The organism is Eubacterium sp. 14-2, assembly GCF_000403845.2.
Taxonomy (GTDB): domain Bacteria; phylum Bacillota; class Clostridia; order Lachnospirales; family Lachnospiraceae; genus Petralouisia.
In genome coordinates this window covers 115,343-173,013 of record NZ_KE159568.1, presented here as the reverse complement: position 1 = coordinate 173,013, position 57,671 = coordinate 115,343, and the positions used below count along the sequence as shown (strand labels likewise).

Below are 57,671 nucleotides of genomic sequence, written 5' to 3'. Positions count from 1 at the left end.
CGGATTTGTCCGCTTTGTTTGGAAACGGGCACCCGGACAGGAAGAAAATATTACTATATAACTGTACAAAGCACAGCAAACAGGAGGAAAAATGGAAAAAAGATTATTTACATCAGAATCGGTAACTGAGGGACATCCGGACAAATTATGCGATGCAGTGTCAGACGCGATTTTAGACGCATTGATGGCAAAAGATCCTATGAGCCGGGTAGCATGTGAAACTGCAGCATGTACCGGATTTGTTCTTGTAACGGGGGAAATTACCACAGAAGCAGAAATTGATATTCCCCAGATTGTCAGAGATACCGTAAAGGAAATTGGTTATACGGATGGTGCCATGGGATTTGACGGAAATACCTGTGCGGTTATGGTTGCGCTGGATAAACAGTCCACAGATATTGCCATGGGTGTGGATAAAGCGCTGGAAGCAAAAGAAAATAAAATGTCTGAGGAAGAGCTGGAAGCAATTGGGGCAGGAGATCAGGGCATGATGTTTGGCTATGCCACCAATGAGACACCGGAGCTGATGCCGTATGCCATTTCTCTGGCACACCGTCTGGCTCTTCAGCTTACAAAGGTTCGTAAGGAAGGTACACTGAGTTACCTGAGACCGGATGGAAAGACACAGGTTTCTGTGGAATACGATGAGAAGGGGCAGCCAGGACGGCTGGAGGCAGTGGTTTTGTCCACTCAGCATGACCCGGAGGTAAGCCAGGAGCAGATTCATGCAGATATCCGGAAATATGTATTTGATCCTGTTCTTCCTCAGGAACTGGTAGATGAAGACACGAAATTTTTCATCAATCCCACCGGACGTTTCGTAATCGGCGGGCCCCAGGGTGACGCAGGCCTCACGGGACGAAAAATCATTGTGGATACATATGGCGGATATGCCCGTCATGGCGGCGGTGCTTTTTCCGGTAAGGACTGTACCAAAGTAGACCGTTCTGCAGCTTACGCAGCCCGCTATGTTGCAAAAAATATTGTAGCTGCAGGACTTGCGGACAAATGTGAGATTCAGCTGTCCTATGCTATTGGTGTTGCACAGCCTACCTCTGTTATGGTGGACACATTCGGAACAGGAAAGATTTCTGATGAAAAACTGGTGGAAATCATCCGCGAAAACTTTGATCTTCGTCCGGCGGGGATTATCAGAATGCTGGATTTGAGACGTCCCATCTATAAGCAGACAGCAGCTTACGGACATTTTGGACGGAATGATCTGAATCTGCCCTGGGAGGCAACTGACAAGGCAGAAGTTCTGAAAAAATATCTGTAGAAGTATACTGACAGGATATCTGATATCCGGCCTTTTCCATTGTAACGGTGGAAGGCCGGATATTGTTTATCTTCAGGGAAAAGCCGGTGCCAGGGACAGAGGAAATACATGTGTGTTTCTGAAGGAAAAGGGAAAAGGAGACGACGGAAATCTGTATTGATTCCGGATGAGAGCATTTCATCTGTGGGTGTACTTCCGGTGATGAAGGATGTGGAAAGTATGGAACTGGGGAATCATCAGGAATTTCTGCTAAAGAACAGATTTTATGCAAAGATGTATATTCTCAGACTGAAGCGGCATATAAATAAATGGATTGTTATAGATAAAAAAGATAAGAGTTTCAGAACACAGTGAAAAGACTATGATATTCTATAATCTTTAAGGATGGATGTAGTGTGGGAAATCTGCCTTGCATGCATGTCAAGGGTTCCGTGTATAATGCGGAATTCTGCCTGAACCTCCACGTTTGTTTCCTTCTGTGAAACGTAGAATTCTTCTGTCAGGGTGTAGTTTCTGCCCACAATGTTTTCGATTCTGTCCAGACGTGCATCGATGTTTCTGAGATGCGTCTGCATCCCGGTTATTTCCGCTTTCATACCCTGTACATCTGTTTGTGTTCCGTGTATCTGCACCCATATATCCTGTATTTCAGATTTGAGAGTCTGCACATCGGATTTGAGAGTCTGCACATCGGATTTGAGAGTCTGCATTTCAGACTTGAGAGTCTGCACATCGGATTTAAGAGTCTGCACATCAGATTTGAGAGTTTGCATTTCAGACTTGAGAGTCTGCACATCAGATGTTAAAGTCTGTACGTCGTCTTTTACTTCCCGTATATCACCTTTCATTTCATATAATTCGGAAAGAATCAGATCAAGTTTTTCATTTTCAGTCATTTGCTCACCTCCTTATTTTAATGATAAAATGATTGTAGCATGTTCGGAGCAAAAAGTCCATGCGTATCTATTGACTTCTTTAAAATGGCATGATAAGATATACACCATAACACAAGATATGGTATGAAAATAAGAAAAATAAAGAAAAATTAACAAGATATATATTGGTTTGCCGGATATGAACGGGAGGAGAAAGAATGGATAAAACGTTTAAGGTTATCAAAAAGGATGGAACCAGGGAGGATTTTAACGTACAGAAAGTGGTGGTTGCGGTAAACAAGTCTGCCTATCGTGCACTGATTACATTTACAGAGGAAGAATTAAAATTTATCTGCCAGTTTGTAGAGGAAAAAGTAGAGTCCATGGGCATAGAGGAAGTAAAAATTGCTCAGATGCACAATATTGTGGAAGGTGCACTGGAAAAGGTCAATCCGGTGGTGGCAAAAAGTTACCGGGATTACCGCAATTATAAGCAGGATTTTGTACAGATGCTGGATGAGGTTTATAAAAAAAGCCAGTCTATTATGTACATAGGGGATAAAGAAAATTCCAACACAGACAGTGCACTGGTGTCCACCAAGCGGAGTCTGATTTTTAATCAGTTAAATAAAGAACTGTACCAGAAATTTTTTATGACTACAGAGGAAATTCAGGCGTGCCGGGACGGTTATATTTATGTTCATGACATGTCTGCGAGGAGAGATACCATGAACTGCTGCCTGTTTGATGTGGAAAATGTGCTGCGCGGCGGTTTTGAGATGGGAAATCTCTGGTACAATGAGCCGAAAACTCTGGATGTGGCTTTTGATGTTATCGGGGATATTGTATTAAGCGCGGCAAGCCAGCAGTACGGTGGATTTACCGTGCCTGGCGTGGAGCGGATTTTAGAGCCTTATGCGGAAAAATCCTACATAAAATACAAAGAAAAATATCGCGGCCTTGGCCTGACTGAGGAACGGGCAGAAGAGGAAACCATGAAGGATATCACACGGGATCTGGAACAGGGCGTCCAGGGATGGGAGTACAAATTTAATTCGGTGTCTTCCAGCCGTGGGGATTATCCGTTTATTACCATGACATTTGGGACAGGCACAGGAAGATTTGCAAAAATGGCCTCCATTGCCATGCTGGAGGTACGAAGAAAAGGGCAGGGGAAAGAAGGGTGCAGGAAGCCCGTGCTGTTTCCCAAACTGGTATTTCTTTATGATGAAAATCTTCATGGACCGGGAAAAGAACTTGAGGATGTATTTGAAGCGGGGATTGAGTGCTCCCGGAAAACCATGTATCCTGACTGGCTGAGCCTTACGGGAAAAGGCTATATTTCCAGCATGTATAAGCAGTATGGGGAAATCATCAGCCCCATGGGCTGCCGGGCATTTCTGTCCCCCTGGTATGTGAAGGGCGGTATGAATCCTGCAGATGACACAGACCATCCTGTGTTTGTGGGACGGTTCAACATTGGCGTGGTCAGCCTTCATCTGCCTATGATTCTGGCAAAATCCAGACAGGAAAGCCGGGATTTTTATGAGGTTTTGGATTATTATCTGGAGTTAATCCGGCAGCTTCATATTCGGACCTATGCTTATCTGGGAGAAATGCGGGCAAGTACGAATCCCCTTGCTTACTGTGAGGGAGGCTTTTACGGAGGACATCTCGGTATTCATGATAAAATCAAGCCTCTGCTGAAGACAGCCACAGCTTCTTTCGGTATTACTGCATTTAACGAACTTCAGCGGCTTTATAATGGAAAATCCCTGGTGGAGGACGGACAGTTTGCCATTGAAGTGCTGGAGCACATCAATGAGAAAATTACGGAGTTTAAAAAAGCAGACGGAAACCTTTATGCTATTTATGCGACTCCTGCAGAAAACCTCTGCGGCCTGCAGGTGAAGCAGTTCCGCAAGAAGTACGGTATTGTGGAAAATGTGTCTGACCGGGAATATGTCAGCAATGGCTTCCACTGCCATGTGACAGAAGATATTACGCCCATACAGAAACAGGATCTGGAATATCGTTTCTGGGAACTGAGCAACGGCGGCAAAATTCAGTATGTGAAGTATCCCATTGACTATAATAAAGAAGCAGTGAAAACCCTGGTAAGGCGGGCGATGGATATGGGATTCTATGAAGGGGTGAATCTGTCCCTGGCCTATTGTGACGACTGCGGACATCAGGAGCTGGAAATGGATGTATGTCCCAAATGCGGCAGCCATAACCTGACTAAGATTGAGCGGATGAACGGATACCTGTCCTATTCCAGAGTAAAGGGCGACACCCGGCTGAACGACGCCAAAATGGCTGAAATCAAAGAGCGCAGAAGCATGTAAGGAGAAATCTATGAGATATCACGATATAACAAAAGACGATATGCTGAATGGTGATGGACTGCGTGTGGTCTTATGGGTGTCCGGCTGTTCCCATTGCTGTAAAGAGTGCCAGAATCCCATTACCTGGGATCCCAACGGGGGGCTGCTGTTTGATGAAAAGGCAAAAGAGGAAATTTTTGCAGAACTGGCCAGAGATTATATTTCAGGGATTACATTCAGCGGAGGAGATCCTCTGTATTCCGGAAATCGTTCCGATGTGCTGAAACTGGCCAGAGAGATTAAGGAAAGATTTCCGGGAAAAACCATCTGGATGTATACCGGATTTGTGTGGGAGACCATAGCGGATCTTGAGATTATGAAGTATGTGGACATACTGGTAGACGGAGAATTTCAGGTGGAGCAAAAAGATACCGGACTGTACTGGCGGGGAAGTTCCAACCAGCGGGTGATCAACGTGCCTGTTTCCAGAGCGGAAGGAAAAGCGGTGCTGCACTGCGAATAGTATTAATTTCTTGACATTTTTCTGTCAAACTATTATAGTATTTCTGAATTTGCATAACAGAAAAGGTTCCGGAAAGTTCCGTGCAGGCATGATAAACTTCCATGCAACTGTAATCTGGTTTCCGTGACGAATCAGAGAGGAAAGTCGAGAAATAAGGAGAGACAGAGCGTATGAAAAAAGAACCATTCGTGACAAAGGAACAGTTAGATGAAATAGTAAAAGAATATCCCACTCCCTTTCATTTATACGATGAAAAAGGAATCCGTGCCAATGCGAAGGCTTTGAAAGAAGCATTTTCCTGGAATCCGGGTTTTAAAGAATATTTTGCAGTAAAGGCAACACCAAATCCCTTTCTTATTAATATTTTAAAGGAATATGGATGCGGCTGTGACTGTTCTTCCATGACAGAGCTGATGCTGGCAGACGCACTGCATTTTGAAGGACAGGACATTATGTTTTCCTCCAATGCAACCCCGGCCGATGAGTTCCGGTTTGCCAGTGACATTGGGGCGGTTATCAATCTGGATGATTTTACTCACATTGATTTTCTGGAAAAGACCATCGGCCGTATTCCGGAAACCATAAGCTGCCGGTATAATCCGGGAGGCGTGTTTAAAATCAGCAACAGCATTATGGATAATCCAGGAGATGCAAAATACGGATTTACCACAGAGCAGTTGTTTGAAGGATTTAAAGTATTAAAGGAAAAAGGTGCAAAATACTTTGGAATTCATGCATTTCTGGCCAGCAACACGGTAACAAACGAATATTATCCGACTCTGGCAAAGACCTTATTTGAAGTGGCAGTAAAGTTAAAAGAAGAGACAGGAGCTGATATCCGCTTTATTAATTTATCCGGCGGAATTGGGATTCCTTATCGTCCGGACCAGGAGCCAAATGATATTTATGCCATTGGAGCAGGGGTTCGGAAGGTGTATGAAGAAGTTCTGGTTCCGGCAGGCATGGGAGATGTGGCCATTTATACGGAGCTGGGCCGGTTTATGATGGGGCCTTACGGTTGTCTGGTGACCACTGCCATTCACGAGAAACATACCCATAAAGAGTATATAGGATGTGATGCCTGTGCCGTAAACCTGATGCGCCCTGCCATGTATGGGGCTTATCATCATATTACGGTTTCCGGGAAAGAAAAGCAGGCATGTGACCACAAATATGACATTACAGGTTCTCTCTGTGAAAACAATGATAAATTTGCAATTGACCGTATGCTTCCCAAAATTGATATGGGAGATCTGCTGGTAATTCATGATACCGGGGCACATGGATTTTCCATGGGGTATAATTATAACGGAAAACTGAAGTCAGCGGAAATCCTGTTAAAAGAGGATGGAAGCACTCAGCTGATTCGGCGGGCAGAAACACCGAAGGATTATTTCGCCACTTTTGACTGTTTTGATATTCTGAACGATTACAATATGAAATAAAAAGGAAGATATTATGATAAAACGCAAAGATATTCTGTCAGTTCCATATCTGAAAAAGACAACATTTACCGGAAGCCATGAAGGACTGCGCTTCCGGTTTGCTGTTGTAAAAAAGGGACTTCCACAGAAAGATGGAGCAGAAAAAGCAAAAGAAATTCAAAAGCTGGAGGTAATCGCCTGGGAGGCGCCTTATGGATTTGACGCGACTCCGGAAGAAAAAAAACAGCGGATGGAGACGGATTTTTCAGAGGAAGGCATCCGAAAGGCCATTGACTGGCTCAATGAACTCTGGGAGGCAGAACCGGAAAAATGGCTGACGGCAAAAAATAACTGGCAGGAAAGAGAATACTGATATTTATCCCCAAAGGTTCTTAAATGCCTGGATGCGCGCGAGCAGATTGCGGAGTAATAAACTTCATTTCTGTGAGTTGCGCATTTTTTATATTCTTTTACAGGAGAGCTGCTTTCCTGTAAAAGAATATAAAAAATGCCAAACCCCTTTATTTCCAAAGGAATTCAGCACCTGTAAGAACTGCCGGCAGCGGGACTTGAACCCGCACGAATTTTTGAAACCCTTGAAAATAGGGCATTTCAGAGCATGTGTAACCAAAAGGTAATCAAAAAGGTAATCAGAACAAGTGTACGAATAAATTAGCATCTAAGAAAGGAAGAATCCTGTACATCGTGAAATTAAATATTTGGACACATACATAAGTCCATTATCAGTTATAGAAATATGATTGATAGTGGGCTTATTTTAGTGCTTGAATACATTTTGAGGAATTGACATGACCTTATCGAAAATGTCTCTATGAGCCTCACAGAGCGTCAGGAGGGCATTCTATCACCATAGTTACAGCACTAATTGAAAAGCACATTTCATTGGCAAATGGCAGAAAGGAGAAACAAAATAAATGGCAAGAGTAAAAGCACTGTCAGCTTATAAAATGGCAAAACGCATATACAACAGGGAAGATAACGTATACGACAGGAAAGTAATCACAAAACAGTTGATTACAAGTATTCTGCTTATGTATATGGATGAATGTAGAAAAGCATTAGCCGAGGGAGAGAGGATAGAAATATCAAAGGTTGGTTCCATTATACCAGAAGTAAAAGTCCATGAAGGAAACTTTAATCTTCCTATGTGTAATAAAGATGGCGGCAATCCACCATATACAAAATTAAAGATAACTCGGAACAACCTTTTAAGTGAGACTATGAATAAGAATCTGCTTAGAAATATTGAAAACGGTATTTATGGATTGGATAAATTACCATTCAGCAGACAGCAGATGGATATTTTAAAGAAAAGCGGTTATATACCAGAAAATGCAGAAATTAAAAATGGAGATGAAAAATAATGGCAAAACACATTAGTAACATGGATCAGCTGCAGAAAGCATTACAGCCCATCATGACAGGAATGATAGACGAATTAGCAAAAAGGGTATATGAAACTTTGAATTATTTTCTGAATGATTACTACACAGGATGGATACCGGAAAGCTACCGAAGAACAGAAGCACTCCTCCGGTCAGCAGTGAAAGTGGATGCATACCCCGATAAAGGAGGGGTACGCGCATGTGTATACATTGATACTGATTCCATGGATGATTATGTAAATGCAGCTGGGTACCAGGTAGCGCAATGGGCGAATACAGGATTGCATGGAGGTCTGTCCGTAAACCATAAGCCCCATGTATGGGATAATACCATGGATGAAACCATCAACAATGGAAGCCTGCTGCAATTGGCAGTCCAGTATCTACGCAGCCAGGGAATATCAGTAAGAAATTAAGCAGATGCATGGAAAAGGAGAAAAATATTATGGAAACCGTGAATAAAAAAGAATTTGCCTGTAAAATCGCAGAGAAAGGCGGCTTTTATAAGAAGGATGCAGTGAAAATGACAGAATTATTCTGGGAAACACTTCTGGATTATCTGTCAGAGGGCAAAAAAGTTAATTTCTATGGAATCGGGCATTTTGAATTGAAAACTGTCAGAGAGAAGGAAGCAAGGAACCCGAAGACAGGGGAGCCATGCATTGTGCCAGAGCATAGGAAAGTGAAGTTTTATTCCAGTGAGACATTAGCAGATAGAATAGAAGCAGAATAGATTCAGAAAATGGATGACAGGAGAGCGTTTCATGAAAATCTGTATGGACAGGGAACCAAGGAATTGTAACCATTGTATTTACAGGAAAGAATTGAGCAGATATTTGGAGTTAGAGGACTATTGTTCTAAAAATATGAAACATATGAGCAAAATTATTATGGACATTGATTGTCCGTTAAGGAAGTTGGAGGGCAAAGATACATAGTGAAATTAAATGAACGAGTAGCAATTATTACAGAAGAAAATATGAGTAGATTGTCATATTTATATGGAGAAATGGATATTGGTGATTTGTCCAGAATTGTAAATAACCATATAAAAGTTGCTATTGATGAGATTGAGGAAGATAATTTAAAAACAAAAGTGCAAAATTGCGCTGAATGCGATTTTATGAAAAAGTATGAATACAATAAAAAGATATATTATTGTGACCATGTAGACAGAATTGACGATATGGGGAAATTGGGTGTTGATAAGTTGCCGAAAACAAGTCCTGTATGGTGTCCATTGAGAGAAAAGGTAAATGAATAATTATAGGACTGCTTCCTCATGGTCGAAAATTTGACCGTGAAATTTGACTCCACAAAAGTGTGGAGCAAAAAAAACATATAAAAACATTTCCCAAAATCTGGGGAAAATTAAAAGGAGAACAAAATAATATGAATACACAGTATGAAATAGCAAAAATAGTAACTAAAAACCAGATTTCAGATGAAAGAATTGATAAAGAATTAGCTTCACTTTCTCAGGAAAAATGGAATGAACAGTGTGTTATGTTAGACAAAATGATGAAAGACCATGTTGAAAACCGCAAAGACAAACCAGCAGAAGATGTTATGTTACAGGATCTAATCAATGTTGGTACAGCTAATAATGTAAGCGCAACAACTGTATGGATTGCTTATCTCAAATGGATGGATGTGGAGTATACGGTTCCAGATAAGATGTAAAATGCAATCAAAATAATCTGTAATACTGAAATTCAAGAAAAAATCTAATAATTATCAACAATGTCGATTGTGTAATTCTACACAATAATTCCATTATATGATGAAAACTGAATATTGAAAACTTAAACAAAGTAAAAGACCGCGTTGTTTTTGGTGTGGTCTTTTTGTGATGCAAAAATCTAACATTTCTGAAATTTTACTAATCAAGATTGGTACGAAATTTTTTGTAAACTTCTAAAATATATTTCTTGAATTTCTGGTAATCTTAGGAGGTTCAATGGGTAATGACATAAAATGTATGTACTTTAACCACAGATTCAAAGATAAACCACAAGGTAAACAGTGTGGATGGGTACAGAAAAGTTTGACACAAGTAAATATTACGATTGAAAATTTGGCAGATGCTTTAGTGCATGGGGCATCTTTTAAGCCAGGAGTATTAGCAGGAGGGAATAAAGCTGAAAACTGGATAGAACAACAATTATTTGGTCTTGATTTTGACGATGGTATAAGAATAGAAGAAGCCTATAATAAAGTGATTTCTCTGGGAATTACACCATGTTTTATGTATACGACATTCAGCCACAAAGAGGAACATCATAAATTCCGCATGATATTCTGTAATGATACAGTAATTACAGACGGAAATATCAGGGATAAGTTACAAGCTACGCTTATGGGAGTTATCGGCGGTATTGATGAAGTATGTTTTAACCGTGACAGACTATTTTTCGGCGGTAAAGGGCATACGGTATTATTTTCTGATTATGATACAAGGATAAATGCAGAATCTATTATAGAAAGATACTGGAATGATGATTATGAACAGTATATATCCAATGCAAAGCCTAAATCGAAGAAGAAAAAGGATAGCACTGCTGCCGGTATCCAAAGTAAAGGTACTGATACTGCAAAAGATCGTTCTACATATGAAAATTTGAATGTAAAAGCAATCAAAGAGCATGATATAGAGTATTTACGCAAGGTATTAGCGCATGATCCGATAGAATTTGAAAATAAAAATGAGTTTTGGGATTACATTTATTCCGAGTTGGATATTGCAGAATTGATTGACATAGACGATCCGAGGTCATTTTGTTGTGTGTTACATGATGACCATAACCCATCTGCAAATATCTTTACTACGCAAAATGGCGTACAGAAATATAGGTGTTGTTCTGAAAATCTAACACTGAATATCAAGCAGTTAATTGAATTGTTGGGCGATTTCAAATCTGAATATAAAGCAATCCAATTTATCATGAATATCTATAACCTATCCATCAAAGAATCCCAATGGAGTATAGAACAGAGAGAAAATATTGACCTTATGATAAGCAATATCACGCTAAATAAGTTTAAAGAATTGTGTCCACAAGCTGATAAAAATATTAGAAATGCAAAAGATACATTTCTTATGATGCTTTCTATTGCAAGGAATAATGTTTACAGTGAAAAATTCTCTAATGATGATGGCGAAATCGTGTTCTTTGTAACGCATAAAAGAATTGCAGAATATCTTGGGATGAATACTAATCAAAAAAGAATTGATAAAGTTGGAAAGTACATAAAGATGCTGATTTACCATGATCTAATTCGTATTCTTGATGATAAGGATATTCCAAAGGAATTACTTTTCAAAGCAATTAAATATTCTGGTACAGATAAACGATCAGGGAATCATGTTAATTTCTATGCAATTCCATCATGGGTAATTCAGCAGTTAAGCACTATTGAAAATAATGGTATCAGATGGAAGGAAAAGGGCTATAGAATTGCAGGAATATCATTTGATATGTTCTACCGTTCTGAAGGATTCGATGTAGCAGCTTCCATATATCCGCAATATAAGAAAAAGAAGAATGAATATGGTGAGATTGTAGACCGTTCTACTACTAAAGCCAGTGATGAGCGTACTTTGAAGATTTCCGAGATTATATTACAGTGTATCCAGAGAAAAGGATATTGCACTGAAAAGGAAGTTGTATATATTCTTGGTAATAAATATAGATATGAAGTCACTGAAACGCAGATTAAGCGCAGTCTGAATGAGATTATGGATTTATATGGACTGAAAAAGGTCAAAGCAAATAAGGCATTGAAAGAGCAGTACCATATTAAGTCAGACGGTTATCCCAATATAATCATTGAAGATGCTATTGATTAGATAGTGTTTCGGTGATAGGGGGGTAGGTATATAGCATCTATATAAAAGTTATATACCTACCCCTTTTACCCTATTGGCTGTCAATGCCTAATTTGAAAATATATGAGAAATACATTAAAAAACTGAATAATCAATTAAAATCGGAGACAGTATGAATTAATCGTATTGTCTCTTTTATTATGAATAGGAATCGGAGCATACAGTCGGGATGCTCAATTATTAGCTCAACTCTGATTTGGTGCTGAGTTATCTAAAAGACATATCGAAATTGAAAGGAATTTTTATAAGTAACAATGAGTAGAAAAGATTTAACAGGATTAGATACATCAAAATACAGATATTGCAGTGAGTGTGGAAAGATACTGCCTTTGTGCCATTTTGAGGTGTCTTCTATCAATAAGAACAAAACAAAGATTTATAACCAGATATGCAAGCGGTGTGAAAAAAACAGGCAGTTGAAGCCTAAAATGCCTACAAAAATGAAAGTACTTGATGAAAATAATAATGTTCAGTTTGCCGAAGATATAGAAGAAAATGACAATCCCATCAATGTGAAACTGATTAATGTATTTGAAACATTTGTGCAGATTGAAGGTACATATAATTACTGGATTTCTAACTATGGAAGGGTGGTAAATAATCTGCGGAATCCGTTTAAATATCATGTGCATAGTGTAGCAAATCATTATACGATGAATTTCTTTGATATTGATGGTAGCGCAAATATGGAAGATCATTATACAAAGAATTTAATGGGTAAAATGTTCCTAAAAAATCCAAATAATTATACAAAAATCTGGTTTATTGATGGTGATAAAAACAATTTTTATTATAAGAATCTGGTCTATGTATCAAGCAAAGATTATGATGATTTAATGTATGGCAGAAAGGACATTGATGATATTGAGATAAAACAAGAATATTATGAATACCCAAACAAAGCCAGAAGTAAGGCGTATGCGGTTTATCAGGGTATATACAATAGATGTTATAAGAGGGATAAGTATACAAATTATCATGATTGTTACGATGGAGCAACCATATGTAAAGAATGGCTTGAAAATCCAGAATTGTTTATTGACTGGTACTTAGAAAATTATTATCCAATAAAAGATGAAATAATGGTGGTGGATAAGGATTTATTTGGCAATGGAAGCAAAGAATATTCCCCTGATAATTGCTGTATTGTTCCAGTAACAATAAATGCAATGCTAACAAACTGCAAGAAACATGATAATTCCGCTCATACGACTGCTGCCGATTTGCCTCTTGGGGTACGATACAATCCAGATACTCATATGTACTATGGGGAAATCACGCCATTTGGTCATGATGAACCAGCTAAACTTGAAGAATGGAATACACCAGAAGAAGCATTTGAGGAATATAGGATCATCAAAAAGGCAGATATTACGGTAATGGCTGTAAAGTATAAAAATTATATTCCGCAAAGAGTTTTTGATGCTCTTATGCGTTATGAAGTAAAACCATATATAGAAAAATAAATTACAGGAGGACATTTTAAAATGACAGATTTTGAAAAGAAGATTAAAACCAGACTAATTGAAGATGAATATGCGGAGAAGTTTCGCCGATTAGATACGGAGGAAACCATAGCGCATATCAACCATGATAATCAGGAATTATGCAGAATTAATGAAAAAAGAGTACAGCTTGAGGCAGAGATGGAAGTTGAAAAGAATTTATTGAGATATTAAGGATTGGAGGATATTTTATAATGAACAAAACAAATACATCAGAATCTACATTAAATATGATTAAATCAGTATGTGCGGAGCGTGACCGTAAGGAACGTGACAGGTTAAGGGCAAACAGGATTGAAATGGATAAACGGGATGAAGCCGAGAGGGAAAGAGTGCAACATAGTAATAACCTTCTTAATTCTTATATTGAAAAAGCAATGGCAAGAGAAAATCAGCAGAAAGAGAAACATAATCAGACCTTACAGAATATCCATGATGAGAGTGTGAAAAGAAAGTCAGAAGACGCATACAGGACAAAAGAGATGACTGCTGCCATAAACAAAGGTATCAGGAATGCAGAGAAAAAAGAAGAGGATAGTAAATCATGGGATGCTTACATGGATCGAAATAGAAGATTGTTAGATAAGGGAATTGAATCGGTAAAGAGGGAACGAAGTAAAACATATTTTAGTTGATGGGTAGTAGAGTAGGGTGATTTATTACAAGGCATATCGGATAGGGTGGACTTATCTGGTATGCCTTATTTTTTACGATTTTATTGAAATAGACTATTTAAATGATTATAATTATGTTTATCAAATGCAAGGGGGATAAACAGTTATGGCATTTATTGAAGATGCAATTATTAGTGGTTTTATATCAAAGGCTATTAATAATTGTGTAGATGTTTCTTGGGTTAAAATAAAGAAAATGGCAAAGAATAAGAAATATCAAAATATTGAATCACAAATATACAATATAATAATAAGTGTGCTTAATCAAATAACATTTAACAAATACGAGAGTGATCAAGATAAAATATATCAATCTGCGGAGAAACTATTAGTAGGTTGCAGGAAAGCTAATTGCGTTAATATAGAAGTTATTCGGTCTGGATTACAGGTTCTTGAAGAATGTGTTAATGATGATAAATATATGCAGTTTAAGATTTTGTTATATCAAGAACTTAGTAAAGAAGATTATGAAGAGTTGTATCGTGTAATAGAATTATGGCAAAGAGATGAAAAAAATAGTAAGACAGATAGAATAGAGCATAGTGTTGATGAGGTAAAGCAAGGTGTTAGAGAAATAAAGCAGGTTGTCTTGAAGGATAAAATGGAGAATAAAGAAAATTCTTCAATTATTCAAGATGTAAAATTTCAGAATAATAAGAAACAGGATTATATAAAAATTTGGAATAGCAGATTGTTTTTGCATATTGATAACGATGAAAGACCAATAACTTTAGCAGATGCTTTTATCGTACCTGATTATAAAATGTATAAGTCTGTTAAAAAAATAAGATTTTCTGTTGATGACACTTTAGATAAAATAATAATAAAATTTGCACAATATAATAAAACATCTACAATGCTCATTACAGGAGTTCCAGGAATAGGAAAATCAAGCATAACTGCATGGATTGCTAATGAATATAAAGATGATAATAGATTTATTATATTGAGATTTCTTGGTTGGAATAAAAAAGAATTGGAAGATGGATTATTAAATGCAATTTGCAATAAATTAAGCTGTCGAAATGAAGACTTGGAAAATAAAATCCTTGTTTTAGATGGTTTTGACGAGATGAAAGCATTGAATATGCGAGAAGAATTACTTGATACATTTTTCTTAGATATAAAGGATTTTGAAAATTTTAAATGTATTATTACATCACGTCCAACTTATATTAATACAAAAGGCTTTTTAAATGTACTAAGACTTTTGCCATTTAATAATTATAGTATAGAGGATTTTTATGAAAGAATTACAAATAATAAATTAGATTGTAGAAAGATAAATAATGATAACTTGGAAGTTTTAGGAATACCAGTAATATTATATATGGCTATTATGTCAAATATAGATATTAGTGAAAATCATACAAAACCAGAGTTATATAGTCGAATCTTTGCAAAAAAGAATGGTATTTTTGATAGATTTGCTGATGGAGATGTTGGATATAGTAAGGGAAAACAAATTATAAGAGATCCACGAAATATAGAGGAGTATTTGAATTTTTTACAAGAAGTTGCATTTAAAATGTTTAAAAAGGGTGAGACAGTCTTGCATAAAAAAGAATGCCAAATTCCAGAATTAGAGTTCGAGGGAGAACATATTAGTATTATAGAATTTCCTATAAAGCATTTCTTTGAAACAGTAGAAACAAATATTGAATTTATACATAGGTCTATATATGAATTTTTTGTGTCAGAATATATTTATCATTCAATATTTAGGGAAATAGATATATCAGATGATAAAGTTGCAAGAGAATTGGTGGATATTTTTCAGACAAATATATTAGATAAAGAAATAGTTGAATTTTTAAAATATAAACTTATTAAATGTGACAAAATGAAGGAAAAGTTAGATAGTTTGGTTTGCGTATTTGAAAGAATGATGAAAAATGGAATGACATATTATGCAAGTACGAAAGTAGATAGAATCATAGATTGCGAAATGAAAACATTTGCAAATATATTATGTATATTACATTTATGGGAGTTTGATTTATTAGATATTAGCAATGTTGGGATTTCGTACTATTTGCATATCAATAATGATTCATTTAAAATAAATTATTTAAATCTTAGTAAGTTAAATCTAGGTGGAATAGAATTGAAAAATGCATATTTAAAAAATATAAATTTGAGTGGTGCAAATTTGAATAATGCAATATTGAAAGAAGTAAATATGACAGAAGCGCAATTAGTTGCAACAAGTTTATTAGGTGCAAATTTAAGTAAAGCGGACTTGAGCAAGGCGAATTTAAAAGGCGCAGATTTAAGAGGAGCAAATTTACGAGAAACAAAATTATGGAAATCAAATTTAAAAAAAGCGGATTTAAGAGGAGCAAAATTACGAGGAATAAATTTTGCAGAAGCAAAATTGAGAGGGGCAATATTGTCTGAAAACCAAGTTGTTCATCTAAAAAGCGAATTTAATCTGTGCGGAGTAAAAGTAGAAATTAATGGAGGTAATAAATTATTAGATTATGATGAATATTTAGAAATAAGAAAGTAGAAGCCATATATTGAATATTACATTTTCACCAAAGCTGAATAAACACTGAAAATCATTGATTGCAGGAGTGATATTTAGTATAATGTATGATGTAGCCAGCAAACATGAATGACGTAGGAATGAATATTTTTAGTAAGAAGAATTTGTATAGTGATATAATCCCATTTATTGTATGATTTCTTACATTTATTAGGATGCCATCTATCCCAAAATCTGTATGTTTTATTACAGTTATTGGGATGCGGTGAAAATGTTCGGTAAAATTGAGAGTTCTATATAGGGGTATATGGTGGCATAGGGTGGTAATTATATGGGAGATTTAAACATACCCCCTACCCCCCCCTATTTGGCGAGACAAAAGAAGGAGAAATAACATTATGGCAGATGTTTGTAGCTGTTGCGGTAAGAAAATCCCGTTTTTAGACGTGGATTTTGATTACATAGAAATTGATAATGAATCATATAGAATATGTGGTAAATGCAGAAGTAAAATAAACGCATATAATTCTGGTGATATTTCCGTTGATGAAGTCATTTCAGATGCTACACATAAAAAAGTAGCTGATTATCTCAGGAATATTAAATCAGATGAAGAAATAGAGCATGAGAAGAAAGAAAAAGAACGAATTGAAAATAAAATAGTTGCACAAAAGAATGATCCACTTTATGATGATATACACCAGATTGCAGGAGATTTACGCTTTATAAAGAATCTGATTATCATAGGTCTTGTATGTGGTTTTGTTTTAGGAATTATTGGCATATTTGGAATGATGTAAAAGGAGATAAAGGGAAATGAACAAAAAATTTATTGCAATAGGTAGCATGATAGCAGTTATTGTAATTGTGATTATTGTATTTTGGGTAACGAGAAGTAATTCTTCATCTGTTGTAGGCGAATGGGTGATAGATTCATATAATACAGCAAATGGGAATATTAAACAGGAAAATATAGGTGAATATTATGGTGAAAATTATCAAAATGCCAATGCTGAATTTTCAGCGGTATTTAAGGATAATGGAACGGTTATTTTGAATATGCCAGTTTATGAGGGCATGGAGCCAGTAAGCAAAGAAGTTTCATATGAAATAAAAGGTAGTGAAATATATTTGTCTGCTGAAGGCGAGAGTATAAAAGGATTTGAGATAAAAGGTGATACACTGATAATGTATGATATTGGTAACATTATGGATGAAGCAGTGTTGAAAAAGAAATAATGATTGTATATGGAGAAGTGATAAAATGAGTGTGATTTTAGGATATAAAGCAGAGGATAAATTATATCTTGCTGCTGATAATAGGTTATCTGAAAAAGATGGTACTTTTATTCGTGACAGTGAGAAAAAAATTATCGAAATTAATAGTCATTTGGCGGTTGCTTTCGCTGGAAATGCTGGAACACAAGCATTATTTGGAGAATTTGTAAAAGGACTGAAGAATGCAAATGATTTTAAGATTGAGGATATTTTGTTAAACATAAATGCAATGTTTATGTCCTTAAAAATGAATAAAGACAGAGAGTATGCAATAAACATTCTAAATTCTTCATCTTATTTCATTGTGGCTGGTAAAGACAAAAATAATGATAATGGTATTTATGCGGTGTCATATGTTAATGGCAAATTAGGGGATACAAAAACAGAAATGATTCTATTTCCACCATTAGGTGCAGATATGCAAACTTGTAGTAATATTTACGTTAAAAATATACATATGTTTCCTCAGAACTTTTTGCAGAAAACAGTAAAAGAGATTTCTGATATTTGTAATACTGTTAGTCCGTCATGTGATATTTGGACTTACAATTTTGTGACAGATAATAGCAGTATGGAGCATTTTAGCTGATTTTTATATGGGGTATATGGTATATATGACACTTTATATATAGAAATGGAAACATACCCCCTCCCTTGGTATCTTCGATTCGGAGTTGAAATTTTAAGGTGACGTTTGGAAAGATTAGATAGGGGCTTTAGCAGAATAAAGTCCGAAAAATATAATGTAAACCTACCGGCATGCACCCTTATGCCTGCTGCCCCTATACCATCATACAGACCGCACACAAGCCACAAATAACCACGCTACAAGCCGATTCTAGCCACTTTCCAGACGTTACCCTAATAATGTATCAATGAAGCTATTGCAAGCCTAAAATCGCATGATAACCATACAAATATTAGCAAACAACCGCACAAAAAAGACTATGAGCCATTGAAGCGCATAGCCTTTATCATGTATCACGGTTTATTGTTTACCGTGCTGTTATCGTTCCCAAAAGTAACCGCTTCCATCTTCAAAATACAGTTGCAAGCCGTATTCAGTAGCTGAAAAGTCAATTACTGCATCCATATCCACAATATTATCATGAAGTGGTATATATCCATCTGGTACAACTTCCCTTGTCTCTGTCACTGTCTGTATTTCTGTGATTGTTTCCGCTTGTGTTGTGCCTAACATATAAGCCGATACAAGCATAATGCCTATAGTTGCGACAATTCCGATAGCTTTAAATGTTTTCTTCATAGTTCTATGATTTCCTTTTCGTAAATGATACATTGGTTTTAGATATCAGGTGTAGCCTTTCCTATTGGTTACACCCTTATTTTTTACTTGTGGTTACGCTTGTTTCAGTCTCTTTGTTCCGTCTGTCTCTACCTCTGTACTTCCGTAGTAGTTTCTTATGTCTTCCATGCTTAACTTCTTATGACTTCTTTTTCTGAATGCTTCACTATGCCAGTACCATGACTTTTTCTGACCTGCAAACTTAAAACCAAGGTCTTTCAATTCTTTTTTATATTGGTATGTATTACCACTAATCCAGATCCAGTTGCCAATAATTTCGATTGTAATATCTGATAAGTGAATAACTTTTTGCAGCATATCTCTTAACAATTCATCCTCTGAAAAGTCGTATTTCATATTATTAAAGTCTGTCTTTGTGTTGTTCCCTTTGTTGTCCGTTGATTTGCTTTCGTGTCTATCCTTTAATAATTTGAAAAGCCGATCATATTCTGCATTAATTTCTTGTGTTGCTTGTGTGCTTCCGTCTTTGTTGTCAGGGTGAAATTTCTTTAATAAATCTCTGTATTGTCTTCTTAATTCTTCCAGTGTAGTGATATTATTGAAATATGCCATCCTCATAACCTCCTTCATTCCGTTTAGGTATGCTATCTTCTGATTACGACTGTCGCGCTGTTATCGTCTGCTTTGAGAACCTTTATGCTTGCATAGATTGCTTTCAATATTCGGTATTCATAATATGTTACGTTCTTTTTAATCATTGCTGTTTCCTCCATCCAATAAAAAAAGTGCAAAGCCTTTGGCAATTCAATAGGCTTTACACTCTTTGTTTGTGTGATTATTCAGTTGTGGTTATGCTATTTCAAGTCGTTCCTTAATTCTTCGTAATTCAGTTTCAAGGACGCTTACACGGATAGCAAGCATTTCTTTTTCGCTATCTATCTTTAGTGCTTCGTGTAGATTTCTTGATAAGTCAAGATGTCCTTCAGCTACACGCTTGATATTAGTACGGATTTCATTTTCAAGTGTTAATTCAATATTTGATACTTTTTTTTCAATGGTGCCGACTTTTTCAAGTAATAAATCAAGTTTTTCACTGTCTGTCATTCTATCACGCTCCCTTTGCGATTGTTTCACTGTTATTAAGTAGAAGTATACCACATCCAGAGTGTAAAGTCTATTGAATTGTCAAGGTGCTTTGTGTTGTGTGATGTTTGATTTGTTATGATTATTGTACACTATAGTATACTTAAAAGTCAACAATAAAAGTACACAAAAATATACAGATAAAATTGTCGAAAGTATATAATAGTGTACTTTAAATAAATATAAAATTATATATAAATATGTTATTTAGTTGGTATATATTCCATAATATCAGAAGGTTGGCATTCTAAAATCTCGCATAAATACATAATAGTATCAACAGCCACATTAGAATTATTATTTAATCTATTAACAATTGTTGGTGAAATTTTATATTTTTCTCTCAAATCTCTTTTCTTAATATTTTTTTGTTCCATTAATGTAAATAGTTTCTTATAACTAATTGTTCCGCTATATTGTTTTTCTCTTTCTCCCATATATAAACACCTCCGTAATTTAATTGTACATTATTGTGTTCTAAAAGTCAACACAATAAATTGTACACTTTTATATACTTTCTACAAAAAAATAAAGTATAGTTTTGTGTACTTTGCCGATTGAAAATAAGTATACTATAGTGTACAATTAACTCAACAAATCAAACAAAGCAACAATCACAACAAAACGAAAGGCAGGTAAATGATATGGCTTATAAAGTAAAAGAAGTCATAGAAACCGACAGGGAAGGCAACAGAAAGCAAAAAGAAGGAACTTTCAATACTTATAACCAGGCGGTTTTCCATATTAAACAACGGATGAAAGAGATTATAAAACAGGATGCATTAAAATTTTTCAGGATGTACGGACAAAAGATTACAACTGAAAAATTAAATAGTTTTTGTAATGATGAATTAGTGTCCTGGTTAGATGAATCAGACGGTGAGCAATTCCCATATGTAGCAAGCTGTTTAGAGTGGAGTTGCTTTTGGATAATTGAACAGAAAATCCCCTGAAGAGCAACGGTGAGAGCCGGCGAAACTACCCAAACAAGGGTAGTCGGGATAGTACACAATCCTAAACAGCAATGGAACACAAAATTGAGAAGATGATAAAGGAGAGACGGTTATGTGCATCACGACAAAAGAAATGAATCAGAAAATGGAAGAAATCAGAAGTCTGGAAATGCTTCTGAAAGAGACAGAGGACAGCATTAAGGCATTGAAAGGAGAAGTCATTGAATTCCTCAACGAGAACAGGAACGACTGCCTGACAACCAACAGCAAGGGTAAGGAAATCTTACAGTTTATCGGGCACATGTGCAAGGCGACCTATTCCCCGCAGGAGCGTGAAACCGTGGATAAGGAAGAAGTGAAAAAGCTGCTCAGCAGGGAAGATTACCAGAAAGTAAGCAAGGTAAGCTATTACAGCGTGCTGAGAATCAGCTAAATATAATACATGGAAAGCGGGGAAAAAGCAATGAACAAAGTAAAAGTTTCTGTCAAAGCTGACAGTGGAAAGCGGTCACAGGTAATTGAATATGGGACAGGCACAAGGGTAGAGATTCCCATAAACAGCGATGGGACAGTCAAATGGTATAAAGATAAGCGGAAAACCTCATCCCATTAGCTGGAAAGTGGGCGGATGGTTCTGGAATTTATGTGGGTTCGATTCCCACACGCCTGATTCATTCAATCGGCCAGTTGAATCAGAAAACAAATGTTCTCAACCAAACGAAAGGCAGGTAAAATGTTATGACAAATAAAGCAGTATTGGATTATACGAAAAGACCATTGAACGATGGAGAACGTGAGTTTGCTTCACTTCCGGAAAACCATGATCTGATTTTTGAATATATGAGATTGAAAAAACTGGATGCAGAAACCTTTTATGATGAATTGGTGATTGATTATCTTACCGCGATAAAAAAATATGTGACGGAAAAGCCCGAATTGCAGACAAGATACCCATTTAGGCAGGTATTATTCCAGCAGTTAAAGGGCAGGATGATGCATTACTGGCGTGAGTATTACGGTAATAAAAATATAGTGGAGCGTGAGTCATTCCGACTGGATTATGAATATGAAGATCGTAAACAGGAAACATGCAGCAGGGTGGAGCCATGGTGGATTGACCCCATACAGAACGTGGAACGGTATGTAGTGGAAAAAGAATTCCTGGATGATATATATTCCAATATCCACAGATATGCAGAATCGGATTTATTAAAGCTCATCATAGACATGAGACAGGAAGGATGGAGTGATTTTGAGATTGCAAGAAAAGCGGTTGCAATCCTTCCGGATTATTTCGATTGGGGAGTCCGGGAAACTGCACAGCTCATAGTAACACTTACCAAGAATTATAACAGCGCATTACAAAGGCTTTACAGGGACACGATGAAGTATGGAAATGTGGAAGATTTTTACAGATGGGAAGATGCAAGGGAAAATTGGTAGATACATACCGGGGCTGCCCGGGTAGGTGGCAGTCCCATAAATGGAAAAATTACCAGGTGGGAAATTATTATATGGATAACGGAAAGGACGGAAAATATGATGTTTGATTTTAGGATAATCATTTGCGATGATGGAACGGAAATTATAGATAGAAACCTTGTGACGGAATACGCTGAATTGACACCGGTTCAGATGGTGGAATATGTGGAAGTGGATGTGCAGCTTGCTATTATGGACAGTATGAGAAGAACAGAGCAGAGAAGGAAAGAGAGGCAGCAGAAAATTTCACAGAACCCGTTATATAAACTGGCCTGTCTGTGCAGATTGGTTTAGTGGAAGGACAGAGGGAATTTATGGATAAGGAATTAGCAGTAAAATTTGTCACAGATGAAAAATTTATGGATTTTTGCAATATGGTAGACCAGTTAAGGGAACAGGGGCATAAAATAAATATCCCATTTGAAACAGCAACGATGTTATTCAATGCCGGAGTTGATTTTGTAAAAGGTGACAGCAGTCTTGCGGTCGTGCATGATGCAGTGGAAAGGTTTCTGGAATGGAACTGTTTATTCGGAGGGATGCAGTTTTATGATTATTTTGTTTCCATATGTATAAAGGATTTGTGAAAAGGAAACAGGCTGACAGCCTGCGGAATCACATGAATGGACAGCATAAGATAATGAAAGCATATACAGAAAGAATGACAGAGCATGGACAGAAAAGCCATTTGATGAATTCATCAAGAACGAAATGTTTCATTAACGGAAAGAAAATGGTATCTTTATATGGCACTGGTGGGAATCTTTTACTACTGTTGATTGAGGATAAGTTTTAATTTAAGGGTGTTTATCCTTACACAAAAACAGTTGATTTCATGTAGGGTAATTACGGAATCATTTTCTTTGAGAATGGTACGGAAAATCTTATATGAAAATACTTATGGATTTCATGGAGTAACTGAGATGGAAAATAAAATATTTGCTTATATGAGGATATCGACTAATCATAAAACACAGAAGACAGATAGACAGAAACAGGCTATCATTGAGTATTCTATATGCAATGGATTTAATATTGATGAATTTGTTTCTGATATTATCACTGGTGGAACAAAAGCGGATAACAGACCAAACTATCACAATATGAAGAAACAGCTTAGGAATGGTGACACTCTGATTATATCTGATATAGACCGATTAGGGAGAAATGCAGATGATGTGATAGTGGAAATTAAGGATTTACAGTCAAAGGGTATCAGGGTTGTAGCTTTAGATGTACCGTTTCTGAATGATTGGGAAAAAATGAATGATGACAGTTTATCGAAGATGATCATTGATATTTTTGTGACGCTAAAGGCACATATGGCACAGCAGGAAAAAGAAAAGATACATGACAGGGTTATGCAAGGCTTAGGTGTGGAAGCAGGAAAAAAGCAGTTGGCAGATCACATTCAGCACCAATTTGAAATCGGAAAGCCAGTAGAAATCAATGGGGAATTGTACTGGATGAAAGACGCAAAGCAGAATTTAATGGATATTATGAATGATATTGAATCCGCATGGAATGAAGAACATGGAGTGAAAAAGTTTATTGTTCCATTAAAGCATCCGTATAAGGAAATTACAAGGAAAGTCATTATTGAGGCGGAGACAGCAGAACAGGCTATGATAAATGTTCTTTTGGAATTTGAGCAGGGCTGCGGTTGGATTGTAGATACAGATTATGAAAACTACAAGCGGTTGAGAGAGTGAGGAGTGTATATGGATAATGGCAATAATATTTTTGATGTTTTAACAATCCGTGTAACCGGGGAAAGGTTAGACAGTATTCTTGCAGGGGATGGAGCATATCTGAAAGCGCGGAAGGAAATAGAAGGTGTTTCTGTACAGATGAAAGAACATGGATTTTCAGAGAAAGAAATGCAGATGATAGATGGTTTGGTGTGCGCTTACATATCACAGGGGATCTGCTGCATGAGGGCTGCATACCAGCAGGGATTTAAAGACTGTGTATGCCTGTTGAATGAAATAGGGCTGATTAAATGAGAATACATAAGAACCAGAAGAGGGAAAAGTTAGAGGAAATTCGGAAGGAAGAGAAGTATGAAAAGTATGAGTTTTAGTAGAGAAGATTGTAAATATACAAAGTTCAACATTGAAAATCACAAGATAGAATTTGATGTTTCTGGTGAGCATGGTGTTTTAATATCCATTCCTTTTACAGACGATACACCACAATGTATCAAAGACAAGCTGAATGATATTATCTATCAGGGCATGGAAGAATGGTCAAAAACGGAATCAGATATGGATATACCAAAGTCAGAGAAGCTATTGTTATGTGTACGGATGCAGGTTTTATGCCACAATGATGAAGAACTTAGCCCACAGTATTACATATCGGTTGTAATAACTGATCCGATAGAATATTGGGTTGATATTGATAAAACGGTGAATATTTTTTCTGAAACATCTAAATTTCGAAATGAGTTCATATCGTATTGCCAGTGGCAGTTGAATAAGGTTTTGTTTCCTTTTTGATAAAATTAAGACAGGGAGGCATTTATGGAAACCACAACAATGGAAAAAGTAAAAGAAAGCAACCGATTGAAAGAAAAAGCATGTAATACCTGCATGGGAAAATTGAATGGTGTGCTTTCAGATGGTGAAATGCAGCAGTTCAGGGAAGCGTTTTATGCGGCTTCTGAGGGGTATTTGTTCCGTGAGGGTACCCCAGGACAGAAGTAAGGATATTTGTTTGCAGAAAACGAAAAGAGCTATTTGAAAATCAAGCAGCCCTAGTGTATAATCTAATCAGGAAGTGAACCGGATGCAAGATCCGATTTGCCCTCAGTAGGAATATCTATTTTGGAATAGCATTCACTTTGGACGGTGGGATGCTATTTCTTTCATATAAAATTGCAGCAGTTCAGGGAAGCGTTTTAGTTGATTACAAATGGAAAGCGTAAATTTTCTTCTGGTGCTGATTGTATATGGTGCGGGAAAATGCTATATTATAGATGTAAATGGATGAAGCAGTTATGATATCAGGAAATGGGAGGTGTATTTGCCTATGACAGCAATCAGACAGGAAGCAATCAGGATGCTGGAAAAGGTGCCGGAAGATAAATTGGGCTTTGTGATCCAGATTATGCAGGGTGTGAATGGCTTATACAATGACGAACAATCAGAAAGGAAAGAAGCGTTTGCAAGATTAGAGCAGTTGCGCAGGAAAGGGACTGTTACTGATTATGATGCGGAGTTAGCTTCTTATAGGGAAGAAAAGTATGGTAAATAGGGTTCTGGTTGATACGAATGTATTGCTTGACTATCTTCTTACAAGGGAGCCGTTTTATAAGGATGCAGAGAAGATTGTCCTTGCCTGTGTGGATGGAAAAGTAAAAGGGTGTATTGCAGCGCATTCAGTTTCTAACATGTTTTTTATATTAAGGAAAGATTACAATGCAGGAGAACGGAGGGAGGCGCTGCTTAATTTATGCCGGATTTTTGATATTGAAGGGATAGATAAAGCCAAATTGCTGTCAGGGCTTCAAAATGGGGATTTTTCAGATTTTGAGGATTGTTTGCAGATGGAGTGTGCAAAAGCATATGGGGCAGAATACATTGTAACAAGAAACATTGATGATTATAAAACCTCAGAAATAAAGGCAATTTTACCAAAAGACTATTTAGAATTATAAAAAGATTTTATATAGTGAAATGAGAAGCGCCAAAGGATGAATTGATTATCTGGCGGTGCTTTCTTTGTATCCTGTTATTGGTGATGGATGATTGTTTTATGTGAAGATGCAGAGCAGCATAAGGGATAAAATGAATCACCATGCAGCAGTTCATATAGCGAAAAAGTTCGGTATATAGTTCGACATTTTGTATGTTGGATATTATTTTTTAAATAATATCCAAGTAAATATATAGGAAATATATATTATCATGGAAATAAATGAGATTAGAAGTTATTCTAAAATAAGGATGTTCGGTAGGGATGGTTATTTTCTGGAGGGAGAGTATCAGGAATGCTATGTTTTATAAGTAATTTTCGATTATTAGTGTAGGTTATAAAATGAAATTTAATATAAGTATAACTTATTAAAAGGTGATGATTTATAAGTAATTCGGATTTTTGATTGTAAAATAAGGGAATGTGGGAGTTTTCAGGATGGGTTTTGGACTGCTGCATATTTGGAGATAATGGGGTGGAAGTGGTTGTGAAATAAGGGATTGTGGGGTGTTTGGGTAAGGGTGAGGGATGGTGTGTTTGTGTTCGGTGGAGGATGGAAAATAGTTTGACTATCAAAATATATATTATGTGAAGTTTGCAAATGAATTATTTCTATATTTAGTAGGTATGAAAAGAAATATGAAAAATAGGCACAAAATATAGTTGCAAATAAATAAGAGTTATGATAAACTTATTTTTAATTTTATGAACAGTTGTTTGTTTTTGTTAAGGGGGGGGAGGTTATATATGTATACTGGCATTATTCGTATTCAAAATAGTGTAAACGTGTATCACTTAAAAGGGATATCAAGATCTATGGATTATCTTAAGATGCAATCAAGTATCAATAGTTTAAAAGATGCAGTTATGCCACTTTATAATTTGAAGCTGTGCGAGACACAAGCAATATCAAAGTGCATTTCAAGTTTAAGAACAATGCGCATGAGTATTTTTGGTGAAAATTGGATGCAGAATGTATCGGCTATAGCTTCTAATCTAAATGTTGTTTTGTCTAATTGTGGCATTGTTTTACAGAGTTCCGTTTTAGAATCATTTAAACAGTGGAAAATAATACATGATAAAAATCTATTTTTAAAAATAGCGGACGAATTGGGGTTCCCTATATATCTGGAAATGGATACAGAATTGCAGGATAGGTTGATATATTCTTATAAAAGCAATGATAATCAATGTAATAAGAAAGAAATGTGCCAAATTATCCTGGATTATTATAATGATGAATGTATAGCTCATATTTTGAATGGTATTAAAAATGTTCAAGTTTTTAATTCAGAACGAGTGGTACTTATTGAAGAAGGAATAGAGACATATGAACTTGGATTATACGCTTCATCAGCTTCTTTATTTGCAACTCAATTGAGTGGAATGATACGTGATGTATATAACGAATTGATTAAATTCCAGAGGATTCCATATAAAGAAAAAAAGGATCTTATAGTTAGATTTAATCAGAATTGTAAACCAGATAGTGAAAAAGGAATGCTTCTTCAGATAGTAAATTGTCAATCACAGAGGTTTATTATTATTATAGGAAATAAAGTGTTACAGTATTTTTTGGGAGTTGCATATTCGACTAAGGAAAATGATATAGACACACAGCCTAATCGGAATATGATATGCCATGGAAAACAGACAAATTATAATACAAAAGAAATGAATTTGAAGCTGATTTTATGTATGGATATCATTGCAGAACTTGCGTGGAGAGTGAAAAAAATGCAAGAAGAATATTCAGAAATTGTTATAGACGTGTAGATTGTTAGTTGTGAAAGGCATTGTATCTACTTAGTTGTTTTAAATCCTTCGTACAGAAAATACGAGTGGTATATCCAGTAAAAGCAAATCTGTCGTTACTGGAATAAATGAATATCTGGCAAGGCAAATCACCTGCTCAGCTCCATATAGGCTAATCTGTCTAAGTGTATCGTTTCACATAGATAATTACTGTAAATTTGGTATAAGTAAAAGGTTTTTATAATCAAAATAATATGTTAAAAAATTAGGAGTATTTATGGAATACAAGGATTTTGCAAATAAACCTCTGCCAGATCATACAAAAGTAGATTATTATGAGTGTCTGGCAAAATTAATATTAGAAAAAATGTTTCCAAACGAGTTTGAAAATTTAGAAATATTGGATAAGCCAGATTTGCAAGATGATAAAAATGGCATAGGTGTTGAAGTGACTATAGCCAGAAATAAGGTGCAAGAAGAAAATGAAAGTTTGTATGCAAAAATAGAAAGTGGACAAGTAAGAAACAGGGATAAGGCAATTGAGAAAATAAATAATTCTTATAAACCGTACGCAATGTATGTTGATGGGATACTTGTTGGTATACCTGATAATGATGATTTTGAGAGGATATTTAAAAGTTTTTCAGAGAAAATAAAAAAATTAAATGATGATGGATATAAAAAATATATGGAAAACTATTTGTTCGTGTATAGTGATATTTTGGCAAATCAGCAAATGCTAAATCAAGCAATTAGTGAAATGAACAATATTCAGACTAAACATAAAATAAGGTTTCAGAAGGTTTTTGTTTGTGTTCCACAATATATTTATATTTTAAATTTGGAAAGCAAAAAGGGAGAGAGTATGGATATAAAAAGTTTTCAGATTGGATTAGCAGAACGGGCAAGGAATATGGTTATTCAATGTGAAGTTAGTAAGTAAATCGAAAGTTTGGATTAGTAAAATGGGATGTAAGATTATTCATAAAATAGTAGAGGGAAAATAGGAAATGAGTTTAATTATAGGAATAGTGTTCACAAATAGGGCAATTGTAATCAGTGATGGCCGTGTTAAAAATGCCAGGACAGATTTAGTGGTTGATGAAAAATTTGATAAAACAAGAAAGATAAATGATAATGTGATTTTAGGGTTTAGCGGTGATCGAGAATTCTCTTTATGGCTTTTAGAACAATTTGAAAATGTTTGTAAGCAGGACATTTCTCAATTAAAAGCGGATCATGTTGCAAATATTTTTTGTAAAATTGCCCAGGAAGGGGTGGATTATAGAAAAAATTTGAAAGAATCTCTCCCTACAAATTTTCAGATGGTTGTAGCAGGAAAAAACAATAAAGGAATAATGGCATTGTATAATTTTGGAGTGCCTACAAATTTTGAGATAAAGGAATATATTCCTACTGCAAAAACTTTTGTATATAGTGTATTATCTCCAGGCACTAAAGATATTGATTCTATTTTTGAGAAAGTAATGACAAATTACCCAGGTAGAGAATTGGAAGATTATATTAATTTACTATTTTCTAAAGCCTCCGATATGGATGACAGTATAAATACGAATTTGTTTATGAAAGAAATATAATAAAAGGTATTTTGCCATTTAAAAATCCTGTGTGACCGAACTTACCAAAAGCAGCCTATTTTTCACCTGCATATCAGCAGAAACCATTGAAAAATAAGGTTCTCTTGATAGGGAGCATATACAGACCCTTGATTTGCTGGATTTTCCACAATATCCATGTTGAAAATAAGCAATCTGGCAACCACGTAAATATATACTCACGAAAAAATGAGGATGCCGAAACATCCTCATTTCCTAAACTACCACTTGAAAAAGAACTCTGGATAGTTTATAATCATCATAGAAGCAATCAAAGGATATTGAGCTGTCCGATGGTTGCCACCGGAAACTTAATAATGGTGATTTTAAGTTAAACAGGCTACTTCCTATTGCCGTAGGAGGTAGCCAATTTACTTTTTATGGTGATTGTCGAGGTATGATAAGGCTGCAAAAACAACCAATAATAGCGTTAAAATTTCTAACGTATTCATATGTACTCCTTTCCGTTTCCGGAAAGTACAACCACCAGACTATCCCTACGTTGTTCTAATCTGACTATAAGCATTCTAACACATCCGGCAGAATAAGACAATCTTCACTTTTCCACGTAAAGGATATCCTCAACACTGCAATCCAAGTAAATACAAATCTTTTTCAGTATATCAAAACTGATCCGGGTAGTCCTGTTGTGGTTCAGGTTCCGAAGCGTGGTTGTGGAGATTCCTGTCTCCTTTGCCATTTTATTTTGTGATATTCCTTTATCCTCTAAAACTTGATTAAGCATAATCTTCATTCATAATCACTCCGTATCTGCATATAGGATAGAGTTTGTCCAGGAATCATGGGAATATGCATAGTGAATTTACCCTGTATGAAGTTTTCATCCCGTCAACATGTAATCTTACATCCATGCTCCAAAATAATTCCATACAGGGCATTTGTGATTCTGAATAATCCGGGGTGAAATCTATTCTATAAGATAAAGAGCATTAACAGGCTGATTCAGCCTTGTTTCCAATAAATGCAGAATCTTACCCTAAAACCATTTTAACCCGTATTTGAGCCAAATATCGCGCTACAGGCATAGCCATTCACCTCTGAAATAAAACAGCGATTTCATGGCAAAATACATAAGATGCAGCTATGCCAAAATGGCACAGTTAAATTATTTCTTAATGAAATAGTAAAAAATCGCACGAATATATTTGCATTATCGCACAAATAATATATAATAATAGTACGGAAGGAGATGATAATATGTCCATTACAGCTACAGAATTAAAACAAAATTTAGGCAAATACTTGTTGCTTTCTGCACAAGAGGATATTTATATTACAAAAAATGGGAAGGTTGTTGCAAAATTGACAAATCCACATCAAAACAGAGTAGAAACGGCAAAGGCATTATTTGGTATATTGCCTAAAGATGCTGATATAGATGCTGCACGAGATGAAAGGCTGGATAATAAATAATGAAAGCATTGGTTGATACGAATATAATCATAGACGCATTAACAGGCAGGGAGCCATTCAGGGAGGCAGCGGAAGAAATATTTATGTTAGCCGCTAATCAGATAGAGGATTTATATATTACCGCAAGTTCCGCTATAGATATTTACTATCTGATAAGGAAACATCTGCATGATTCTGAACAAGCGAAAAATGCCATATCCAAATTATTTGAGTTGTTTTATATTTTGGATGTTACTTCTGAAGATTGCCGACAGGCATTATTACTGGATATAAAGGATTATGAAGATGCAGTTATTTCTTGCTGTGCAAGCTGTAATCAGATGGATTACATTGTAACAAGAAACATAAAAGATTATAATGAATCAAAAATCAAAGCTGTATTACCGGATGAATTTATTAAATTTGTTTCCGGTGAGGAATAAGATATTGCTTCACTTTTAACTACCAATGTGTGTAATTGTACAGAGGTAGTTTTTTTGTTTCCATAATTTAAAGAAAATAGCAAACATTTGTTCGTGATTTCCTGTTGACAAAAACAAACAAATGTTCTATATTTATCATTGTCAACAGGATACGGAAAAGACCCATCCAATCATACAAACGGTGTTAGCGCACCTCTGATGGACAGGTCTTTATGCATAATTTAACGCAGAATGCGTCTGCAATATTATTACATATTTTGATACAATAAGTCAAGTTTTTAATATTCCGAGCGATTCTGTAAAATTTTCCAGATGGGGATTTTTACAATTCCAGAAAGATATTTTATGATCCTTACTTTTAATTGTAAGGAATTATTTCATGTGCCTTGAAATGAAAAACTATAAACTTATTACTTCTCTGTTTACAACAGAAAAATATGCGAAATGTTGAATTATCAGATGGAGAAGTAATAATCAAGAAATGATGAAATTAAAAAGAGAAATATGTGTTAGATACAAAAAAACGTATCTTCTAATACAAGGAAACTATATTGCAAATAAAAAACGAAAGATTTTTTTCCATATGGAGAAGTAATCATATAGATGGAAGGAATGACAGGCAAATGCTCCTGTCCTATCAACAACTATTAACTGAGGGCTGGCGAAATGCTGGCTCTGCATAAAAAGAAAATATGGAGGATAAGAAACTATGACAAACTTAAGTTTAGACAGATTAAGGGAAGAGACAGGCGCATTCATATCAGAATCAGATTTCCAAGTGATAGAGCTGCAATATCTGGATGTCTTGAAAAACCATAATCTCACAGATTCAGAGGAATTAGCGGAGCAGTTCATTGGGGAATGGATTGAGGAACAGGAAATATTGTGTACATTTGCAGAGACAGAAGACGGTTCCATAAAGTATTTCTCTCCTGAAGGCATGGAAGAAACAAAGAAATCCACAATGGAGCTTTTGGTTGAGAAGGATATGGCTTCCTACCACTGGGAAAATATGTGCCGCAGCTATTGGAGGATATTTGAAGAAATTTACAATACAGGAAATGTTAATCGGGAACTGCTGAAGAATATCCTGTCGGAGAGGACAATATCGCATGAACAGATTTATGAATTGCAAAAAGCAGTGAAAAACAGAGTACATGAACTTTTAGGATAGAAGATGATATTATCGGGCGGTGTATATCCAAATATGCCGCCTATAACGAGAAGAGGAGTATATAAAACAATGAGACGTAGAACAACAACAAAACAATTGCTTGAAGCAATCACAAACAATCTGTTACAAGTCAGAAAAATAGAGTGTAGCTATAAATCATCCAATCAGATAAATGAACTGAGCAAAGAAATATTTCTGGATAATTTAGCTTTTATAAATGAATCTGGAGTGTTTGCTAATTTTATAGACTGGCACTATGAAAGGGATTTGTCTGAAAATGATGGTTACATAATTGAATGTGGCAGATATAACCCACATTCAGAAAATATCATCACTGTATATTTGGAAGTTGCTGACAATACAACTGATGAAGAAATAAATAAAATACTGCTGTTTGAAGAAACGGAGGAATGAATCAATGAGACAGGATATCTTAAGCAAATTGGACAAATTATTTTCAGGAACCATTGACACAATAAAAGTCACTTGCCGTTCCAGTAAATTACAGGAAATCATGAAATTTGAAATGCTTGGACATGAAATAGAAGAAGACGGCAATGCCATCAAGGTTTCAGATGATACGGGGAATGGATTCTTTTCACCAAAGACAGTGACCATTGATCCAACGGAAGTAAAGAAAGTTACATATGAGGATGGTACAGGAATCCATTGCAGGAATATGGTTATCATGATGAAGGATGGAAACAGGATTGAATTGGAGACGGTTGCATTTGGATAGGGAGGTGTGGAATTGGAAGAGCTTTGTTATTAGATGTGGAAGAAAGAGTGCTGGAATAGGATTGGAGGAATAAAGCAAATGAACAACACAGATAAGAAAAGTTTTATTGTTTACAGTCAGAAAATGGCAGGTTATTTGATGCAGATGGGATTTGTCCTTATTGATATGCAGCCCGATTTAAAGAAAACTGGCAGGAATGTATTCTTTTTCAATGACACACCACAATTAAAATCGGCAATAGATAAATATATGAGTCGATAGATGGAGTGTGTGCCAATGAAGAAGACAGAATTAACATGGGATGATTTTGAAACTTATTTACCAGAGAATTATGAATTTGATGAAAAGCAGATAGAGTTTTATAAAATGGTTTTTGAAGTCCTCATACATAACAAAGACACTTCAAAAGTTACTTGTTTTGGTGGCAGACCAGGAATAGGGAAATCTACCTTTATAAAAACGTTTATGCATTGCTGTATTGGGGATTATTTCTATGGCAGACGACATGAACCTCTGGGATTGGTAGTTATTACAGATTCAATTAAAAGATTAGAGGAGTTGTCTAATGGGAGGAAAGATAGGGAAGAAGCCGCTAAATGTTGGGGAGAGATATTTGAAACGTTTGGGATTGAAGACCATTATAGGGAATTTGAAAAATGTGTTATTGTTTTGCGTTCAAATACGTCTGTGTCATTTGAGAAACAGTTGTCAGAGCAATATTATAAGCCTATTGTCTTACTTTCGACACAAAGGTATTTTATGCTTAGTGAACAGGTAAGGGAGCAGCTTTTCAGGTTTAATTATAATAACAAGCCTTTGAAGAGAAGCATAGTCATTTTTGATGAATGCCCATATTTTTCAGAGACAGTTACAATAAACAGCAAAAACTTGACAGATATAGAATCCGCTCTTTATGAAGGGTTATCTGATGAAGTAGAAAACAAAAAGTTTGCTATCAGAGAATTTAAGATATTTAAGGACAGGCTGCTCAGCCAGATGGATGAAAAGGAAGATTCAACTAAAGACAATGTAACTTTATATTGGAAGGATGGAAGATACCCTACCATAACTCCGAACGACACATTATTTTTTGAAGTTGTTGAGAAAAATAGGGAATCCCTGACACAACAATATAATGCAATATTAAAGGATTTGCAGTATTTAAGGGAAATTGCAGAAAATGGAGCCATATTTAATTTCATAAAAAAGAAGAAAAGCGATAAATATGAGCGTTCAATTATATTAGTTAGGGATAATAGGGAATCTTTTTATTTAGGACAGGATAAAAAGTTTTTTGTCTTTGATGCAACATGTGATATTGATCCACGTTATGATTTGGACTATGTAGATATTGTAAGCGGGGAAAAATATAATAAACCACTTAAAATGACTATAACGAATGTAAAAATGGCAACAAGCAAGAATGTATTATGCAATGGAAAGAAACAGTCATTTTTAACGACAAATTCTATTGCAAACTATTTGAAAAATAAGATACATCATGGTATTGGCAAACAACGGAAGATTTTAATAGTAACATACAGTAATTTATTCCAGCGTTTCAATAAAGAGTTTGATTATGTTGGGTATTTTGGCAATCTTAAAGGTTTTAATGACTTTAAGGATTTCTGCAAGATGGCACATATTGGGATGAACCGTTATCCGCCAACTGCATATTTTTATATCTATTGTGGATGCAATATGGATATTTACCATAAGTTAAAAGATATGACAGAAGAGGAATCAAAGAACTTTTTTAAAAGCGTTAATTCAAATTTGAGTGAATACCAAAATATTCTTGACACTGTAATGCTTAGGTGTATGCTTGCTGATTTTGAGCAGAATATATTCAGGCTTGCAATAAGGAACTATGGGAATACAGATGATGTACATATATGGACATTCTATAATAATGGATCGGATGTTTATAAAGCATTATCTTCTATGATTGAAGACAGGTATAAGCCGTATGGAGCAGTATTTGAGTATGAAGATACACCAGAGGAATTGCAGATAGAGAAAATAAAAAACAGGAAACCGCCAGAGGGAAAGAAAATGACCAATGCACAGAAAATAATTAGTTGGTGCGAACAACAGGAACATGGAGCTGTATTTAAGATTAGCACACTGCTATCAGATACAGGACTTTCTAATAACACTTTTAAGGAAACAAGAAAAAGTAATTCAATTATAAAAAAAATGTTTAATGAAATGAAGACAGAAAAACAAGGATATTATAAAATTGGTTAAGTTTATTTTAGGGGGGATTTCCTAATATATATTATTAGAGAATCCTACCCAAAATTGTAAAGCAAAAAGTAACAATGATGCTCTTGTTGATAAAAAATAGTTCTTGTAAAAAGGTTTTGTCCCCTATTTTCTAATTATATACTTATATAGGAAAAGGGGGACATTCTAAAATAAATTAATATGTTTTGTGTCCGTTTTCTAATTATATATTTATTAGATGGCACATAAAAATTTTGGAATCAGATAAGGCAGATTGAAAAGGACATTATAAGGTGAAAAGTGGGGTAAGATTCACACAGATGTATTATTTATCATATTTGTGGATTCTCCCCCAAAGAAAAATATCTGCTTACAAAAAAGATGAGTTTCGTTAATTGGATTGGCATATTGCGAACCGCCGCCCTTTGGCGGTGAATAGGGCAAGACAATATGGCTGTCTATGGGTGTGGGTGTCCCCACTTATGTTAAGTAAAGATTGGAGAAATGTTATGACAAAAAGGGAAGAAACATATATTGATAATTTACATAAGAAATTTGCTACATTATTGGATGGTTTTATGAATTCAAGTGTTATTGAATATGAGAATAAAGAGCCAATATTAAATGATTTAAAGTTTGTGATTGATGAACGAATCAGAGAATTACATGGTGAGGATTTATTGGTATAGTCCACTGACAGTTAGGCAATCGCTTGCAAAAAGCGGCAAGCTCATGCCTCCGTTTCGCAATCAGGGATTGCTCACGAGTATATATTTTTTAGATGGGAATTATATGGCAAGGATGGTTAAATGTTGCGTCACTGGTATTCATGGAGAATCAGATGAGTTTTATAAAATTGGACGTGATTGGTTTAAAGATAAAGATGCATACATAAATTACCTAAAATTTAAAGATGTAACATATAAAGATATTCTATCTTTGCTGACAGAAAATAAGAATAAAATAATTTCTTCATCAGCAAAAGATAAAATTATCGAAGTAATAATGTTAGATCATAAAGCAGAATAAATTTTATCAAAGAAGGGTATCAGCAAGAAATTGAATGGGAGATGAACAAAATGCTTGAAGTATATGGTGTTGATAAGTTCTGTCCTATGAAGAGTGGAAATTATAGATTTACGAGTTAAAAAAGGATAAAAAAGGAACGCTGATCATGAATAAACAAACGCTGATAAAAAATATTTTGACTATTTATAATAAATATGGTGTTACACAAGAAGATATAGAGCCGTTAATAGATGGAAGTGTAAAAGATGGGTATACATATGACAGGATTTATTTCTTCCTTCAATTAGCAATAACGGATGCTTATGGTCTGGATTTCTTCTGGTGCACAGCGAGTCAGATGGCAAAAGCATTCGGGACATCTGAGGAAAGAATGCTGGAAATCATGAAAGAGGTACATGATGAGGTTGTTAAAGAGGAAGATTTGGATAAACCTTTTAGAGTGCCAGTAGAAGTAGGAGAGAAATTTTTTATGGATAAAGGAGATATGGTTTATGACTGAATTGCAAATGATTTCGTCAAGCGATTGGCAAGATTACTATAGGATAATGGACGGATATTTATTTGTGGTAAATAAATTTGTAGAAGTTGATGATATGAAAACAACATATACAATTCCTAAAAATTATTATAGGAAAGTTGACCAGAAAGCGAAGGGTAAATTATGGATTCTTACAAGACCTGTCAAGCGTTATGGTGGCCATAAAAATTATGAGTTATTAGAGCTTGGTGAAGAAAATGGTGAATTTCCTATTGGTACAGTATTTTACAATGAGAAACCAGTAAGAAAAACAGATAATCCTTATGCTTATGATTGTTTTGTCAAAGCATCATGGAATTGTTTACACAATTATTTAGAAGATTGGAAGATGATTTCAGAACAAATACAAAAAATTACTAAAAGATATTTGGAGGATAAATAAAATGAGTTCGTGTAAAAATTGTAGGCATTTGATAGATATTCTTGATGAAGAAAGAATCGTATGTGAAGCACATAAATTTTCGGTTGAAAAAGATCAAGAATGCAAAGCATATTTAAGTGCTAAGTGTAAGGACGAAAAGAAAATAAAGAGAAGTAATAGCAGAGTAGAAGATATATTGTTAGAGGAATATGAAGACATGCTTGGATAATAGTGTAGTCTCTGACAGTAGGCAGCCACCGCAAGCGGTGACTGATTAGTTCGCAATCTGACGATTGCTCACAAATATAGATTTTTTGGATAAGGAGAATTAATTATATATGGCAAACAAGAAAGGAATTAAAATTACAACAAAAATATTTCACGATAACAAGATATATCTTAAATTATCGGATGTAACCAAAGCATTAAATTACAAAACAAAACAATCATTTGTAGATGCACATGGAGATATGATTATAAAGATTAAAGGAATAGGTGATTGTATTCTTGAAACAGATTATAACAGTCTGCTTGTAAAAGATGATAATGCTCTTTCAAGGCAAAAACAAATCGAAATAACAAAGGTAGATACTCTTAGAAGCAAAATAGAAATGGTAACAAGTATGTATCCGTTAAAACTTGCATTTGGCAAAGGATATTTTGATTTAATGGCTAAAAAACACGGTTGTATTTCGGTTGAAGAATATATTTTAAAGTATGACTTACCACAAGAAGAGCAGAAATGCCTAAAAGAAATCCAGGAACACAGGGAAAGCCATACATATTATAAAGAGGAAGTAGCAGCGTTATATGATAAATCAAGGCTGGATATTGATAAATTAAGGCAATGTGGGCTTGATATACAGGTTATGACACAGGTTACCAGTAATGGCCATATGAATTTGATTTCTTATATTGTTGGGGAAGGAGTATTTATTGAATTTAGTTCCTATGATTATCATGAGTGGGACAAGATCAGCATTGATGAAAAAGGGAATATATTAGTTCCATATTTCAATTATGACGATCATCCTGAAGATGGAGAGCAGCTTATTAATCTTTCGGATGTAGGTATTGACAGGGATTTCCGTAACCATAGTATTGTGGAGAACCTTGCATGGTGCATCCAAAATTTAAAAGTGGAATCATTAGAAGATTATGAATACGATGTTTTTCATTACCGCAGTGATACGATTGATTTTGAGATAGGAATTGAATTATTAGTAAATATGATTAAACCGGATGCATCAAATACGGTATATGTAGATGGAATTGTGGGTTATGAAGAAGAAGTATATATAACGGATGTGGATGGACAAAAAGTGTTTGGAAGATAAGATAGGAGAGAAAATAATGGACAGAGAAACGGTTTTACAAAATATAATGAACAATTACGGAAAATATGGAATTACAGAAGATATGGTGAATGAGGTTATTGACGTAGGTCTGGAAGGCGGACTGACTTATGAATTCATTTATTATGACATGTGCAGAAAGATTTCTGAAATCACAGGTGAGGAATTTATCTGTACGTCTTCAGATATGGCGAAGGCTTTTAATATTAGTGATGATGAAATGCAGAAGATTATTGAGGAAGCAAGAGAGGAATTGATTGAATCTGGTGAAAATCCGGATGAATATTTTCGGGAAGTTCCGGTGCGAAGATTTATGATTTAGGGATAAAAATAATGGCCTGTCAGTCAGACAGGTAAAGAGGATTACAAGGATATTCCTTATCTCTGCCATTTTGATTTAGGAGCAGTTGGTTTAAACCAAGTGGTGAAAATATATAAAAAAGAGGTAAGAAATGGCAAGTGAAAGATTGAGCAAAATACAGAAATGGATATTAGAAACATGTTTCAGAATTACGGTATTACATAATAGAGAAGGTTTGAAACCATTGAAAATATGCTGTTATTATGACAAGGATAAATGTCCTGAATTTGCAATAAAAATACGAAATTGTTATAACAATATTATCTGCAAGTGTGAAAAAGAAGGGAGACCATATTATGCAAGCGATTATTGTAATATGTATGAAATGTACTTAGAAGACATATTGTTGAATTATTTTGGCATGGAATTTAGTTATGAGAAGGGTACTATATATCGTGTCGCACGGATAAAGATGGATCATAACACAAACAAGAATTATGCTACAGTAACAAGAACCATGAAAAATCTTGAAGAGAAGGATTTAGCATTCAGATATAAATATGGTGAGAAATCAACCGAAATTTGTTTGACTGATAAGGGAAGAATGAAAGCTATGGAATTATTGCATATAACAGAAGATGAGATAAGTGAGCCACCATTACTTTCCGATAATGAATGTAACGAAAAAAAGATAGAATTAGATGCAGAGATCAAAAGAATAGAAAGTGGAATATCTTAATGTTAAGAGTATGATGTGGGTTTGGTTATTATTAACTATAAGAAATTTCTTAAATTTCTAAAGGTTAAGAGTATGTCCAAATGGACACATTATTAACATTAAGAAATATGGAGGATTCAAACGATTAATAACACAAAAATTCAATACCTATCAGTAGCAGATTCAAAAATCTATAAAGTCACAAATATTGACTTTTGCAATTTGATGATAGGAGCAATCGAAACAGACTTGACAATGAATGATGTGCCAGAGAGTGAACTGTGGGATATTTCATATTTTGGGGATTTTAGGATTAGGCTGGTAAATTATGGTGGTGTGGCTGAGATTATTAATATGGCTGATTGGTTGGAGCAGCATAATAAAAAGAATTGATTTTGCCAATAAAATTGCTCTTTTATTCGAAAGGGAATACAAGATATAGAGCATAAAAAGAAAATAAATACTATATATTGTGCAGATGTATAGAGGGGATTAGAATTCCTAGGGATATTAAGAAATCTGATGGAATGGATGATTAATACACAATTAGGTAGACGCAATCTTCCACCTCAACAAAGAATTGCTGTTGTCAAAAAATTTGAGAAAAAGATTCAAGAACAGGCAAAAATCACTCAAGGTGCAAGAACTGATTTAACTTCTTCTCCAAATGGAGAAAAGGTTATTACTTCTACTCGTACTGATAAAGAACTAGCAAAATTAGCTGGTGTTGGAACTGGCACTGTCGCAAGGTTTAATAAAGTAATGAATTCTGATGATGATGAATTAAAGAAAAAAGTTCTTGCAAATGAAGTGAGTATCAATGCTGGATATGAAAAAGTTATTGAAACTAATATCCGTCAACGTGGCATAGGTAATCCCATTAAACTGGGAAGATGTATTAAAGAGTTGGAACAGACTTATGGAATTGAGTATGGAGGCGATAGAAAATCAAGTTCTAATAATTATAACTTGAAAACTCAGTCTGATATTGCAGAAATGATTGGTATTTCAGTAGATACACTTAATAATTATAAATAAACTCACAGAACTGGTTCCTGAGTTACAAGATTGGGTTGAAACAAAAATTTATAAAAATGTTTCTTATGAATTGAATTATACAGTGGTTATAAAGCCGTTATTTCGGCTGTATTTGGGTTTTTATATGCAGGTTAGGAGTTGTTGGGATGATGGATTTTGAGGGGAATTTGGCAGGATAATTGAGTGTGGTTATAAAAGATGGTTCCTGGATTGATGCAAGGACGTTGCATAAGGAATTGGGAGTTGTTGTATCTGGTGGTAATAAGGTTACTGTCAAGTGATAGGGGATTATTGTTGGATTTTGGTAAATTTTGGGACATTGATAATTGAATAGTGATGGTTGGTGTGGTATTATTTTATTAATTATATTAGATTGATTTTGTTTGGGAGAATATAAATGAAAGATATACTTCAAAATACAACTGAAATAGTAGTTGCATTTGAAAAGGTAATGGAAGGCAATGCTATAGGTGTATTTCAATTATTAGACAAAATTAGGAAATCAGTAAATTGTATAAGAGATGCGATGTTTTACGAAAAAATATCTGCGTTAATGAATGAACTTGACAGCCATCAAACTGATAAAAGGAAAATAGGAGAATTACTTGCTAAAAGTGATTATGGTAAAGACTATGGGTTTGCATTATTAAAATATATTGATGATTTTGAAAGTATAGATAAAGGGAGGTATTTAGCACATTTGTTAGATTCACTTTCAAAAGACTTTATTACTGCCCAAGAATGTTTTATTTATGCAAGACTGCTTAAAGATGTTTCTTTAAACGGCTTGCTATTTGTTAAAAACAATGTCTCCAGTCGAAGATTTGATAAAAATTTGATACTGAGAGAGTTATTTAGATACAATTTAATGTATGAGGCAAATGAAGGAGGTTATGCATTTGAAATAATAGCGTATTATCTTGATAAGTTTGCTTTGTCGTATTGTGTTGAAAAATATAAGTATAATGGAGAAGAAGATTATATTCCTTCTAAAGAGAAGTTTCCGAAGAGAGTCTCTAGTATAGTGATATCTCAGGGAAAACCATATTAAGAATCAGTTTACCAGCCATCAAAAATAAAACGGTGGCTGTTTTTTTACACTTGAAAATAGAACGTATATTCGATATAAAATGTAACACAGAACGCACATTCGAAATACGTTTATAACGATATTAAGCACAAAACACACAGATTCAAAGAAATTCATTAAACGGAAATAGCATATAGGAATGATTCATTGATTTAAGGCAGTTTCTTAATTGGGACTGCTTTAGGTGTTATTTTTTTACGGATTTTTTGGTTTTTTGAAGAAATATTTCAATTTTTTTGAATTTAATAGGTTTTTCGCAGTTTTGAGAAAAATGTGGGAATGGATGGAGAAGTAATAAGTATATGAATGATGATAAAGCAATCTGATTTTCCATAAAAGGATAATATCTCAGAATCCTAGAGGCGGAACCGAAACTTTCGGATGGGATATGGTTCCGACTGGCTGATCCTGATTATATGGATTATGCGTTATAGTGTGGGATTTTTGGTTGGAGAAAAAGAGAATAGATAAGTGTAAGCGTTGTTGTTGTGAATTTTAGGTTGTGGAGGATGAATTATTGAGTGGCATAGATAAAAGAAGTGGTATATTAGTGGATGATAACAAATTAGAAAATCTATATCAAATTTATATGAGAGTTCAATCTGGAGATAAAGCTGCTTTGAATGAATTATTTCAGACAGTGGACAACCACCAGATACATAGACTAGACGTAATGAATAAGGAGTATCAGATGTCCCATATGGATAATGTTTTAGATTCAGAATTCGTGCTGGATAATGAAAAGAATATACAGGAAAAAGAATGGATAGATTCTGCATATTCAAGCGTGAGTTTCCGGTTTTCGTGTTTGAATAAAATGCTTTATAAAAAGAAGAAAAAATTTTTATCTAATGCAAAAAATACGGGTTATGAGAATGGGAAGAAATTAAAGAATAGTGGCAATAGAAAATATTATGAAGGCGAATATGATATTTCTGATTTTAATGAACTAATGTATGAAACAACCATTGAGGTATTTAGTACAAAAACAGATGAAAATAATTGTCTGACTTTGGATGGCAAGAAAAATGTAGATACTCCAATAAGTAATGGTGTTTCACTGCTCAGAAATATTTCATATTTTACCTCAAGAAAAATAAATAAAAGAGCAAAGACCAGTTGTCTGGATATATATGATATGGAATGTTTGAGGAAAGAATCGGAGATTGGATTTTCAAATTTTGATAAATATGCATTCAGAAAATTTTTATATGCTGAAGGCGGCATGTCACGATTAACAATGTATACAGAATATTTAGATTGGTTAAGGAAATATGATGTATATAAACTTTTTAAAGCAACTTCCAGCAATATCAAGGCCATTATTGAAACTATTATGAATTGTGAGGATACTTTTTTAAAAGATGAATCCGGTGATATGGAAACGGGGTTTGGTATGCGTTTTGTGACACAGGAAACATTACATGAAATAATCAGGTTCAGACATCATATGAATATTGAGCAGGAAAACATATCAAAGGATATGGAGATTATAGAGCAGCGGTTGTTAGACCATTTATTCTATTCGTTAAATTACGAAATTGGGAAAGCAGAGAAAAGCGAAGGTGTTTATGAGAAAGAATCTGAACGTTTTTTATATGGGCTGGATAAAAAGGCATATATAAAAATGTTTGACAGGGCAAGTTATGAAATATATGGAAAAAGCATTGATTTTATTAATAGTGATATAAATGGAAATGATTTTGATAATTATTTCAACATAATGAAAAAGTATGAAGAAATGATTCTTGGCGTTATCTCTAAAGAAAAGGGAAAGAAGAAGTACGACATGGTTAATTTAATATCAGACAACGATTATGATTTAGTGGAAGATAAAAGAGAAGCGTTATTTAACATAGCAAACACAATGATAGCATGTTATCAAAAGAAAGAAGATGAATATAGAAGGAAATATTTTGGCGATTATCAAATAAGGGGGATTGTTGATTGGGAAAATGGATATTGGGAAGCTGAATTACGTGACGGAATTTTGAAAATCAAATTATTTTCAAGTAGGAAGGTAAAAAAACCAATTCAATATAATATTAATAAGGTAAAACTAATGGCGTATTATGGCTGTATCAATTATTATTTTTGCGATGAAGAAAAGAAAGTGTGTTACATATTTCCTAAAAACAGGCGCATTGTTAGCAAATCAAATAAAGACCATGAAATTTTTATGTATAAAGTAGGGTAAAAAGGTGCACTTACTTATATTAACAAGTACATATATACAGAGGGACAAGAAAGAAAAATTTGTTTCCTCAAAATGTTTTTTGTTTTGAATATCAGGCATAAGAGGGCGTATAAGGCTGTGGAGAGCCATATGTGCAATAAACCTTTTGTGCCAAACAAAAATTCATCCTTCAGATCGATGCAGGTTTCACCACCTGTATTGGTATTCACTCCGTATCCACAGCGGGGTATATGCGCTGAGTCCACTAGGCGCACACAACAACAATGTAAAATCCTGTAATATATAAAAACTCCACTATATGTTTACAGGTCATCCGGCGGAGGGCTCCACAACCTCTGCTGGATGTATATCATGTTTTTTTATATTTTTATGTGGGTTTTTATAAAGAAAATCAAAGTAAATAAACAGGATAAAGAAAGGAAAAATAGAATGGATTTAAAAGAAAGAGTAAAAATGTTTATGGAAGATACAGGCGCGAAGCTCAGTGTATTTTCCCGTAAAGTTCAAATGAGCGTTACATATTATTATGCATGGATGCGTAATGAGGTAGAACCCTCAGAAGAAATGTGTGAGCGTATCAAGGCATATCTTGATGAAGTGTATGCAAAATAGTACATACATAATTAAGCAACCAATAAACCAGGAACCCATTTCTCAGGAATCCGGATTCTGAAAATGAAAATATAATTTCTTGAAAATCAAAAACAATTGAATTTGAAAACAGTAAAAAATCCCAAAATTAAAAATAGAAATAAGCAAAAATTAAGCATTTTTTGAAAGAAATGTAAAAAAATCAACATGATACTATACAATGAAAATTTAATATAGAACTAATGATAACACAACAGTGGGATGGTGTAAAGTGGGAAAATATGTTCGTGTTTTGGATGGTGGAGAAAAATAGTGGGTAAAATGTGGAAAGAAAGCAAACATATGATTGCAGTAGAAAGGTACAGGTGATATAATGGAAACATAATATATAATAGAAGAAACAGTTATTGGGGGGTGTAGGGTAATGGGCAGAACAATTCTTTGTCCGCATTGCAAGTCGACGATAAATGAAGATATATTGAAGCAAAAAAACAGTGAAGATATATGTCTGGTTTGTGGTGGGAGATTGGATGATGGTGGTAGTGCAGATGCTAAGTCTGATTGGATCACATGGTATTATTATGGGTTAAAAGATAAAAAGGGCAATAAAACTGAAATAACATCTTTAATGGATAAGCCAATGGATTTAGAGAAGTTTGGGGATACTCATTATCTTATAAAAGAATTCCAGGCTCCACCAAGGGATATAAATGGAAAAAGTGATGCTGCAAAGAGGGAACTCAGGAAATATGTCCCAGATGCTTTCCAAGAAGCGAAAGCTGTACCAAAGGTGCAATGCCCATATTGTTTCAGTAAGGAATATACCATGATGAACCGTGGATTTTCTATCTGGACGGGCTTCTTAGGGAGTGGGAAAGCAAAAAGGGTATGCAACCGTTGTAAAAGGGAGTTCTGATTATGAGGTATAGTGTATGGTACTGTTGATTATAATTGGGTGCTTTGCAGTTGCATTCCTTGTTGAGCACATATATTATTCATATCTTGATACATTGCCAAAAGATAAAAGGGATGAATTGATTAAAAAGCAGTCAGGAATGAGTTGCAATGTTTGTAGTTGTAATGATTTTGAAGTTGTAGGGATGAAGCGCGGTAGATTGCTGTTTCAGTGCAAACGCTGCAAAAGGATATGCTAATTAAAAAGAATACTGTAAATTTTTAGGGAGATTATTTCATAGTCTCTCTTTTATTATGCTTAAAATTAAGGAGGAAACAGAAATATTGAATGAATTTGTAATTGAATTGTTGGCCTTGTTGGATCAGCAGAAGAGCAAAACACAGATTAATGCCCAGATTAAGGAACTGGAGAAAAGCATACGGAAATTAAGGCTTGTCGGGATTCTGGCGAAAGGCGACACAAAGAATGGAGTGAATCAGACCATCCGACAGATGGAAGGGAACCTCCGGCAGATAAAGATACAGGCGAAGATGGACAGCCGCCAGTTGAACAGGGAAATTAGCAATGCATTGAGGAATGTGTCAGCAAGGGATATTAACCTCAATCTGAACAGTACAGGCGATAGGTTAAACGCACAGGTAAGGCGTACTGTATCACAGGCGAGGGAGTTTGTGAGAAGGAACCCAATCAGCGTAAACATTGATTTGAAGAAAGAAAAACTGATGAACCAGCTTGCCGCATTTACCAATAAGCACACAAAGATAAATGAATCATCTTATTGGCTCCGTGAGGCTGAAAGATTACGCGGTGTAATTGGTTCTGTCACGAACAGGGATGAATTAAGGAATGCAACGGATCAGCTTCAGGTCTTTACCACAGGGGTAAGGGCTACCGGATATGCGGCAGTTTCAACGACAGACCGTATAAAGGGGATGCTTGGGAATGTCGTGAAAATTGGGAATTATTTTGCATTGTCAGCATTGGCTATAAATAAATTCCGCGCATCGCTTAACAACTTGAAAGAGATGGACACGATATACACTGAAATTAGCAAGACCAGTGATTTAAGTCTGCGAAAATTGAATGAACTTGCAGAGAGATCGTATTCCATAGCAAGCAGGTATGGAGTGCTTGCCAAGAATTTTTCGACAAGTTTACAGGAAATGAGCCGCGCAGGATTTGGTGAAAACCTGGCAGAGCCTCTGGCAGAGCTTGCAACGCTCGCGCAATCAGCCGGAGATTTAACGTCAGAACTTGCGAATGATTATTTAATCGCATCCTCGGCTGCTTACGGATATCAAGGAAATGTGGAAAAATTAAATGCGCTCCTTGATTCTCAGAACCAAGTGACGAACCGCAATGCAGTATCCCTCACAGAATTGGCAGATGCAACTAAAGTTGCCGCAAACCAGCTTGCAAATTCAAACATTTCTGAGGATCAAATGACTGCGCTGTTAGGGGCTGGCATTGCAACGACAAAAGAATCAGGGCAGGTCGTTGGCAGGGCTGTTAAGGCAATTGTGATGAACCTGCAGCAGGTGAAGAATACAGAGGAAGGGTTTGAAACAACGGAAGAAGACCTTGGAAAAGTGGAAAGCCGCTTAGATTCCCTTGGGATTAAAATGAAGGAGTTTGTGGATGGGACAACCCGCTTACGCAATCCAATATCCATTTTAAAAGAACTTGCGGAAACATACAATGCCCTCCCTAAAGACAGTGCAGAACGTGCAAATATCATTTCAGACATTGGTGGAAAATATAGGGGGAATGTTTTAAGCAGCATACTTTCTAACTGGTCTACATACACAAAAATGTTAGGCGATTATGAAAATGCGGAAGGTTCCGCTTTACAGGAAGCAGGGAAAAGTGCGGATTCCCTTGAAGGCCGCTTGAATGCTTTGCAGAATACATGGGACAGTTTTGTAGCATCCATTACCAACAAGGATGTGATAAAAGGCGGTGTGTCATTCCTTGACAATGCAATCCAGTCGTTTGAAAAGCTGGGTGACGCAATAGGGGCGATCCCGGTTATCCTCACCACGTTCCAGGCAGGGATGACAGCACTCAATAAGAATTATGGCATAACGCAATTATATAATAAGGATACCCATAAGATAGATTTGCAAGGAAACTTTATGGGGATCAATATTACTGAGTATAAGAAGCAGTTAAACCATTATAGAAATGCAGAAACGGCTATTAGTGGTTGGAATGATGAATTAATAGCAGGGACAGCAGATATAGATAATTTTAATGGAGCAGTTGGAGAAAGCAATGCACAATTAAGAGCATACCTCCAGACAACATCTGTAGAAGCCCCTGCATCATTAGCAGGATACCGCTCCTATCTGGCTTCCTGTGGTGTATCAACGGATTCATTAAGGATCAAAACAGTGCTTTTAAATTCCGCATTAACGTTAGGGTTAAGCCTTGGCATACAGGCAGTTGCAACAGCGGTTTCAAACTTCATCCGTGTGTCAGGCGACGTTGCGCAGAAAGCAGATGAAGTAAGCAACACTTTCAACAGCGCAAAATCCAACATAGACAGCTACAAATCAAAAGTGGAAGAGCTGCAAGCGGTGCTCAATGATTCCAGCTCCTCCATCTCCGATGTCACGGAAGCCCGCAAAAGCCTTATGTTAATCCAGGACGAATTAATTGACAAATACGGCAGTGAAAAAAGCGCAATCGACTTGATTACGGAAGCAGTCAACGGACAGTCACAGGCTTTTGATAAATTAGCGCAGAAACAGTGGCAGGAAGCAAAGAACGAATTCAACGATGGCGGATTTGCAAACAATGCCGCAAACTTTGTCCAAGGATACTCTGATAACATAGACCGCATGTTATCGGAATATGGCGATTATAAAGTGAAACTGGATTTATCCGTGGCCACAACCGGATTAAACCCGAAAGAGATAGAGGAATTCAAGAAATTATTCGAAGACAATGGCATGGAAATCACTTATGGAGCGAAAGGAACAGCCTCCAACAACCCGTTTGTGGAACTGTCCGGGAACGCAAGTGAGATGCATGAAAAACTTCTGGAATTACAGGAAATGTTTTCCGATGCAAACCCATTGTCCACAGATAATTTCAGGAATTACCTGACAGAACAGGCCAATGCCGCAAAAGAGGTATCCGAAAGCTATAAAGAGATGTACGACAGTTATATCCTTTATGATGAAATATCCAAAAATGCGGTTTATGACAGCGCATTCAATGATATTAATGGGGCCTACCAGAAATACCAGGATGCAGCAGTTTTGGGAGAGGAACAGGAGCTTGCAAAAGCGGCGGAGGATTATGCAAAAATAATCATGGATGCGTCCGCAAAAGCACTGGAAAGCGGGGACGCAGGGGTTGCGGATTATTTTAAGTCCATGTACCCGGAATTAAAATCTATGGTGGAACAGTGGGAATTCAAGACAAACATAATCCCTGATTTTGATATAAGCGGGTTACAGGGGAAAACAGAGAATGATGTTCTTGGGATGCTCCAGACAGAGGGCTCACAGGAAGGGGAAGCTGTTTTCAACTCAATTATTGACAAAGCGAAAGAATACGGGATTATTACAGGTGACAATGCCGACGGGATACAGGAAATTTTAGACCTGCTTGTGGAATGGGACATACTCCAACGGGATATTTCGGAAACAGAAACGTCAGAACCGCCATCCTACAAATCCTCCCTGGACGGTGTCCAGTCCCTGTCCGACAGCCTCAAAACCCTCATGGAAGTCTATGACGATGTACAGGACGGAGAGGAATTCGACTGGTCTTCCATCCTGAACAATGAAGATTTTGAGAAAACATTCAGCGGTGCAGGAAAAGCATATGATGATTTTATCAAAACAGTCACACAGAATCCCAAAGACATCCATGCCTGTCAGAAAGCCTTTGACGACCTTGCAACCTCTGTCATCGACAGCAGCGGGATCTGGGATAACCTGACCGCAGAAACAGAAGAAGCCACCATTGCCATGTTAGAAGAGAATGGCGTGGTAAATGCAGCAGAGTTAGTGACAGAAAGGCTTACAGTAAAAGAAGAATATCTTGCCCTTGCAAAGGACAGTGCAGCCCTTGCCGGAAGGAAACTTTCAGACGTGACATGGGAAGAGATTGCATCCTTACTTGGGGAAGGGGAAGCCTCTGACACAACATCCGATTACCTTACAGCCCTTGCCATCTCAAAGATGGACGTAAACAACATAAAAATCAATACCCAGGATGACGTAGACCAGATTATTGCCATTGCCAATGCAGCCGGAGCATCCACTTCCTACATTCAGAATCTTGCAAATGCCTTATTACACTTTAAGAACATGGAATTTGACAACAGTACGTTTCTGGGAAAAGCAGGGAATGCGGCAAAGAATATCATGACAGGAATTACGGAAGAAAAACTGAAACAGGAACTGAGCGCACAGCTGGAGGGCGCACAGCTTGACTCTTCACAGTTTTATGCAAAGTCCGGGGGTACGGGTTCCGGTTCCGGAGGAAGCAGTTCAGGCGGTTCCGGTTCCTCTTCTGCAAAAGAATCCATCGAGACCTTTGACTTTATTGAAACAGCCATCAAACGGATTGAAACAGCCATAGAACGTCTGAAAACAAGGGCGGAAGAAACCTTCCGCAGCTTCACTTCCAGAGGGCGGGAATATAAAAAGGCCATCTCCAATGTCACCAGAGAGATCAATATTCAGAAACAGGCTTATCAGGCTTACATGGCACGGGCAGGCAGCATCGGTCTGGAAGAATCCTGGGCAAAACAGGTCAGGGACGGAAGCATCAACATTGCAGATGTTTCGGACGACGGGCTGAAAGAACGGATCAAAAATTACAAAGAGTGGTGGAATCACGCCAACTTATTCAGCAATGGATAAGAAAAATTCTATCTAATTGTCTGGAAAACCCTTAGAGCCTTATCAACTACAACGAAGGAATGAAACACGTCCATACGTGAAAGTCTGAAAATGATAAGGATTGGGCAACCAGCAGCGAAGCCCCGAACAGGGGAACGTTCAACGACTAAAGGTTTGCATACCGCAGACGAGAGGATAACAAGCGATTGGTTATCCGTAATGGTAGATTGCCTGTTGAGTTAAAATTATATTATGAAATTTTAAACGAATAAGAATAAACAAATGTTCTCTCTACTCTCCTGTCGATTATTGTTATATAATGGAAATTATAAAACGAATGATAGGGGAAATTACTATGGAGACAGAAAAAAATTTCTTAACAGCATTTATAGATGAATCTGGAAGCATTACAAAAACGGACATTGAGCATCATAAATATTTTATAATTGCAATACTGTTCACCAGAAATTCAAAAAGAATAAAAAGGTATTTTAAAAAGGGAATAGCGTCATTGATGAAAAATGCCAATTACAAAGATAAAATGGATAAAAACGGTGAAATTAAAGGTTCGGAAGTAAGTGAAACTAAGAAAAATAAAATATACGACAGAATTGTAAGGAACTGCAAAGATGATTTTGAAATTGGAATTATCGTGTTAGACAATAATTATACTACGAAAGAATTCATTAAAAACCATGCCAGGACATTTAACTACATTACTCAGATGTTTTTTGACAATTCTTTCAGAAATTGCAGCAGATACAGAAACACTGTTACAGATATGCATTTAATTATTGATGAACAGAATATTGCCACTGATGCTGAATATACATTGGATGGATATTTAAATCAACATCTGACAGTTGTAAACCCTATATGCAACCATTTCGATGTAAGATATTCGGATTCAAAAAATCATGCGCTGATACAATTGATTGATTTCATATCCAATACATTTTACAGGAATATCGAAAAACATGACAATACTAGCATTCAGAATGTAAAATTGCTCCAGAATAATTTATGTGGTGGGAGATTCTTTGATTTTTCAACTAACCATGACACAAAATTATTATTGGATGAATAATATAAAATATACTTGACAACACTATTATGGTATGTTATATTTATTTTACCAAGTAATTTCCCTTATACGGTGCATGAGGATGTAAGGCGGCTGTAATGTCGTCCACCATAGGGTTTTGGTAGAAAGGCATTCCAGATATGGGATGTTTTTTCGCTTTACAAGTAAATATATTCATATTTTAAAGAGCAGGGAAATTAATATCCTGCTCTTTTCTTATGCCCAAATTTAAAAACAACACCCAACAGGTAAAAGATATAGTCTGTTCTCATGGGAAACCATGAGGGATTTTTATATCCGGCTGGCCTAGCGAACCAGCTAAACACAAAGATGAAAAAGCCCTTCAATGCCAGGAAAAATTAGAAGAGCTCAAAAAGACCCAGAAAGAATTAGCCCGTGAGAAGATTGAACTCCTCATCACAAAGTACGAAAAACTCCTTACAAAACTGGAGTCTGCAAACAAACGCATTCAGAATACCATGGATTTTAAGGAAACATGGGGATTCTCCACCAATACAAAAGACTATACAAAACTGAATAAAAATGTACAGTCACAGATAAAGAACATTATCAGCCAGAATAAAAAGCTGAAAGAACTCCGGAAGACCGTCACCAAAGGTTCTGAGGCATGGCACGAATACAATGAACGGATCAATGCAAACAACGAATCCATCCAGGAGCTTACAAAGACCATGGCAGAAAATGCCATTGCCTCCGCTTCCCTTGCGGGGCAGAGTGCGGAACGGAAAAACAGTGCAAAAGACACTGCTGATGAAAAGACAGATACCCGCCTTTCCACCGCTTCTTCCGCTTCCGGGAAGAACAGCCTGCTAAACAACAAAGCAAAGAACATTGACGCAAGGCAGAAGAACCTCCAGTCTGCTTATGAAAAGACCGCCAAAGACCGGGCATCCTACGGGAATAAAATCCGGAAGGCCAATAAGAAGGATGTATCCAAAAAGAACCGGAAATATTTCACACAGGCCATTGCAAAGGTAAAAGCCGGAAAGCTCATTTCCACTTCCACGATTAACGGGATTGTAAATGCCATGAAAACTGCAAAGGGGAAGGAATACAAAGAGCTGCAGACCCTGCTCTCCTACTGCAACAGTTACAATGCCAATAAGAATGCGGAAGAGGAAAACAGGCTGAACCTTGAAATGTACGCTCTCACTGCACAGGAAGAAAAGAAAAACCTCCGGCAGGAACAGTTAAGTAACACGCTTGACGCAAACCAGTCCAAAGCAGACCGTCATACCCTGTCCAATGCTGAGAGTACGGCGGCGAAAAATCAGAACATCGACACGCAGACGCGCCAGAGCAGTGCAGACGTAAACGCCTATACAAAAGCGCGGGAAGACGCACAGAAAGACCGTAAGACAGCAGCAGGCAAAGCAAAGTTTTATACAAAAAAGGCCTATAAGAACCTGAAAGACAAAAAGCTGAAGAAACGTCTGGAACAGGCAGCTGCCGCAATCAAAGCCGGGAAGAAAATCAGCAGCGATGCATTAAAGGCGGTAAAGGAATACTGCCAGAAATACCTGAAAAACGACCTGACTTATTATTACAACTGCGAAGCCTATAATGAAGCGGTGGAAAATGAACTGTCTGCAAAAGAGGCAGAAACCCTTGCAAAGGCACAGGCATATGCACAGGCCCTACAGGCAAAACGGGAAAAAGCCGCAAATACGGTGGCAGGAAGGGATACGGAAAATGAACTTTATGCAGCCACTGCCAGAAACCAGACTTCCGCAGGGGCAAAGAACCGGTACGTGGACAGCCAGATTGCAAACCTTTCACAGAATGAAGCAACTTACCGGGCAGCCTACCATGATTCCGTGGCTGATTTTGGCACTGCGAAACATGCGGTAAACAGTGCTTCCGGAAGTGCTGTTGTCAGTGAAATCCAGTCCCTGTTTGTGTCCAGGAATCTCCTGATTCCGGCAGAATATCTGGAACAGGCATACGGGGTGTCTGACAGTTTCGGACTTGCATGTTCCAGCTATAATGAAGCACTGGAAGCCATGAATACCGCAAAGGCAGTCTCTGACCTGTATGAGCAGACAGCAAAAACGGAGCGCGCCGCCCTTGCACTGGAAAAGATGGCCAATATTGAAACAGATTATTCCCATAAGGAAAGCGTTTACAGCCGGAGGGCGGCACGTATCAATAACGCCATGGACATTACACAGGCAAAAGGCTACCAGACCAGTACAAAGTATTATGAACGCCTGATACAGAATGAGGAAGCCACGAATCAGGTGCTTGCACAGGAACGCACCGACCTGGTGCATTCACTGGAAGAATCCGTGAGTACAGGGGCGGTCACAAAGTTTTCAGACGAATGGTATGAAGCCTGCGGAAAGATTGACGATGTGACAGAAGCCATTGAGGAATCTGCGGTTTCCCTTGCGGAATTCCGGAATCAGATGCGGCAGATTGCATGGGACAGCTTTGACTATCTGGAAGGGCGCGTCGGCGACGTCATTTCCGAATATGAATTCATGATAAATGAACTGTCCAGGGAGAAAACTGCGGATGACAGTATCGGATGGATGACGGAGCGCGGAAAGTCTGCGGCATGGCTCCATGCAAACAGTTATGAGACATACCGGAAGCAGGCAGAGGATTATCAGGAGGCAGTTACAAAATTAAACCGGGAACTTGCCGGCGACCCTTATAACAAAACGCTTCTGGAACGGAGGAACGAACTGGTAAAATCCTACCAGGAGGCAGTAAAGGGTGCACAGGATGAAAAATATGCAGTCATTGACCTTTATACCAAAGGATATGAAGCCCTCTCCGGTAAACTGAAAAAACTGGTCAGCGAATACGAACGTCTGCTGGACGCACAGAAAGACGCATTCGACTATCAGAACACCATAGAGGATAAGACAAAGGAGATTTCCGCCCTCCGCAAGCAGATTGAAGCATATGCGGGAGACATATCCGAAGAAACAAAGGCGAAGGTTCAGTCTTTGAATGTCTCACTGGAAGAGGCGGAAAAAGACCTTGCGGAAACACAGTATGACAAATATATTTCCGACACAAAGGAAATGCTCTCGGAATTACAGGAAGACTTTGATGAGGCGGTTCAGGCAGTCATTGATACCCTGTCTGAGAATTTCGGGGAACTGACTGCCGATATGGAACAGACCGCAGGAAATTCCGTACAGACCATCACAGAACATATGACAGGCATCGGCTATATGCCGACAGAGGAATTCCGTGCAGTCCTGAATGAATCCGGAATTTCCGTTTCTGTCTCCGCCATGCTTGCAGAACTGAAAGACTTCCATGGGAAAATGACTGCTTATGTGGACAGGATTGCTTCCGGTGCGGATACGTCCGCTGCGGCAGACGGTACCGGAGCCGGTTCCGGAAATACAGGCGGAGGAACCGCAGGTACCGGGACACAGATACCCGGGCTTCCGGCGGGATGGCAGCCTCCTGTCGGCGGGAAACTCCCAACGACTGTTGTTGATGCGGGAACTGTCAATACAGGGACAGTATTAACACCGGGGAAAGACTCTTCCGCACAGGATGCGGCAATCACGGACAGTTCCGCTTCTGATTCTGCTGCGGTCATGCAGAAAACATCCGCACTCTCCTATCTGAATAAAAATCTGAAGAAAACCAGTGCAAAACGCAGTGACCTTTCCGACATCAACAAAAAGTTCTATGATAAATTCAGCAAAAAAGTCCTGACCACCGCACAGATGAAAGAACTGGCAAAACTTCTGGGTGTAAAATACGACAACCAGAAATCCTCCGGAACCCTGTATAAGAAACTGAAGGCAATCGGGATAAACGGATTTAAGGTCGGTGCCTACAACATCCCTTATGACCAGCTCGCATTCCTGGGCGAGGGAGGGAATGAACTCCAGTTTGACAAAGACAAAGGGGTGCTCCGGGAAGTCGGAAAAGGCGACAGGATATTCACCAATGAGATGACACAGAGGCTGTGGGAGATCTCCCAGCTTCCCACAGACATAATACGAGAGAAGTTTGGAATCCCAGGCATCCCGGCACAGATCACAACGCCAGAGACGCTCCCGGCTTCCATCACGGAAAACAACCAGTATAATGGTGGGGATGTGACTGTAAACATGGGAGGAATCACCATGAACGGGGTAACTGACATGAAAGCGTTTGGTGAGGAAATCAACAGGCACCTTGCCACAGATATTAAAGCGGGGAAAATCATTGACCACCGTATCGGGGGACTGGGCAGGAATCATAATTCATTAGGCGCAAGGAGATTTTTATAAAAGCAGACCGGAAATAAAACAACAGGCAGAGGATATATGCAACCTGCATGAAAGGACATATATCCTCCTGCGTCTGTAAAAAGGAATGATTATTGCAGAAGAATATAATGATAAGCAGATTTACATGAAATTTTATGATCATCAGCAGAAAGAGGGGTTGTACAATGGCAAAAATCACCTTTGCACAGGAGAAAAAGAATATATCAGAAGGGATTTCCACTGATAAATTTGAGCGCAGCATTACACGGATTTCCAGAGAGATCAAACAGCAGAAAGACAGAAAACGTTTTCCTGTACGGAGATATGGGCCCGGAAGCGCGGAAGAAGAACTGAAAGGGATTACAATGCTGGACAGTATTTTATCGCCCTGTGAATTGCTTTCAAAACAAAAGCACGAATAAAATACCACTACCATACAAAAGTCCTGAAATATGGACTTTTATTTTTTTCTTAAAATATATAAAACAGGAGGAAGGCAAACATGTATCTGACTAAAAAAGACAGAAAAATCCGGACACAGCAGAAAACTATAGAAAGACTGGCAGAAGAAAATGAGTGCCTGAAAGAACAGCTGGAATCTTTCAGCCATGGAACAGTGGAAAACAGGATAAAACTTGCAGAGCAGGCATATCAGGAATATACAGAACGGATTACGGAACTGAATGGGCTGAAACAGGAATATGCGGAACTTATTAAGGAAATGAGAAGAGATAAGCTGGAATTGAAAAAGAAATGCAAGTAGATGTATAGGCAAAATTAGTAACAGGGAATCATATGGGACAGCATATGTCTGTCCCTGTATGGCATGATATTTTGTAGAAGAAACAGGAACAAACAGTAAGGGTAACATAGAAGACAGCACATATAACATTTATTATGAAGAGGGAATATTTGAAAAATATATACTTATATGCAGCGGGGGAATCCTGCTGCATTTACAATATAAAACGATACAGAGGTGACATAATATAGGAAATAATATGGAAATGGAAACCCTGCAATATGGGAAAAGCACAGAAATATTGCAGTTTATCATAAATAGTGGTATGCTTGACCTACACGATGTACAGGATAGCATGGAAGCTATGAAGAGAGAGGAAGTATTAAAGAAACATCAATATAAAATCTGGCAGGGCAAGGATGGAAAATGGTATACATATCTGCCGGATGATAGGAAAGGAAGGGTTCTGAAAAAGAAAAGTACAAGAGATAAAATTGAAGATTTGATAATTCAGTTTTATCGCCAGGAAAGGCAAAAGGAAGATAACAAAACATGTACATTTAATAATAGGTATTCTGTATGGGTTAAAAGACAAAAGGATTGTGGTGTTGTAGATAATACGATTTCAAAATATGAATCGGATTATAAACGGTTTTTTGAGGATGGTAATTTAGAAAATAGAAATATTCGTGACATAAACGATGATGACATAACGGCATATTTAATCGAGAGGATAAAAGAAAAGGAATTGAATTACCGTGCAGTCAAATCACTTTTTAGCATGTTAAATGGAATATTTGAAAAATCTGTAAAAGATAAAATCATCACAGTAAACCCATGCAAGTATGTAGATTTACCTGTAATGAAAAAATTTTGTAAAGAGGAAAGGCGTAAAAGCACCTCGGAACGAATTGTATCAGATGAACAAATGAAAAAGTTTTATGAACAATTTGAATATGACCATAAGGTAAAACCGCAATATATTCCAACCTATGCAGTGGAATTAGCAACATTA

General features: G+C 36.5%; 66 protein-coding genes (1 of these 66 cut by a window edge). 60 read left to right on the top strand and 6 right to left on the bottom strand.

All coding sequences use genetic code 11. The features are described 5' to 3' along the window. Positions 1-91: 91 nt before the first annotated feature. Together metK and C805_RS18070 are read left to right on the top strand one after the other, a co-directional pair. Positions 92-1,279, top strand: coding sequence for a methionine adenosyltransferase (gene metK, locus C805_RS18075; RefSeq protein ID WP_016215402.1), 1,188 nt, complete (start codon positions 92-94; stop codon positions 1,277-1,279). A 108-nt stretch (positions 1,280-1,387) separates the two neighbouring features. After that, entirely contained in the window at positions 1,388-1,633 is a 246-nt protein-coding gene (locus C805_RS18070; RefSeq protein WP_016215401.1) for a hypothetical protein, read from the top strand. 5 nt (positions 1,634-1,638) lie between these two features. Here the strand turns inward: C805_RS18070 and C805_RS26460 are convergent, their stop codons facing one another. Next, positions 1,639-2,175: a hypothetical protein gene (locus C805_RS26460; protein WP_016215400.1), complete on the bottom strand. Its 537-nt coding sequence runs from the start codon at positions 2,173-2,175 to the stop codon at positions 1,639-1,641. Positions 2,176-2,372: 197 nt separating this feature from the next. Here C805_RS26460 and nrdD point away from each other — a divergent pair, with 197 nt between their 5' ends. The 17 genes from nrdD to C805_RS17990 all read left to right on the top strand — a co-directional run bounded on the left by nrdD (position 2,373) and on the right by C805_RS17990 (position 18,260). Continuing rightward, a complete protein-coding gene (nrdD, locus tag C805_RS18065; RefSeq protein WP_016215399.1) occupies positions 2,373-4,502 on the top strand; it encodes an anaerobic ribonucleoside-triphosphate reductase in 2,130 nt (709 codons plus the stop codon). 10 nt (positions 4,503-4,512) lie between these two features. Further along, positions 4,513-5,004: an anaerobic ribonucleoside-triphosphate reductase activating protein gene (gene nrdG / locus C805_RS18060; protein ID WP_016215398.1), complete on the top strand. Its 492-nt coding sequence runs from the start codon at positions 4,513-4,515 to the stop codon at positions 5,002-5,004. 170 nt (positions 5,005-5,174) lie between these two features. Beyond that, positions 5,175-6,449, top strand: a complete 1,275-nt coding sequence (locus C805_RS18055; RefSeq protein WP_016215397.1) for a diaminopimelate decarboxylase — start codon at positions 5,175-5,177, stop codon at positions 6,447-6,449. Positions 6,450-6,462: 13 nt separating this feature from the next. Next, on the top strand, positions 6,463-6,801 hold the full coding sequence (locus C805_RS18050; protein WP_016215396.1) for a hypothetical protein: 339 nt from the start codon (positions 6,463-6,465) through the stop codon (positions 6,799-6,801). 562 nt (positions 6,802-7,363) lie between these two features. After that, positions 7,364-7,813: a hypothetical protein gene (locus tag C805_RS18045; RefSeq protein ID WP_016215395.1), complete on the top strand. Its 450-nt coding sequence runs from the start codon at positions 7,364-7,366 to the stop codon at positions 7,811-7,813. Continuing rightward, on the top strand, positions 7,813-8,250 hold the full coding sequence (locus tag C805_RS18040; protein ID WP_016215394.1) for a hypothetical protein: 438 nt from the start codon (positions 7,813-7,815) through the stop codon (positions 8,248-8,250). The genes C805_RS18045 and C805_RS18040 overlap by 1 nt, the downstream gene beginning before the upstream one ends. A gap of 29 nt (positions 8,251-8,279) precedes the next feature. Then, complete coding sequence (locus tag C805_RS0105940) at positions 8,280-8,567, top strand: HU family DNA-binding protein (protein WP_016215393.1); 288 nt, start codon at positions 8,280-8,282, stop codon at positions 8,565-8,567. A gap of 204 nt (positions 8,568-8,771) precedes the next feature. Then, positions 8,772-9,098: a hypothetical protein gene (locus C805_RS18035; protein ID WP_016215391.1), complete on the top strand. Its 327-nt coding sequence runs from the start codon at positions 8,772-8,774 to the stop codon at positions 9,096-9,098. A 128-nt stretch (positions 9,099-9,226) separates the two neighbouring features. Then, a complete protein-coding gene (locus C805_RS18030) occupies positions 9,227-9,517 on the top strand; it encodes a hypothetical protein (protein WP_016215390.1) in 291 nt (96 codons plus the stop codon). 277 nt (positions 9,518-9,794) lie between these two features. Further along, positions 9,795-11,684, top strand: coding sequence for a hypothetical protein (locus C805_RS18025; protein WP_016215389.1), 1,890 nt, complete (start codon positions 9,795-9,797; stop codon positions 11,682-11,684). A 293-nt stretch (positions 11,685-11,977) separates the two neighbouring features. Then, positions 11,978-13,189, top strand: coding sequence for a hypothetical protein (locus C805_RS18020; RefSeq protein WP_016215388.1), 1,212 nt, complete (start codon positions 11,978-11,980; stop codon positions 13,187-13,189). Positions 13,190-13,210: 21 nt separating this feature from the next. Beyond that, positions 13,211-13,402 carry a hypothetical protein gene (locus tag C805_RS18015; protein ID WP_016215387.1) on the top strand — a complete coding sequence of 64 codons (192 nt, stop codon included), beginning with the start codon at positions 13,211-13,213 and terminating at the stop codon, positions 13,400-13,402. Between the two features lie 20 nt (positions 13,403-13,422). Further along, positions 13,423-13,863, top strand: a complete 441-nt coding sequence (locus C805_RS18010) for a hypothetical protein (RefSeq protein ID WP_016215386.1) — start codon at positions 13,423-13,425, stop codon at positions 13,861-13,863. Between the two features lie 145 nt (positions 13,864-14,008). Next, the gene (locus C805_RS25390; RefSeq protein WP_016215385.1) at positions 14,009-16,414 is read left to right on the top strand and encodes a pentapeptide repeat-containing protein; all 2,406 of its coding nucleotides are present in this window, start codon (positions 14,009-14,011) and stop codon (positions 16,412-16,414) included. Between the two features lie 377 nt (positions 16,415-16,791). Beyond that, complete coding sequence (locus C805_RS18000) at positions 16,792-17,193, top strand: hypothetical protein (protein ID WP_016215384.1); 402 nt, start codon at positions 16,792-16,794, stop codon at positions 17,191-17,193. Positions 17,194-17,209: 16 nt separating this feature from the next. Continuing rightward, on the top strand, positions 17,210-17,632 hold the full coding sequence (locus tag C805_RS17995; RefSeq protein ID WP_016215383.1) for a hypothetical protein: 423 nt from the start codon (positions 17,210-17,212) through the stop codon (positions 17,630-17,632). 25 nt (positions 17,633-17,657) lie between these two features. Then, the gene (locus tag C805_RS17990; protein ID WP_016215382.1) at positions 17,658-18,260 is read left to right on the top strand and encodes an Ntn hydrolase family protein; all 603 of its coding nucleotides are present in this window, start codon (positions 17,658-17,660) and stop codon (positions 18,258-18,260) included. A 417-nt stretch (positions 18,261-18,677) separates the two neighbouring features. Here the strand turns inward: C805_RS17990 and C805_RS17985 are convergent, their stop codons facing one another. From C805_RS17985 to C805_RS17970, 4 genes are all read right to left on the bottom strand, one after another. Then, a complete protein-coding gene (locus C805_RS17985; protein WP_016215381.1) occupies positions 18,678-18,938 on the bottom strand; it encodes a hypothetical protein in 261 nt (86 codons plus the stop codon). 93 nt (positions 18,939-19,031) lie between these two features. After that, entirely contained in the window at positions 19,032-19,550 is a 519-nt protein-coding gene (locus tag C805_RS17980) for a J domain-containing protein (protein ID WP_016215380.1), read from the bottom strand. A gap of 237 nt (positions 19,551-19,787) precedes the next feature. After that, a complete protein-coding gene (locus C805_RS17975; protein WP_016215379.1) occupies positions 19,788-20,042 on the bottom strand; it encodes a hypothetical protein in 255 nt (84 codons plus the stop codon). 242 nt (positions 20,043-20,284) lie between these two features. Then, positions 20,285-20,518, bottom strand: a complete 234-nt coding sequence (locus C805_RS17970) for a helix-turn-helix domain-containing protein (protein WP_016215378.1) — start codon at positions 20,516-20,518, stop codon at positions 20,285-20,287. Positions 20,519-20,725: 207 nt separating this feature from the next. Between C805_RS17970 and C805_RS17965 the strand changes: the two genes are divergently transcribed. The 15 genes from C805_RS17965 to C805_RS17905 all read left to right on the top strand — a co-directional run bounded on the left by C805_RS17965 (position 20,726) and on the right by C805_RS17905 (position 29,568). Next, positions 20,726-21,034 (top strand): hypothetical protein, encoded by a 309-nt coding sequence (locus C805_RS17965; protein ID WP_016215377.1) that lies wholly within the window; start codon positions 20,726-20,728, stop codon positions 21,032-21,034. A 112-nt stretch (positions 21,035-21,146) separates the two neighbouring features. Then, positions 21,147-21,467, top strand: coding sequence for a hypothetical protein (locus C805_RS17960; RefSeq protein ID WP_016215376.1), 321 nt, complete (start codon positions 21,147-21,149; stop codon positions 21,465-21,467). 30 nt (positions 21,468-21,497) lie between these two features. Further along, positions 21,498-21,647 carry a hypothetical protein gene (locus tag C805_RS26455; protein ID WP_155957646.1) on the top strand — a complete coding sequence of 50 codons (150 nt, stop codon included), beginning with the start codon at positions 21,498-21,500 and terminating at the stop codon, positions 21,645-21,647. A 125-nt stretch (positions 21,648-21,772) separates the two neighbouring features. Beyond that, positions 21,773-22,477, top strand: a complete 705-nt coding sequence (locus C805_RS17955; protein ID WP_016215375.1) for a hypothetical protein — start codon at positions 21,773-21,775, stop codon at positions 22,475-22,477. Between the two features lie 96 nt (positions 22,478-22,573). Continuing rightward, positions 22,574-22,810: a hypothetical protein gene (locus tag C805_RS17950; protein WP_016215374.1), complete on the top strand. Its 237-nt coding sequence runs from the start codon at positions 22,574-22,576 to the stop codon at positions 22,808-22,810. Positions 22,811-22,830: 20 nt separating this feature from the next. Then, a complete protein-coding gene (locus C805_RS17945; RefSeq protein WP_016215373.1) occupies positions 22,831-23,103 on the top strand; it encodes a hypothetical protein in 273 nt (90 codons plus the stop codon). 336 nt (positions 23,104-23,439) lie between these two features. Further along, positions 23,440-24,228 carry a recombinase family protein gene (locus tag C805_RS25385; RefSeq protein WP_016215372.1) on the top strand — a complete coding sequence of 263 codons (789 nt, stop codon included), beginning with the start codon at positions 23,440-23,442 and terminating at the stop codon, positions 24,226-24,228. Between the two features lie 9 nt (positions 24,229-24,237). Next, on the top strand, positions 24,238-24,522 hold the full coding sequence (locus C805_RS17940) for a hypothetical protein (RefSeq protein ID WP_016215371.1): 285 nt from the start codon (positions 24,238-24,240) through the stop codon (positions 24,520-24,522). 57 nt (positions 24,523-24,579) lie between these two features. Beyond that, the gene (locus C805_RS17935) at positions 24,580-25,017 is read left to right on the top strand and encodes a hypothetical protein (protein WP_016215370.1); all 438 of its coding nucleotides are present in this window, start codon (positions 24,580-24,582) and stop codon (positions 25,015-25,017) included. 24 nt (positions 25,018-25,041) lie between these two features. Next, complete coding sequence (locus C805_RS17930; RefSeq protein ID WP_016215369.1) at positions 25,042-25,224, top strand: hypothetical protein; 183 nt, start codon at positions 25,042-25,044, stop codon at positions 25,222-25,224. A gap of 325 nt (positions 25,225-25,549) precedes the next feature. After that, entirely contained in the window at positions 25,550-25,774 is a 225-nt protein-coding gene (locus C805_RS17925) for a hypothetical protein (protein ID WP_016215368.1), read from the top strand. After that, on the top strand, positions 25,764-26,177 hold the full coding sequence (locus tag C805_RS17920) for a type II toxin-antitoxin system VapC family toxin (protein WP_016215367.1): 414 nt from the start codon (positions 25,764-25,766) through the stop codon (positions 26,175-26,177). Before C805_RS17925 ends, C805_RS17920 begins: the two co-directional genes overlap by 11 nt. A 785-nt stretch (positions 26,178-26,962) precedes the next feature. Continuing rightward, positions 26,963-27,991: a hypothetical protein gene (locus tag C805_RS17915; protein ID WP_016215366.1), complete on the top strand. Its 1,029-nt coding sequence runs from the start codon at positions 26,963-26,965 to the stop codon at positions 27,989-27,991. 256 nt (positions 27,992-28,247) lie between these two features. Then, positions 28,248-28,913 carry a hypothetical protein gene (locus tag C805_RS17910; RefSeq protein WP_016215365.1) on the top strand — a complete coding sequence of 222 codons (666 nt, stop codon included), beginning with the start codon at positions 28,248-28,250 and terminating at the stop codon, positions 28,911-28,913. 67 nt (positions 28,914-28,980) lie between these two features. Further along, complete coding sequence (locus C805_RS17905) at positions 28,981-29,568, top strand: Ntn hydrolase family protein (protein WP_016215364.1); 588 nt, start codon at positions 28,981-28,983, stop codon at positions 29,566-29,568. A 574-nt stretch (positions 29,569-30,142) separates the two neighbouring features. Here the strand turns inward: C805_RS17905 and C805_RS17900 are convergent. Continuing rightward, positions 30,143-30,340 carry a helix-turn-helix domain-containing protein gene (locus C805_RS17900; protein ID WP_016215363.1) on the bottom strand — a complete coding sequence of 66 codons (198 nt, stop codon included), beginning with the start codon at positions 30,338-30,340 and terminating at the stop codon, positions 30,143-30,145. A 464-nt stretch (positions 30,341-30,804) separates the two neighbouring features. Between C805_RS17900 and C805_RS17895 the strand changes: the two genes are divergently transcribed. The 26 genes from C805_RS17895 to C805_RS17780 all read left to right on the top strand — a co-directional run. After that, a complete protein-coding gene (locus C805_RS17895; RefSeq protein WP_016215362.1) occupies positions 30,805-31,020 on the top strand; it encodes a type II toxin-antitoxin system Phd/YefM family antitoxin in 216 nt (71 codons plus the stop codon). Beyond that, the gene (locus C805_RS17890) at positions 31,020-31,442 is read left to right on the top strand and encodes a PIN domain-containing protein (RefSeq protein WP_016215361.1); all 423 of its coding nucleotides are present in this window, start codon (positions 31,020-31,022) and stop codon (positions 31,440-31,442) included. The genes C805_RS17895 and C805_RS17890 overlap by 1 nt, the downstream gene beginning before the upstream one ends. 709 nt (positions 31,443-32,151) lie before the next feature. Beyond that, positions 32,152-32,616 carry a hypothetical protein gene (locus tag C805_RS17885; RefSeq protein ID WP_016215360.1) on the top strand — a complete coding sequence of 155 codons (465 nt, stop codon included), beginning with the start codon at positions 32,152-32,154 and terminating at the stop codon, positions 32,614-32,616. A gap of 69 nt (positions 32,617-32,685) precedes the next feature. Beyond that, positions 32,686-33,030, top strand: coding sequence for a hypothetical protein (locus tag C805_RS17880; RefSeq protein WP_022751245.1), 345 nt, complete (start codon positions 32,686-32,688; stop codon positions 33,028-33,030). A gap of 4 nt (positions 33,031-33,034) precedes the next feature. Beyond that, positions 33,035-33,355 carry a hypothetical protein gene (locus C805_RS17875; RefSeq protein WP_016215358.1) on the top strand — a complete coding sequence of 107 codons (321 nt, stop codon included), beginning with the start codon at positions 33,035-33,037 and terminating at the stop codon, positions 33,353-33,355. 78 nt (positions 33,356-33,433) lie between these two features. Further along, positions 33,434-33,616, top strand: a complete 183-nt coding sequence (locus C805_RS17870; RefSeq protein WP_016215357.1) for a DUF5659 domain-containing protein — start codon at positions 33,434-33,436, stop codon at positions 33,614-33,616. Between the two features lie 15 nt (positions 33,617-33,631). After that, positions 33,632-35,605 (top strand): hypothetical protein, encoded by a 1,974-nt coding sequence (locus tag C805_RS17865; protein ID WP_016215356.1) that lies wholly within the window; start codon positions 33,632-33,634, stop codon positions 35,603-35,605. Positions 35,606-36,093: 488 nt separating this feature from the next. Continuing rightward, positions 36,094-36,273, top strand: a complete 180-nt coding sequence (locus C805_RS17860) for a hypothetical protein (RefSeq protein ID WP_016215355.1) — start codon at positions 36,094-36,096, stop codon at positions 36,271-36,273. A 103-nt stretch (positions 36,274-36,376) separates the two neighbouring features. Then, complete coding sequence (locus C805_RS17855; RefSeq protein ID WP_155957645.1) at positions 36,377-36,613, top strand: hypothetical protein; 237 nt, start codon at positions 36,377-36,379, stop codon at positions 36,611-36,613. A gap of 145 nt (positions 36,614-36,758) precedes the next feature. Further along, on the top strand, positions 36,759-37,112 hold the full coding sequence (locus tag C805_RS17850) for a hypothetical protein (RefSeq protein WP_016215353.1): 354 nt from the start codon (positions 36,759-36,761) through the stop codon (positions 37,110-37,112). After that, a complete protein-coding gene (locus C805_RS17845) occupies positions 37,105-37,533 on the top strand; it encodes a hypothetical protein (RefSeq protein WP_016215352.1) in 429 nt (142 codons plus the stop codon). The genes C805_RS17850 and C805_RS17845 overlap by 8 nt, the downstream gene beginning before the upstream one ends. A 1-nt stretch (position 37,534) precedes the next feature. Next, a complete protein-coding gene (locus C805_RS17840; protein ID WP_016215351.1) occupies positions 37,535-37,741 on the top strand; it encodes a hypothetical protein in 207 nt (68 codons plus the stop codon). A gap of 109 nt (positions 37,742-37,850) precedes the next feature. Further along, positions 37,851-38,849, top strand: a complete 999-nt coding sequence (locus tag C805_RS17835; RefSeq protein WP_016215350.1) for a hypothetical protein — start codon at positions 37,851-37,853, stop codon at positions 38,847-38,849. Positions 38,850-38,865: 16 nt separating this feature from the next. Continuing rightward, entirely contained in the window at positions 38,866-39,189 is a 324-nt protein-coding gene (locus C805_RS17830; protein ID WP_016215349.1) for a hypothetical protein, read from the top strand. Between the two features lie 130 nt (positions 39,190-39,319). Beyond that, the gene (locus C805_RS17825) at positions 39,320-39,907 is read left to right on the top strand and encodes a helix-turn-helix domain-containing protein (protein ID WP_016215348.1); all 588 of its coding nucleotides are present in this window, start codon (positions 39,320-39,322) and stop codon (positions 39,905-39,907) included. A gap of 501 nt (positions 39,908-40,408) precedes the next feature. Continuing rightward, positions 40,409-40,924 carry a hypothetical protein gene (locus tag C805_RS27145; RefSeq protein ID WP_016215347.1) on the top strand — a complete coding sequence of 172 codons (516 nt, stop codon included), beginning with the start codon at positions 40,409-40,411 and terminating at the stop codon, positions 40,922-40,924. 397 nt (positions 40,925-41,321) lie between these two features. Beyond that, positions 41,322-41,975 (top strand): hypothetical protein, encoded by a 654-nt coding sequence (locus C805_RS17820; protein WP_016215346.1) that lies wholly within the window; start codon positions 41,322-41,324, stop codon positions 41,973-41,975. A 556-nt stretch (positions 41,976-42,531) separates the two neighbouring features. Further along, positions 42,532-44,211 (top strand): hypothetical protein, encoded by a 1,680-nt coding sequence (locus C805_RS17815; RefSeq protein WP_016215345.1) that lies wholly within the window; start codon positions 42,532-42,534, stop codon positions 44,209-44,211. A 429-nt stretch (positions 44,212-44,640) separates the two neighbouring features. After that, entirely contained in the window at positions 44,641-44,823 is a 183-nt protein-coding gene (locus C805_RS0105890) for a helix-turn-helix transcriptional regulator (RefSeq protein ID WP_016215344.1), read from the top strand. 403 nt (positions 44,824-45,226) lie between these two features. Beyond that, positions 45,227-45,718, top strand: a complete 492-nt coding sequence (locus C805_RS17810) for a hypothetical protein (RefSeq protein ID WP_016215343.1) — start codon at positions 45,227-45,229, stop codon at positions 45,716-45,718. A 323-nt stretch (positions 45,719-46,041) separates the two neighbouring features. Next, entirely contained in the window at positions 46,042-50,601 is a 4,560-nt protein-coding gene (locus C805_RS17805) for a phage tail tape measure protein (RefSeq protein WP_016215341.1), read from the top strand. Positions 50,602-50,935: 334 nt separating this feature from the next. Then, complete coding sequence (locus tag C805_RS17800) at positions 50,936-51,667, top strand: DUF3800 domain-containing protein (protein ID WP_016215340.1); 732 nt, start codon at positions 50,936-50,938, stop codon at positions 51,665-51,667. Between the two features lie 476 nt (positions 51,668-52,143). Continuing rightward, entirely contained in the window at positions 52,144-55,935 is a 3,792-nt protein-coding gene (locus C805_RS17795; protein ID WP_016215339.1) for a hypothetical protein, read from the top strand. 164 nt (positions 55,936-56,099) lie between these two features. Further along, positions 56,100-56,336 (top strand): hypothetical protein, encoded by a 237-nt coding sequence (locus tag C805_RS17790; protein WP_016215338.1) that lies wholly within the window; start codon positions 56,100-56,102, stop codon positions 56,334-56,336. A gap of 80 nt (positions 56,337-56,416) precedes the next feature. Continuing rightward, complete coding sequence (locus tag C805_RS17785; RefSeq protein ID WP_016215337.1) at positions 56,417-56,677, top strand: hypothetical protein; 261 nt, start codon at positions 56,417-56,419, stop codon at positions 56,675-56,677. 238 nt (positions 56,678-56,915) lie between these two features. After that, positions 56,916-57,671, top strand: the 5' portion of a protein-coding gene (locus tag C805_RS17780; RefSeq protein ID WP_016215336.1) for a tyrosine-type recombinase/integrase. It continues 525 nt past the right edge of the window; only the first 756 of its 1,281 coding nucleotides appear in the window; its start codon is at positions 56,916-56,918; its stop codon lies beyond the right edge, outside the window.

What these genes read in the sequence shown, in the direction of transcription:
- metK (WP_016215402.1), top strand. Translation starts at nt 92, where the DNA reads ATGGAAAAAAGATTATTTACATCAGAATCGGTAACTGAGGGACATCCG.
- C805_RS18070 (WP_016215401.1), top strand. Translation starts at nt 1,388, where the DNA reads ATGTGTGTTTCTGAAGGAAAAGGGAAAAGGAGACGACGGAAATCTGTA.
- C805_RS26460 (WP_016215400.1), bottom strand. Translation starts at nt 2,175, where the DNA reads ATGACTGAAAATGAAAAACTTGATCTGATTCTTTCCGAATTATATGAA.
- nrdD (WP_016215399.1), top strand. Translation starts at nt 2,373, where the DNA reads ATGGATAAAACGTTTAAGGTTATCAAAAAGGATGGAACCAGGGAGGAT.
- nrdG (WP_016215398.1), top strand. Translation starts at nt 4,513, where the DNA reads ATGAGATATCACGATATAACAAAAGACGATATGCTGAATGGTGATGGA.
- C805_RS18055 (WP_016215397.1), top strand. Translation starts at nt 5,175, where the DNA reads ATGAAAAAAGAACCATTCGTGACAAAGGAACAGTTAGATGAAATAGTA.
- C805_RS18050 (WP_016215396.1), top strand. Translation starts at nt 6,463, where the DNA reads ATGATAAAACGCAAAGATATTCTGTCAGTTCCATATCTGAAAAAGACA.
- C805_RS18045 (WP_016215395.1), top strand. Translation starts at nt 7,364, where the DNA reads ATGGCAAGAGTAAAAGCACTGTCAGCTTATAAAATGGCAAAACGCATA.
- C805_RS18040 (WP_016215394.1), top strand. Translation starts at nt 7,813, where the DNA reads ATGGCAAAACACATTAGTAACATGGATCAGCTGCAGAAAGCATTACAG.
- C805_RS0105940 (WP_016215393.1), top strand. Translation starts at nt 8,280, where the DNA reads ATGGAAACCGTGAATAAAAAAGAATTTGCCTGTAAAATCGCAGAGAAA.
- C805_RS18030 (WP_016215390.1), top strand. Translation starts at nt 9,227, where the DNA reads ATGAATACACAGTATGAAATAGCAAAAATAGTAACTAAAAACCAGATT.
- C805_RS18025 (WP_016215389.1), top strand. Translation starts at nt 9,795, where the DNA reads ATGGGTAATGACATAAAATGTATGTACTTTAACCACAGATTCAAAGAT.
- C805_RS18020 (WP_016215388.1), top strand. Translation starts at nt 11,978, where the DNA reads ATGAGTAGAAAAGATTTAACAGGATTAGATACATCAAAATACAGATAT.
- C805_RS18015 (WP_016215387.1), top strand. Translation starts at nt 13,211, where the DNA reads ATGACAGATTTTGAAAAGAAGATTAAAACCAGACTAATTGAAGATGAA.
- C805_RS18010 (WP_016215386.1), top strand. Translation starts at nt 13,423, where the DNA reads ATGAACAAAACAAATACATCAGAATCTACATTAAATATGATTAAATCA.
- C805_RS25390 (WP_016215385.1), top strand. Translation starts at nt 14,009, where the DNA reads ATGGCATTTATTGAAGATGCAATTATTAGTGGTTTTATATCAAAGGCT.
- C805_RS18000 (WP_016215384.1), top strand. Translation starts at nt 16,792, where the DNA reads ATGGCAGATGTTTGTAGCTGTTGCGGTAAGAAAATCCCGTTTTTAGAC.
- C805_RS17995 (WP_016215383.1), top strand. Translation starts at nt 17,210, where the DNA reads ATGAACAAAAAATTTATTGCAATAGGTAGCATGATAGCAGTTATTGTA.
- C805_RS17990 (WP_016215382.1), top strand. Translation starts at nt 17,658, where the DNA reads ATGAGTGTGATTTTAGGATATAAAGCAGAGGATAAATTATATCTTGCT.
- C805_RS17985 (WP_016215381.1), bottom strand. Translation starts at nt 18,938, where the DNA reads ATGAAGAAAACATTTAAAGCTATCGGAATTGTCGCAACTATAGGCATT.
- C805_RS17980 (WP_016215380.1), bottom strand. Translation starts at nt 19,550, where the DNA reads ATGGCATATTTCAATAATATCACTACACTGGAAGAATTAAGAAGACAA.
- C805_RS17975 (WP_016215379.1), bottom strand. Translation starts at nt 20,042, where the DNA reads ATGACAGACAGTGAAAAACTTGATTTATTACTTGAAAAAGTCGGCACC.
- C805_RS17970 (WP_016215378.1), bottom strand. Translation starts at nt 20,518, where the DNA reads ATGGGAGAAAGAGAAAAACAATATAGCGGAACAATTAGTTATAAGAAA.
- C805_RS17965 (WP_016215377.1), top strand. Translation starts at nt 20,726, where the DNA reads ATGGCTTATAAAGTAAAAGAAGTCATAGAAACCGACAGGGAAGGCAAC.
- C805_RS17960 (WP_016215376.1), top strand. Translation starts at nt 21,147, where the DNA reads ATGTGCATCACGACAAAAGAAATGAATCAGAAAATGGAAGAAATCAGA.
- C805_RS26455 (WP_155957646.1), top strand. Translation starts at nt 21,498, where the DNA reads ATGAACAAAGTAAAAGTTTCTGTCAAAGCTGACAGTGGAAAGCGGTCA.
- C805_RS17955 (WP_016215375.1), top strand. Translation starts at nt 21,773, where the DNA reads ATGACAAATAAAGCAGTATTGGATTATACGAAAAGACCATTGAACGAT.
- C805_RS17950 (WP_016215374.1), top strand. Translation starts at nt 22,574, where the DNA reads ATGATGTTTGATTTTAGGATAATCATTTGCGATGATGGAACGGAAATT.
- C805_RS17945 (WP_016215373.1), top strand. Translation starts at nt 22,831, where the DNA reads ATGGATAAGGAATTAGCAGTAAAATTTGTCACAGATGAAAAATTTATG.
- C805_RS25385 (WP_016215372.1), top strand. Translation starts at nt 23,440, where the DNA reads ATGGAAAATAAAATATTTGCTTATATGAGGATATCGACTAATCATAAA.
- C805_RS17940 (WP_016215371.1), top strand. Translation starts at nt 24,238, where the DNA reads ATGGATAATGGCAATAATATTTTTGATGTTTTAACAATCCGTGTAACC.
- C805_RS17935 (WP_016215370.1), top strand. Translation starts at nt 24,580, where the DNA reads ATGAAAAGTATGAGTTTTAGTAGAGAAGATTGTAAATATACAAAGTTC.
- C805_RS17930 (WP_016215369.1), top strand. Translation starts at nt 25,042, where the DNA reads ATGGAAACCACAACAATGGAAAAAGTAAAAGAAAGCAACCGATTGAAA.
- C805_RS17925 (WP_016215368.1), top strand. Translation starts at nt 25,550, where the DNA reads ATGACAGCAATCAGACAGGAAGCAATCAGGATGCTGGAAAAGGTGCCG.
- C805_RS17920 (WP_016215367.1), top strand. Translation starts at nt 25,764, where the DNA reads ATGGTAAATAGGGTTCTGGTTGATACGAATGTATTGCTTGACTATCTT.
- C805_RS17915 (WP_016215366.1), top strand. Translation starts at nt 26,963, where the DNA reads ATGTATACTGGCATTATTCGTATTCAAAATAGTGTAAACGTGTATCAC.
- C805_RS17910 (WP_016215365.1), top strand. Translation starts at nt 28,248, where the DNA reads ATGGAATACAAGGATTTTGCAAATAAACCTCTGCCAGATCATACAAAA.
- C805_RS17905 (WP_016215364.1), top strand. Translation starts at nt 28,981, where the DNA reads ATGAGTTTAATTATAGGAATAGTGTTCACAAATAGGGCAATTGTAATC.
- C805_RS17900 (WP_016215363.1), bottom strand. Translation starts at nt 30,340, where the DNA reads ATGAAGATTATGCTTAATCAAGTTTTAGAGGATAAAGGAATATCACAA.
- C805_RS17895 (WP_016215362.1), top strand. Translation starts at nt 30,805, where the DNA reads ATGTCCATTACAGCTACAGAATTAAAACAAAATTTAGGCAAATACTTG.
- C805_RS17890 (WP_016215361.1), top strand. Translation starts at nt 31,020, where the DNA reads ATGAAAGCATTGGTTGATACGAATATAATCATAGACGCATTAACAGGC.
- C805_RS17885 (WP_016215360.1), top strand. Translation starts at nt 32,152, where the DNA reads ATGACAAACTTAAGTTTAGACAGATTAAGGGAAGAGACAGGCGCATTC.
- C805_RS17880 (WP_022751245.1), top strand. Translation starts at nt 32,686, where the DNA reads ATGAGACGTAGAACAACAACAAAACAATTGCTTGAAGCAATCACAAAC.
- C805_RS17875 (WP_016215358.1), top strand. Translation starts at nt 33,035, where the DNA reads ATGAGACAGGATATCTTAAGCAAATTGGACAAATTATTTTCAGGAACC.
- C805_RS17870 (WP_016215357.1), top strand. Translation starts at nt 33,434, where the DNA reads ATGAACAACACAGATAAGAAAAGTTTTATTGTTTACAGTCAGAAAATG.
- C805_RS17865 (WP_016215356.1), top strand. Translation starts at nt 33,632, where the DNA reads ATGAAGAAGACAGAATTAACATGGGATGATTTTGAAACTTATTTACCA.
- C805_RS17860 (WP_016215355.1), top strand. Translation starts at nt 36,094, where the DNA reads ATGACAAAAAGGGAAGAAACATATATTGATAATTTACATAAGAAATTT.
- C805_RS17855 (WP_155957645.1), top strand. Translation starts at nt 36,377, where the DNA reads ATGGCAAGGATGGTTAAATGTTGCGTCACTGGTATTCATGGAGAATCA.
- C805_RS17850 (WP_016215353.1), top strand. Translation starts at nt 36,759, where the DNA reads ATGAATAAACAAACGCTGATAAAAAATATTTTGACTATTTATAATAAA.
- C805_RS17845 (WP_016215352.1), top strand. Translation starts at nt 37,105, where the DNA reads ATGACTGAATTGCAAATGATTTCGTCAAGCGATTGGCAAGATTACTAT.
- C805_RS17840 (WP_016215351.1), top strand. Translation starts at nt 37,535, where the DNA reads ATGAGTTCGTGTAAAAATTGTAGGCATTTGATAGATATTCTTGATGAA.
- C805_RS17835 (WP_016215350.1), top strand. Translation starts at nt 37,851, where the DNA reads ATGGCAAACAAGAAAGGAATTAAAATTACAACAAAAATATTTCACGAT.
- C805_RS17830 (WP_016215349.1), top strand. Translation starts at nt 38,866, where the DNA reads ATGGACAGAGAAACGGTTTTACAAAATATAATGAACAATTACGGAAAA.
- C805_RS17825 (WP_016215348.1), top strand. Translation starts at nt 39,320, where the DNA reads ATGGCAAGTGAAAGATTGAGCAAAATACAGAAATGGATATTAGAAACA.
- C805_RS27145 (WP_016215347.1), top strand. Translation starts at nt 40,409, where the DNA reads ATGGAATGGATGATTAATACACAATTAGGTAGACGCAATCTTCCACCT.
- C805_RS17820 (WP_016215346.1), top strand. Translation starts at nt 41,322, where the DNA reads ATGAAAGATATACTTCAAAATACAACTGAAATAGTAGTTGCATTTGAA.
- C805_RS0105890 (WP_016215344.1), top strand. Translation starts at nt 44,641, where the DNA reads ATGGATTTAAAAGAAAGAGTAAAAATGTTTATGGAAGATACAGGCGCG.
- C805_RS17810 (WP_016215343.1), top strand. Translation starts at nt 45,227, where the DNA reads ATGGGCAGAACAATTCTTTGTCCGCATTGCAAGTCGACGATAAATGAA.
- C805_RS17800 (WP_016215340.1), top strand. Translation starts at nt 50,936, where the DNA reads ATGGAGACAGAAAAAAATTTCTTAACAGCATTTATAGATGAATCTGGA.
- C805_RS17795 (WP_016215339.1), top strand. Translation starts at nt 52,144, where the DNA reads ATGGATTTTAAGGAAACATGGGGATTCTCCACCAATACAAAAGACTAT.
- C805_RS17790 (WP_016215338.1), top strand. Translation starts at nt 56,100, where the DNA reads ATGGCAAAAATCACCTTTGCACAGGAGAAAAAGAATATATCAGAAGGG.
- C805_RS17785 (WP_016215337.1), top strand. Translation starts at nt 56,417, where the DNA reads ATGTATCTGACTAAAAAAGACAGAAAAATCCGGACACAGCAGAAAACT.